Origin of the sequence: Natrialba hulunbeirensis JCM 10989 (genome assembly GCF_000337575.1) — an archaeon.
Classification (GTDB): domain Archaea; phylum Halobacteriota; class Halobacteria; order Halobacteriales; family Natrialbaceae; genus Natrialba; species Natrialba hulunbeirensis.
Window position 1 is genome coordinate 56567 of record NZ_AOIM01000039.1, and the last position, 56922, is coordinate 113488.

General features: G+C 62.6%; 55 protein-coding genes and 3 pseudogenes (2 of these 58 only partly in view). 27 read left to right on the plus strand and 31 right to left on the minus strand.

Features of this window, described 5'->3' with window-relative positions; translation table 11 throughout:
* Positions 1-114, minus strand: partial view of a hypothetical protein gene (locus C483_RS15590; protein WP_006654324.1) — the 5' portion only. The gene continues 135 nt to the left of window position 1, outside the view; the window shows 114 of its 249 coding nt (coding positions 1-114); it begins with the start codon at positions 112-114; the stop codon falls past the left edge of the window.
* Positions 115-259: 145 nt separating this feature from the next.
* Here C483_RS15590 and C483_RS15595 point away from each other — a divergent pair, with 145 nt between their 5' ends.
* Together C483_RS15595 and C483_RS15600 are read left to right on the plus strand one after the other, a co-directional pair.
* The gene (locus tag C483_RS15595; protein WP_006654325.1) at positions 260-1255 is read left to right on the plus strand and encodes a ring-cleaving dioxygenase; all 996 of its coding nucleotides are present in this window, start codon (positions 260-262) and stop codon (positions 1253-1255) included.
* Complete coding sequence (locus tag C483_RS15600) at positions 1248-2534, plus strand: iron-containing alcohol dehydrogenase family protein (RefSeq protein WP_006654326.1); 1287 nt, start codon at positions 1248-1250, stop codon at positions 2532-2534. The genes C483_RS15595 and C483_RS15600 overlap by 8 nt, the downstream gene beginning before the upstream one ends.
* A gap of 163 nt (positions 2535-2697) precedes the next feature.
* Here C483_RS15600 and C483_RS15605 read toward each other — a convergent pair.
* The 7 genes and pseudogenes from C483_RS15605 to C483_RS15630 form a co-directional block, all read right to left on the minus strand.
* A pseudogene (locus C483_RS15605) lies at positions 2698-4199 on the minus strand (hypothetical protein).
* Between the two features lie 16 nt (positions 4200-4215).
* On the minus strand, positions 4216-4365 hold the full coding sequence (locus C483_RS20265) for a hypothetical protein (protein WP_160166263.1): 150 nt from the start codon (positions 4363-4365) through the stop codon (positions 4216-4218).
* A gap of 103 nt (positions 4366-4468) precedes the next feature.
* Positions 4469-4933, minus strand: coding sequence for a hypothetical protein (locus C483_RS15610; RefSeq protein ID WP_006654329.1), 465 nt, complete (start codon positions 4931-4933; stop codon positions 4469-4471).
* A 123-nt stretch (positions 4934-5056) separates the two neighbouring features.
* Complete coding sequence (queC, locus tag C483_RS15615) at positions 5057-5818, minus strand: 7-cyano-7-deazaguanine synthase QueC (protein WP_049912811.1); 762 nt, start codon at positions 5816-5818, stop codon at positions 5057-5059.
* A 23-nt stretch (positions 5819-5841) separates the two neighbouring features.
* Positions 5842-6684, minus strand: a complete 843-nt coding sequence (locus C483_RS15620; protein ID WP_006654331.1) for a 7-carboxy-7-deazaguanine synthase QueE — start codon at positions 6682-6684, stop codon at positions 5842-5844.
* Positions 6685-6690: 6 nt separating this feature from the next.
* Entirely contained in the window at positions 6691-7170 is a 480-nt protein-coding gene (locus C483_RS15625) for a 6-pyruvoyl trahydropterin synthase family protein (protein ID WP_006654332.1), read from the minus strand.
* A 144-nt stretch (positions 7171-7314) separates the two neighbouring features.
* Positions 7315-7668, minus strand: a complete 354-nt coding sequence (locus C483_RS15630; RefSeq protein ID WP_006654333.1) for a winged helix-turn-helix domain-containing protein — start codon at positions 7666-7668, stop codon at positions 7315-7317.
* Positions 7669-7808: 140 nt separating this feature from the next.
* On the opposite strand from C483_RS15630, the gene C483_RS15635 reads away from it, so the two are divergent.
* The 6 genes from C483_RS15635 (at position 7809) to C483_RS15660 (ending at position 12547) form a co-directional block, all read left to right on the plus strand.
* Positions 7809-8495 (plus strand): competence/damage-inducible protein A, encoded by a 687-nt coding sequence (locus tag C483_RS15635; protein WP_006654334.1) that lies wholly within the window; start codon positions 7809-7811, stop codon positions 8493-8495.
* Between the two features lie 363 nt (positions 8496-8858).
* The gene (locus tag C483_RS15640; RefSeq protein ID WP_006654335.1) at positions 8859-10076 is read left to right on the plus strand and encodes an ATP-NAD kinase family protein; all 1218 of its coding nucleotides are present in this window, start codon (positions 8859-8861) and stop codon (positions 10074-10076) included.
* 105 nt (positions 10077-10181) lie between these two features.
* A complete protein-coding gene (locus C483_RS15645) occupies positions 10182-11213 on the plus strand; it encodes a phosphate uptake regulator PhoU (protein ID WP_006654336.1) in 1032 nt (343 codons plus the stop codon).
* Positions 11214-11402: 189 nt separating this feature from the next.
* On the plus strand, positions 11403-11582 hold the full coding sequence (locus C483_RS15650) for a DUF7525 family protein (protein WP_006654337.1): 180 nt from the start codon (positions 11403-11405) through the stop codon (positions 11580-11582).
* Positions 11583-11717: 135 nt separating this feature from the next.
* Complete coding sequence (locus C483_RS15655; protein WP_004215543.1) at positions 11718-11954, plus strand: DUF7123 family protein; 237 nt, start codon at positions 11718-11720, stop codon at positions 11952-11954.
* A 158-nt stretch (positions 11955-12112) separates the two neighbouring features.
* The gene (locus C483_RS15660; protein WP_006654338.1) at positions 12113-12547 is read left to right on the plus strand and encodes an SRPBCC family protein; all 435 of its coding nucleotides are present in this window, start codon (positions 12113-12115) and stop codon (positions 12545-12547) included.
* A gap of 614 nt (positions 12548-13161) precedes the next feature.
* On the opposite strand, the gene C483_RS15665 is transcribed toward C483_RS15660, so the two are convergent.
* From C483_RS15665 to C483_RS15675, 3 genes are all read right to left on the minus strand, one after another.
* Positions 13162-14781, minus strand: coding sequence for an aldehyde dehydrogenase family protein (locus tag C483_RS15665; protein ID WP_006654339.1), 1620 nt, complete (start codon positions 14779-14781; stop codon positions 13162-13164).
* Positions 14782-15039: 258 nt separating this feature from the next.
* Positions 15040-15447 (minus strand): hypothetical protein, encoded by a 408-nt coding sequence (locus tag C483_RS15670; RefSeq protein WP_006654340.1) that lies wholly within the window; start codon positions 15445-15447, stop codon positions 15040-15042.
* 78 nt (positions 15448-15525) lie between these two features.
* Positions 15526-16335 (minus strand): RIO1 family regulatory kinase/ATPase domain-containing protein, encoded by an 810-nt coding sequence (locus C483_RS15675; RefSeq protein WP_006654341.1) that lies wholly within the window; start codon positions 16333-16335, stop codon positions 15526-15528.
* Positions 16336-16536: 201 nt separating this feature from the next.
* On the opposite strand from C483_RS15675, the gene C483_RS15680 reads away from it, so the two are divergent.
* Positions 16537-17895 carry a DUF7544 domain-containing protein gene (locus C483_RS15680; RefSeq protein ID WP_006654342.1) on the plus strand — a complete coding sequence of 453 codons (1359 nt, stop codon included), beginning with the start codon at positions 16537-16539 and terminating at the stop codon, positions 17893-17895.
* A 78-nt stretch (positions 17896-17973) separates the two neighbouring features.
* Positions 17974-18366 carry a hypothetical protein gene (locus C483_RS21190; RefSeq protein WP_006654343.1) on the plus strand — a complete coding sequence of 131 codons (393 nt, stop codon included), beginning with the start codon at positions 17974-17976 and terminating at the stop codon, positions 18364-18366.
* A gap of 9 nt (positions 18367-18375) precedes the next feature.
* On the opposite strand, the gene C483_RS15690 is transcribed toward C483_RS21190, so the two are convergent.
* From C483_RS15690 to C483_RS21105, 5 genes are all read right to left on the minus strand, one after another.
* Positions 18376-19248 (minus strand): DUF6517 family protein, encoded by an 873-nt coding sequence (locus C483_RS15690; RefSeq protein ID WP_006654344.1) that lies wholly within the window; start codon positions 19246-19248, stop codon positions 18376-18378.
* Positions 19249-19363: 115 nt separating this feature from the next.
* The gene (locus tag C483_RS15695; protein WP_006654345.1) at positions 19364-19867 is read right to left on the minus strand and encodes a DUF2062 domain-containing protein; all 504 of its coding nucleotides are present in this window, start codon (positions 19865-19867) and stop codon (positions 19364-19366) included.
* Between the two features lie 160 nt (positions 19868-20027).
* Positions 20028-21284 carry a Glu/Leu/Phe/Val family dehydrogenase gene (locus C483_RS15700; protein ID WP_006654346.1) on the minus strand — a complete coding sequence of 419 codons (1257 nt, stop codon included), beginning with the start codon at positions 21282-21284 and terminating at the stop codon, positions 20028-20030.
* A gap of 206 nt (positions 21285-21490) precedes the next feature.
* Positions 21491-22438: an HpcH/HpaI aldolase/citrate lyase family protein gene (locus tag C483_RS15705; protein WP_006654347.1), complete on the minus strand. Its 948-nt coding sequence runs from the start codon at positions 22436-22438 to the stop codon at positions 21491-21493.
* Positions 22439-23401: 963 nt separating this feature from the next.
* Positions 23402-23530 carry a hypothetical protein gene (locus C483_RS21105; RefSeq protein WP_275039997.1) on the minus strand — a complete coding sequence of 43 codons (129 nt, stop codon included), beginning with the start codon at positions 23528-23530 and terminating at the stop codon, positions 23402-23404.
* A 191-nt stretch (positions 23531-23721) separates the two neighbouring features.
* On the opposite strand from C483_RS21105, the gene C483_RS15710 reads away from it, so the two are divergent.
* Complete coding sequence (locus C483_RS15710) at positions 23722-25014, plus strand: Cdc6/Cdc18 family protein (RefSeq protein ID WP_006654348.1); 1293 nt, start codon at positions 23722-23724, stop codon at positions 25012-25014.
* Between the two features lie 316 nt (positions 25015-25330).
* Here C483_RS15710 and gdhB read toward each other — a convergent pair whose 3' ends face one another.
* A complete protein-coding gene (gene gdhB / locus C483_RS15715; protein ID WP_006654349.1) occupies positions 25331-26608 on the minus strand; it encodes a glutamate dehydrogenase GdhB in 1278 nt (425 codons plus the stop codon).
* Positions 26609-26899: 291 nt separating this feature from the next.
* On the opposite strand from gdhB, the gene C483_RS15720 reads away from it, so the two are divergent.
* The gene (locus C483_RS15720) at positions 26900-28300 is read left to right on the plus strand and encodes an NAD-dependent succinate-semialdehyde dehydrogenase (RefSeq protein WP_049912827.1); all 1401 of its coding nucleotides are present in this window, start codon (positions 26900-26902) and stop codon (positions 28298-28300) included.
* A gap of 144 nt (positions 28301-28444) precedes the next feature.
* Complete coding sequence (locus tag C483_RS15725; protein WP_006654351.1) at positions 28445-28906, plus strand: MaoC family dehydratase; 462 nt, start codon at positions 28445-28447, stop codon at positions 28904-28906.
* Between the two features lie 79 nt (positions 28907-28985).
* Here C483_RS15725 and C483_RS15730 read toward each other — a convergent pair whose 3' ends face one another.
* The gene (locus C483_RS15730; RefSeq protein ID WP_006654352.1) at positions 28986-29336 is read right to left on the minus strand and encodes a DUF5658 family protein; all 351 of its coding nucleotides are present in this window, start codon (positions 29334-29336) and stop codon (positions 28986-28988) included.
* Positions 29337-30058: 722 nt separating this feature from the next.
* Between C483_RS15730 and C483_RS15735 the strand changes: the two genes are divergently transcribed.
* Positions 30059-31294, plus strand: a complete 1236-nt coding sequence (locus tag C483_RS15735) for a hypothetical protein (protein WP_006654353.1) — start codon at positions 30059-30061, stop codon at positions 31292-31294.
* Between the two features lie 90 nt (positions 31295-31384).
* Positions 31385-31615, plus strand: a complete 231-nt coding sequence (locus C483_RS19645; protein ID WP_006654354.1) for a hypothetical protein — start codon at positions 31385-31387, stop codon at positions 31613-31615.
* 97 nt (positions 31616-31712) lie between these two features.
* On the opposite strand, the gene C483_RS15745 is transcribed toward C483_RS19645, so the two are convergent.
* From C483_RS15745 to C483_RS15755, 3 genes are all read right to left on the minus strand, one after another.
* A complete protein-coding gene (locus C483_RS15745; RefSeq protein WP_006654355.1) occupies positions 31713-32582 on the minus strand; it encodes a class 1 fructose-bisphosphatase in 870 nt (289 codons plus the stop codon).
* A 1-nt stretch (position 32583) separates the two neighbouring features.
* Positions 32584-33378: a class I fructose-bisphosphate aldolase gene (locus tag C483_RS15750; protein ID WP_006654356.1), complete on the minus strand. Its 795-nt coding sequence runs from the start codon at positions 33376-33378 to the stop codon at positions 32584-32586.
* A gap of 126 nt (positions 33379-33504) precedes the next feature.
* Positions 33505-34470: a hypothetical protein gene (locus C483_RS15755; protein WP_006654357.1), complete on the minus strand. Its 966-nt coding sequence runs from the start codon at positions 34468-34470 to the stop codon at positions 33505-33507.
* Between the two features lie 111 nt (positions 34471-34581).
* Between C483_RS15755 and C483_RS15760 the strand changes: the two genes are divergently transcribed.
* Entirely contained in the window at positions 34582-35847 is a 1266-nt protein-coding gene (locus C483_RS15760; RefSeq protein WP_006654358.1) for a hypothetical protein, read from the plus strand.
* 46 nt (positions 35848-35893) lie between these two features.
* Here C483_RS15760 and C483_RS15765 read toward each other — a convergent pair whose 3' ends face one another.
* Positions 35894-36946: a phytoene/squalene synthase family protein gene (locus C483_RS15765; protein ID WP_006654359.1), complete on the minus strand. Its 1053-nt coding sequence runs from the start codon at positions 36944-36946 to the stop codon at positions 35894-35896.
* A gap of 163 nt (positions 36947-37109) precedes the next feature.
* Between C483_RS15765 and C483_RS15770 the strand changes: the two genes are divergently transcribed.
* The 3 genes from C483_RS15770 (at position 37110) to C483_RS15780 (ending at position 40052) form a co-directional block, all read left to right on the plus strand.
* A complete protein-coding gene (locus tag C483_RS15770; protein WP_006654360.1) occupies positions 37110-37799 on the plus strand; it encodes an SDR family oxidoreductase in 690 nt (229 codons plus the stop codon).
* A gap of 132 nt (positions 37800-37931) precedes the next feature.
* A complete protein-coding gene (locus C483_RS15775) occupies positions 37932-39077 on the plus strand; it encodes an acyl-CoA dehydrogenase (RefSeq protein WP_006654361.1) in 1146 nt (381 codons plus the stop codon).
* A gap of 135 nt (positions 39078-39212) precedes the next feature.
* Positions 39213-40052: a hypothetical protein gene (locus C483_RS15780; protein ID WP_006654362.1), complete on the plus strand. Its 840-nt coding sequence runs from the start codon at positions 39213-39215 to the stop codon at positions 40050-40052.
* An 18-nt stretch (positions 40053-40070) separates the two neighbouring features.
* On the opposite strand, the gene C483_RS15785 is transcribed toward C483_RS15780, so the two are convergent.
* Positions 40071-40421 carry a PadR family transcriptional regulator gene (locus C483_RS15785; protein ID WP_006654363.1) on the minus strand — a complete coding sequence of 117 codons (351 nt, stop codon included), beginning with the start codon at positions 40419-40421 and terminating at the stop codon, positions 40071-40073.
* A 116-nt stretch (positions 40422-40537) separates the two neighbouring features.
* Positions 40538-41479, minus strand: a complete 942-nt coding sequence (locus C483_RS15790) for a DUF3267 domain-containing protein (RefSeq protein ID WP_006654364.1) — start codon at positions 41477-41479, stop codon at positions 40538-40540.
* A 106-nt stretch (positions 41480-41585) separates the two neighbouring features.
* On the opposite strand from C483_RS15790, the gene C483_RS15795 reads away from it, so the two are divergent.
* Both C483_RS15795 and C483_RS15800 read left to right on the plus strand, forming a co-directional pair.
* Complete coding sequence (locus C483_RS15795) at positions 41586-41957, plus strand: DUF7111 family protein (RefSeq protein ID WP_006654365.1); 372 nt, start codon at positions 41586-41588, stop codon at positions 41955-41957.
* Between the two features lie 126 nt (positions 41958-42083).
* A complete protein-coding gene (locus C483_RS15800) occupies positions 42084-43589 on the plus strand; it encodes a heme o synthase (RefSeq protein ID WP_006654366.1) in 1506 nt (501 codons plus the stop codon).
* 25 nt (positions 43590-43614) lie between these two features.
* On the opposite strand, the gene C483_RS15805 is transcribed toward C483_RS15800, so the two are convergent.
* On the minus strand, positions 43615-44613 hold the full coding sequence (locus tag C483_RS15805; RefSeq protein ID WP_006654367.1) for an aldo/keto reductase: 999 nt from the start codon (positions 44611-44613) through the stop codon (positions 43615-43617).
* 197 nt (positions 44614-44810) lie between these two features.
* Here C483_RS15805 and C483_RS15810 point away from each other — a divergent pair, with 197 nt between their 5' ends.
* A complete protein-coding gene (locus C483_RS15810) occupies positions 44811-45704 on the plus strand; it encodes a bifunctional methylenetetrahydrofolate dehydrogenase/methenyltetrahydrofolate cyclohydrolase (protein ID WP_006654368.1) in 894 nt (297 codons plus the stop codon).
* Positions 45705-45720: 16 nt separating this feature from the next.
* Here C483_RS15810 and C483_RS15815 read toward each other — a convergent pair whose 3' ends face one another.
* On the minus strand, positions 45721-46473 hold the full coding sequence (locus C483_RS15815; protein WP_006654369.1) for a DUF7117 family protein: 753 nt from the start codon (positions 46471-46473) through the stop codon (positions 45721-45723).
* Positions 46474-46567: 94 nt separating this feature from the next.
* Positions 46568-47602 (minus strand): lysylphosphatidylglycerol synthase transmembrane domain-containing protein, encoded by a 1035-nt coding sequence (locus C483_RS15820; RefSeq protein WP_006654370.1) that lies wholly within the window; start codon positions 47600-47602, stop codon positions 46568-46570.
* Positions 47603-47966: 364 nt separating this feature from the next.
* Between C483_RS15820 and C483_RS20540 the strand changes: the two genes are divergently transcribed.
* The 4 genes from C483_RS20540 to C483_RS15835 all read left to right on the plus strand — a co-directional run bounded on the left by C483_RS20540 (position 47967) and on the right by C483_RS15835 (position 50856).
* On the plus strand, positions 47967-48113 hold the full coding sequence (locus C483_RS20540) for a hypothetical protein (protein ID WP_006654371.1): 147 nt from the start codon (positions 47967-47969) through the stop codon (positions 48111-48113).
* 483 nt (positions 48114-48596) lie between these two features.
* Complete coding sequence (locus C483_RS15825; protein WP_006168874.1) at positions 48597-48872, plus strand: PadR family transcriptional regulator; 276 nt, start codon at positions 48597-48599, stop codon at positions 48870-48872.
* Positions 48873-49103: 231 nt separating this feature from the next.
* A complete protein-coding gene (locus C483_RS15830) occupies positions 49104-50438 on the plus strand; it encodes an MgtC/SapB family protein (RefSeq protein WP_006654372.1) in 1335 nt (444 codons plus the stop codon).
* A gap of 85 nt (positions 50439-50523) precedes the next feature.
* Positions 50524-50856, plus strand: coding sequence for a hypothetical protein (locus tag C483_RS15835; protein WP_006654373.1), 333 nt, complete (start codon positions 50524-50526; stop codon positions 50854-50856).
* Positions 50857-50923: 67 nt separating this feature from the next.
* Here C483_RS15835 and purD read toward each other — a convergent pair whose 3' ends face one another.
* Positions 50924-52216 carry a phosphoribosylamine--glycine ligase gene (gene purD / locus C483_RS15840; protein WP_006654374.1) on the minus strand — a complete coding sequence of 431 codons (1293 nt, stop codon included), beginning with the start codon at positions 52214-52216 and terminating at the stop codon, positions 50924-50926.
* A 480-nt stretch (positions 52217-52696) separates the two neighbouring features.
* The gene (locus tag C483_RS15850) at positions 52697-53371 is read right to left on the minus strand and encodes an HD domain-containing protein (protein WP_006654376.1); all 675 of its coding nucleotides are present in this window, start codon (positions 53369-53371) and stop codon (positions 52697-52699) included.
* Between the two features lie 171 nt (positions 53372-53542).
* Between C483_RS15850 and C483_RS21285 the strand changes: the two are divergent.
* Positions 53543-53611, plus strand: a pseudogene (locus C483_RS21285) (hypothetical protein); the annotation flags it as partial.
* Positions 53612-53776: 165 nt separating this feature from the next.
* Here the strand turns inward: C483_RS21285 and C483_RS15855 are convergent.
* Both C483_RS15855 and C483_RS15860 read right to left on the minus strand, forming a co-directional pair.
* On the minus strand, positions 53777-56617 hold the full coding sequence (locus C483_RS15855) for a DEAD/DEAH box helicase (RefSeq protein WP_006654377.1): 2841 nt from the start codon (positions 56615-56617) through the stop codon (positions 53777-53779).
* Positions 56618-56922: pseudogene (locus C483_RS15860) on the minus strand (ribonuclease H-like domain-containing protein) (it continues 1388 nt past the right edge of the window). It abuts the gene before it with no gap.

Consider the following 56922-nt stretch of genomic DNA (forward strand, 5'->3'; position numbering starts at 1 on the left):
GATGTCGGCGCGCATCGGCTGGACGAACTGCTCTGCGGCCCCGCAGTAGGCGCGTGGCTCGTCGAACTGGCGGTTGTTCGCTTCACTCCGATACTCCAGAAACGGACAGGTCATGCCACGCTGTTTCGGACACGCGATGTTAACTATTCGCACTACTTTCAGCGCAGTGACGAGACGGACGAAAGCGCCGGTGACACCGGCGTAACCAGGTGACACAACCGTGGACAAACGTCTCAAGGGTCGGGGTCCTACGGACAGTATGTCACCGACCACACCTGGCCTCCACCACGTGACCGCAATCGCCGGCGATCCGCAGGAAAACGCCGACTTCTACGTCGGCACGCTCGGCCTTCGATTCGTCAAACGAACCGTCAACCACGACGATACGGGCACGTACCACTTCTACTTCGGCGACGAGGGCGGTACGCCCGGGACGAACATCACCTTCTTCCCTTGGAGCGACCGCGGGCGACAGGGCAAGTTCGGTGCCGGGCAGACGCAGGCGACGGCGTACCTCATCCCGACCGACTCGGTCGACTACTGGCAGGACCAACTCGAGAGCGCAGGCCTCGACGTCGACCGAACCAACCGGTTCGGCGATCCGGTGCTCGGGTTTTCGGACCCCGACGGTATCCGACTCGAGCTCATCGCAGCCGGCGACGACGCGGTCGCCGAGAGTGACGCGACGCCGTGGACGGACGGCCCTGTTCCCACCGAACACCAGCTTCGCGGCTTTCACAGCGTGACACTCGCGGTGAGTGGGTTCGGGCCGACGGAGACGATTCTGACCGACGTGCTCGGCTACGAACTGGAGGCTGAGACTGACGCTGACGCCACCTCCAACGCGAACGAACGACGACGCTACCGCAGCGCAGCGGGCGGCCCCGCCTCGGTCGTCGACCTGGTCGAGACCGACGCCGGCCGCGGCCGGATGGGCGTCGGCACGGTCCACCACGTTGCGTTCGAGGCAGCCGACCTCGACGAACAGGAGCAGTGGCGCGAAGCCTACGCCGAGCAGGGGCTCACCCCAAGCGAGGTCATCGACCGGAAGTACTTCCAGTCGGTCTACACCCGCGAACCCGGCGGCGTCCTCTTCGAGATGGCGACCACCGGTCCGGGATTCACGGCCGACGAGGACCGCGAAGAGCTCGGAACGTCGCTCGTATTGCCCGACCGACTCGAGGACGAACGCGACCGAATCGAATCGCAACTGCCGCCGTTCGACGAGCCAGGGGTGACGTCGGCCGATGAGTGAGCGCTCGCCGTCCGGCGACGACTCGGAGGCTGGCGGTTCAAATACGTACACAGCAGAAACATCACCAGCACCCGACCCGTTCCGCTTCGAGTACTCCCCGCCGACCATCCGCTTCGGGCAGGGAAGTGTGGGCGAACTGGCGAGCGAACTCGAGTCCCTCGGCTGCGAGCGGGGGCTGGTCGTCTGCGGTTCGACGGTCGGGAGCACGCCCGACGCGATCGACCCCGTCCGGAACGGCCTCGGAGAGCGACTCGCCGGTGTCTTCGACGAGACGACGCCGGAGAAGCGACTCTCGACCGCGTTCGACGGACTCGAGCGCCTGCGTGAGACGGAGGCTGACGCACTCGTCGCGCTGGGCGGCGGCAGCAGTCTCGACGTCGCGACAGTAATCGGGGCGCTCGCGGCGGACGACCGCTCGCACGAGGAGATCGCAGGGGAGTTCGCCGAGACGGGCACGATCACCGTCCCCGAGTCGGGGCTGGTCCCGGTCGTCACGATTCCGACGACGCTCGCCGGGGCGGAGCTCTCGCAGGTCGCCGGCGTGACGGCGGCCCCGGAGTCGGACGGCACCGGAGAAATCGACGAAGAGATCGGCGGCGGCATCTCCGCACCCGAACTGATGCCCGCAACGGCGGTCTACGACCCCGATATCGTCGCAACCACGCCCGAGTCCGTACTCGCCGGCTCCGCCATGAACGGCTTCGACAAGGGACTGGAGACGGTCTACGCCGCCAACGCGACGCCGATCACCGACGCGACGGCCGCCCGCGGCCTCGGTGCACTCGAGTCCGGCCTGCGCGCGTACGGTCAGGGCGAGCGCGACACCGAGACGTTCGAGGGGATTCTCGAGGGGATCCTGCTGGTGCAGTACGGTATCTCGCGGCCCGAGGGAACGACGCTCTCGATCGTTCACGCCTTCGGCCACGGGCTGACGCGCACCTATCCCGTCCAGCAGGGGGCGGCCCACGCCGTCGTCGTCCCGCACGTACTCGAGTACCTGTTCGAACAGGACGGCGTCGACGCGCGGGCGCGGCAGTTGGCGGACGCGTTTGGGGTTGGTGACGCCGCCGCTCCGGGTGCGGCGGTGGTCGAGCAGGTGCGCGAGGTTCGAGATGCGCTCTCGCTGCCGACCCGCTTGCGGGACGTGGACGGCCCCGAATCCGACGAGTTCGAGGCCGTCGCGGAGGCGGTTCTCGCGGATCGTTTCATGGCGAACGCGCCGCCGGGACTCGAACCCTCCGTTGATGAGATCGTGGAGGTACTCGAGTCGGCGTGGTGAGCGCACCCGTCAGCTATCCGCCTACTCGTCCTTACCTACACTTTCATCAGGAACAAATCGTACTGAAGCGACAGCGCGTTCTCGGTGCAGTCACCGAGTTTTTGCTTGAGGTAGAGTAACAGAGAACGGACAACCGAGTAGTCGAACGGGACCGAATACGGTGCTACGACGACGAACCCCACACTCGCAGGTCGCCGTCGACGACGACCTCGCTACCAACGTTGGCGAACGTGACGCCGCCGTAGGCGACCTGGCTATCTGATCCGACGTAGACACCTGCGCTTCCACACTCTGCGGCGCGGGCGGTCGTCAGCGTCGCGTCGACGTTCTCGCGGAAACGGAACGCCTGGCTGGTTGCGCCCGTTGCAGTAACGTTGATCAGTTTCAGGTCGTCCATATCGTCGAACAGGACTGTGTTCGTGAACGCGCCATCGACAGTCAGATTCGAAATCGTAACACCGTCGAAGCCGCTCGCGTAGAGCGCTGAGCCCGCTGCGAGGCCGTCGTCCTCCGTTCTGATCGTGACGTTACTGATCGTCAACTCGCGCCGGCCGGACTCGAGTTGCCCCAGCGAAATCCCGCGCGCATTTTCGAGGCAATTCACTCGGTCTACGGTCAAGGACTCGAGTTTGGCACCCGTGTCTGCGCGGATGGCCGAGTGCTGGCAGCCGGTGATCGTGCCGTCAGTGATGGAGAGGGACTCGGTTCCGTCGCGGTGGATGTGAACGCCGTAGTCGGGATCGTTCGCGGCGTCGATCTCGAAGTTCGAGAGCGAGCAGCGGCTGGTCGGCGTTCCATCGTCTCTCGCAGCCGTGCGTTTCTCGCCGTCCCACACGTAGTTCGAGGCCGTTCCCGCGGTCTGGTTGTCGAACTGGATCGGTGCGTTCGAGTCGCCCTTGCCGCCGCGTGTCGCCCAGTAGCCGTCGATGGAAACGTTTCGCGACGAGACGACGTCGACGTGATGGTGGTAGGTCGCGTCGCCGTAGATGTTCTCGAGGCGGACGCCGTCTGCGTGTGCGGGCATGATTCCGTTCGAGTGCGGCGAGTCGATTCGAACGTTACAGACGCCCCAGTTCGATGCACCGCCGTAGTCCGGCGTATCGTACCCCTGGTTGGAGAGGAGCGCCTGTCCCTCCTCGCCGTCGGCACGCACACCCTCGAAGACGGTCGCGCGACCCGCGCCGACGACGAGCGTGTCGTCGCCGACCAGCGGCGTCCGTTCGAAGCGGTAGCGACCGGCGGGAAGTAGACGACACCGCCGCCGGCCTGGGCGACGGACGCGAGTAGCTCGTGGACGGACTGGCCGACCGGGGTTTCGCCGTCGCCCTCGATTCCGTGGCCCTCGACGTTCCAGACGGGAGTTCGCTTCGAGCGAACGTCTCCGATTTGTGCTGCCTCCAGGTGGCTCGTCCCGGGGACCGGTTTGGTAGCGCTTCCGCGGCCGCCGAAGACGGCCCAGTCCCGACTCGCGTCGTCCCAGCGCCAGGTGATCCCCTGATCGGTCGCATGGTAGAGTTCGTCGTCGTACTCGCCCTCGCCCGGCCGGTCTTCGATCGGGCCGTGTACGATCGAGCGTCTATCGACCGCCTCGACGGTGTCTGTGTGGTCCCACTCGTCTCCCTCCTCGAAGATCCCGAGGTCGAGTCGCGGTGTGTGATCAGCCATCGGTACTCGGGCCTCGTTACGAGCCCCCGCCGTACTCGCGCCCGTAGGCCGCTCCGTATCTGGACCGAGAGGCACCGATTTCGGTACAGCCCGCGAGAACGAGGCTGCATCCCGATACTGCCGTTGCAGTGAGCACGGCTCGTCGCTCCATCCCAGAACTGTTCATAGCTACTGACTGTTCTGATTTCGTATAAGAATGGCTATGTGGGAGTGGCGGAGCGAACAGCAGTGAGGGCGCAGACGGGACGTACTCGAGTCCCAACCGCACATCACTCCAGTGCGGGCGGTGGATCGACGCCACGGCGCGCCGGCTGGAGTCCCTCGTGAAGCGGCGAGACGAGTCTCAGTGAGTAAATCGCGAGAATCGTTCCGCCGGCTACGAGGACGAACACGACCGTCGGTGTCGCGATGTGAAACACCTCGAGCAGTGAGAGGCCAGCGCCACCGCCGAATAGCGATAACGCGGTCCAGCCGCTGAGGCCATCGGGAATTGCGCTGATCACCACATCACGGACGTGAACGGCGTAGAGAAAGCCACAGCAGACGCCGACCAGTACGGGGAGCCAGTGTGCCGTCGGTGCGATTGAGCCAGTGTCACTCGAGACGAACCAGGCAAACACCGGGAGACCGAGTGCGAGACCGACGAACTCGCGGTGGCGACCCTCGGGAAGCGTCCAGCCACCGTCGCCGTCGTCGTCGCGAAACCACGCAACGAACGGGAGGGTCGCAGTCATACAGTGAAACAGCTCTACAACGGGTCAGGGAAAGAACGTTTTCCTTCCGACAGAGCCCGCATCACGGCTGGTTCTCCGGCCGCACCGGCCGTTGTGACTCGTCACTCTTCACCCACTCTCCACTTACTCCCCACTACCTTCGGCATAGGATGGCCGCTCGGCGTACTCGATCGGATCGCGAACGCCGATTCGCTGGAACGCCTGCAGGCGGTACGCACAGGCGTCGCAGGTTCCACACGCCGGCTGGTCATCTCGGTAACAGCTCCAGGTGTGTCCGTAGGGGACCTCGAGTTCGGTGCCGTGGGCTGCGATATCCGTCTTCGACCACTCGACGAACGGCGCTTCGATCGAGATCTCGGTCTCCGGTTTCGTTCCCACGTCGGCGACCCGCTCGAACGCCTCGAAGAACTCGGGCCGGCAGTCGGGATACCCCGAGAAATCCTCGCTGTGCGCGCCGATGAAGACCGCCTCACAGTCGTTCGCCTCCGCGTAGGAGACCGCCATCGCGAGCAGGTTCGCGTTCCGGAAGGGAACGTACGAGGACGGAATCTCGTCGCTGTCCATATCCGCATCCGCGACGGCCATTTCGTCGTCGGTCAGGCTCGAGGCCCCGATCGCCGAGAGGTGACCCGTCTCGATCTGGAGGAAGTCGCTCGCCTCGAACTCGTCGGCCAACTGGCGGGCGCACTCGAGTTCCCGGTTCTCAGTTCGCTGGCCGTAGGATGTGTGCAGGGCGTAGATGTCGTAGCCCTGGTCGCGAGCCTCGGCGGCGGCGGTAGCGCTGTCCATGCCGCCGGAGAGGAGGACGACGGCGCGTTTGTTCGCGTCTGTTGCGTCGGTCTCGTCTTCGTTGCGTGCGTCAGTCTGTGGTGTCTCAGTGGTCATATGTACACTCTCGTTCATTTCAGTCACGTCTCGGGGGCGTCGTTCCAGAGGTCGACGTGCAGTCGCGGCGTGTACCGGAAGCCGTACTCCATCGCGAGGTCAGCGACGCGCGTGCGGGTTTCAGCGAGGCGGTCGCGGGTCGCTCCCTCCGGCATCAGGAGCACGTCGTCGTCGCGAATCGGCACGTCGGCCGCCTCCCGGAGGTCGGCAAGCAGGTCGAGAATTTCGGGCATATCGTCCGCGTCGGTGACGACGAACTTCAACTGGAATTCGAACGCTTCGACGAGTGCGGCGAGTGCAGCCATGTCGATGCGGTTTGCCTCGTGGCGGTCCTCCCACTCGCCATCATCTTGGTTCGCGGCTCCTCGCGATTGCCGCTCACCGTTCTGAGAGTCCGCCGGCATCTCGTTTCGCGGATCGCGCTCCGGCGTCGGCGTACTGCTCGCGAGTTTCGGGCTGATCGAGGCGAGATCGATCGGTGCGTCGCGGTGGATCGTCCCGTTCGTTTCGACGGTCGTGTGGTAGCCGCGTTCGTCGAGTGCCTCGAGGAGCGAAACGCTGGCGTCGTGCAACAGGGGTTCCCCGCCGGTGAGGACGACGTGGTCCGCGTCGTGGGACTCGATTTCGTCGAGAATCGCGTCGAGTTCCATCCAGGCGTGCGTGGGTTCCCAGGAGGTGTGATAGGAGTCACAGAACCAGCAGCGGAGGTTACAGCCGCTGGTGCGGACGAAGACCGACGGGACGCCCGCGAGGATGCCCTCGCCCTGTAGCGAGTAGAACAGTTCATTGATGGGGAGGCCCTCGCCCGCCGACTCGCCGTCCGTGTCAGCGGGCGTCTCTCGATCGACTGCGTTAGAGACCGGCATGATCACTCAGAGATGGCTCCCGCCACAGAGTTCGTGCGTTTCGTTCACCCGAACGGCGACGTCAGTAACATTCTCGCCGAGTTCGGTGCGCAGCTTCTCCTCGAGAAGGACGCTCATTACCTCGGCGGTCGGCGGGTGGTCGAGGACGACGAGTCCGTCTTCGTCGCCGGCGGTTTCGAAGGCCTCGACGAGGGGGTCGCCCGCCTGGAGCAGAAACTTGTGATCCCACTCGTCTATTACTGCAGTAATATCTCCCTTGTCCGCGACCCAGCCTTCCTCGGTGAGGGTCCCCTCGACGGTCACTGACACCTCGTAGTTGTGGCCGTGGGGTCGGGCGCATTTGCCATCGTGATGCAGAATACGATGGCCAGTACTGATTCTGATTGGACGGTCACGACCGACGTGGAGGGTTCGCGTGCGGCCGACGATGTCGTGTGTCCCGGTAGCCGCCCCGTCGCGGTCGCGGTTCGATGCGCGTTCAGTCACACACGAGTATTCCCGAGAGAATACTTAAGTCTGGTCGAACGGATGGCTGGTTGGGACGGTCGTGACTGGTGCACGCAGACACCACGCGAAAGCCAGGGGCGCAACTCGCGACGACGATGAGAGCAGTTGAGAACCGCAGACCCGTCAGTTCTCGAGTTTGTCCTGTAACCTGTTTTTCGCCTCGGTCCGTCGCTTCTGGGAGAACGACGGCTGCTCGTCGGAGAAGTCGACCTCCAGTTCGTCGACCGTCCGCCGATAGATGTTCGTTCGCCGCCCCTCCTCCGAGAGCTGTCGGCCCTCGCAGGTGAGTAGGCCCGCATCGACGAGTTCCTCGATACGCCGATAGCAGGTTGCAATCGGAATCTCGATATCGTCGCTCAACGCTTGTGCCGACTTCGGGGTCCCCGCCGCGCAGAGAATTTCGGCACTGTACTTGCTCCCGAGTGCCGACAGAACCGCAGTCGAATTGCCTTCCGTTCGTTCCGTCCGACGAGACATTGTCCCACCATTGCTAATTATCAGAATTGAATCTTGTGGTTATCCGGAGTGACCGAGAAACTGACTGGTCGGTACGTCGATATGGCGATTTCGAGACAGGTCGCAGGATACATTTGAGTCAGCGGCTCTAACTCCCCGGCATGAACGTCGCGGTCGTCACAGTCGGTGACGAATTGCTCGCCGGACGAACGGTCAACTCGAACGCGACCTGGCTCTGTGAACAGTTCGCCGAGCGCGGCGTCAGCGTCGAGCGCGTTACAACGCTCCCCGATCGCATTGCAGACATCGCCCGCGTCGTCAACGAGTATCGAGCGACCTACGACGCCGTCATCGTCACCGGTGGCCTCGGCCCGACGCACGACGACGTAACGATGACCGGGGTCGCAGCGGCGCTCGGGCGCGACCTCGCGGACCACGAACAGGCGCGCGCCTGGCTCGCGGACGCGGGCTACTCTCGGGAAGACCTCACCGATGGGACCACCGACCTCCCCGCTGGCGCGCGGGCCCTACACAACGAGGTTGGCGTCGCACCGGGCGCGGTACTCGAGTCCGTCTACGTCCTTCCGGGTGTCCCTGCGGAAATGAAGGCGATGTTCGAGACGGTGGCCGACGAGTTTACGGGCACGCCGACGTATCGCGAGGTTGTCGTAGCGGACGAACCGGAGAGTGCGCTACTCGATCGAATTGAGGAACTTCGGGCGACATTCGACGTGTCGGTGGGGAGTTATCCGGGCGAGTCGGTACGGGTTGCGATCGAGAGTACTGACGAGACAGTTTCTCAGAAGGCAGCCGCGTGGCTCCGCGAGCGGGTCGAAAGCCAAGAGTAGGCTGCGTCACTCCCGGATACCCGAGTGACAGTACTACGGATACGGATGAGCGCAGTCGGGCCTGCGTTGGCCGAGGCCAGCTATCTGTAGAAGTAGACCACCCAGCCGACGGTGATCAGGAGGCTCAGAATCAGGGCCACCCAGCCGCTCATCGGCATCGCTGGTTCGGCGTCGAGGACGTAGGTCAATTCGTTCATAGACGGCGTTCTATCCCGATCCCTCTTAATTTTTGAGAAACGACGCAGCGACGCCGGTTTTGCCGGTTACTACAATGGCTGTCGAAGCGGCCGGAATGGGCGGACCAGCGGCTGCTCGCGGGGAACCGATCGGACGGCTTTTTGAGCAACCCGCCGTAGCCGGCGTATGGACGCACTCGGCGTCGTCGTCAACCCCATCGCGGGAATGGGCGGACGGGTCGGACTCAAGGGAACCGACGGCAAACTCACCGAGGCACGCGAGCGCGGTGCCGAGCCACGCGCTCCCGAGCGGGCGCGAGAGGCACTCACCTCCTTCTCCCGGCACGCGTCGGACGTTCCGGTCTACACCGCCGCCGGCATCATGGGCGAGTTCGCCGCGCGCGATGCTGGTCTCGAGCCACGGGTCGTCTACGACCCCCGCGACGAGTCCGAACGCGCTGGGGAGTCGGCCGACACGCCACCCGACCCGACCGTCGACCCCGCCGACGCCGAGACCACCGCGGCCGATACGCGACGCGCCGTCCGCGCGCTCCTCGAGTCCGGCGTGGATCTCGTCCTGCTCGTCGGCGGGGATGGGACGGCCGTCGATGTGGCGGGGGTACTCGAGAACGAACCGGATGGACAGACGCCGATGCTCGGCGTTCCCGCCGGCGTCAAGATCTACTCCTCCGTCTTCGCGGTCACGCCGCGGGACGCCGGCCGAATCGCGGCCGAGTTCGAGCGCGTCGAGTCCCGCGAGGTCAACGACATTGACGAGGAGGCCTACCGCGAGGGAGAAGTGCGCTCGGAGCTGAAGGCCGTCGTCCCAGTTCCTGTCGCGCCGGACGTCCAATCGAGCAAGCAGCTCTCGAGTGGCTCCGTCGACGCGCTGGCAGCAGGATTCGCGCGCGAGGTCGAACCGGGGCGGACGTACGTCTTCGGGCCGGGTGGCACGGTCGGAGCGATCGAGTCCGAACTCGGAATCGAACCGTCGCCGCTGGGGGTGGATGTCTGGCGGGCTGGGAGTGCGGACAGCGAGGGCGGCGGTGACAGAAACACTGCTACTGACGGTGAAATCGACGGCGACGGGAACCTGGACGACGGCCAACTCCTCGCAACCGACGCCGCCGAAGCCGACATCCTCGACGTACTCGAGTCACCCGTTACCGTCGTCGTCTCGCCGATCGGCGGCCAGGGGGTCATCTTCGGTCGGGGCAACCACCAGATTTCGCCGGCCGTACTCGAGCAGGTCGACGAGATCGTCGTCGTCGCCGACGAGGAGAAACTGGCCGAAATCCCTGCCCTACGCGTTGATACGGACGATGAGGCGATCAACGAGGAGCTTCGAGGCTGGCAGCGCGTGCGGACGGGGCGGTTCACCACCCGGCTCGTGAAGGTTGTTTAAGGAACCAGGCGAGGTGGTCGGTCGCGGTGAAGCATATAACGACGACTGTTGCACATAATGGGTGTATAGTCAATATTAAGGTCGGCTCGGTCCTACGGACTGCGCATGGAAACGCGGAAAGTACAACGGCTCGGGCCGTCCACGCTGGCGATGACGCTCCCCGCCGAGTGGGCGTCCGAACACGGCGTCGAAAAGGGCGACGAGGTGTCGCTGCGAACCAGCGGAAAGGGGACACTGACAGTGATGCCCGAGTCCGCAAGCTCCGAAGAGACCGAAGCGATCATCCACGCCGACAACCTCGATGCCGGGGCCGTCGAGCGCGCCATCGTCGCGCAGTACGTCCTCGGCCGGCGCGTGATTCGCATCGAGCGCGAGGAGGGTGCACTCGAGTCGGCTCACATCAACGCGGTCTACCAGGCCGAAACCCAGTTGATGGGACTTGGTGTGATCGAGGAGACCCCGGAGAGTATCTCGATTCGGTGTTCGGTCGATCCGGACGACTTCACGCTGGACAACCTCCTCGAGCGACTCGAGCGGACCGGACAGACGATGCGCGGTGAGGGAATCAAGGCGCTGGCCCACGGGAATCCGGATCTCGCCCAGCGGGCGCTCAACCGGGAGCGACAGGCGAACAAGATCTTCGTCCTTCTCTTGCGGCTGATCTTTACGGCGTACCAGAACCCGAACCTCGCGCGTGCGGTCGACCTCAACAGCGGCTTCCCGCTGATCGGCTACCGCTCGATCGCGAAGAACCTCGAACTGACGGCGGACAACGGCGAGGACATCGCGGAAATCGTCATCGAGACGAACGGCCACACGCTCGACGTCGACGGCTCGGTCATGCGGGATATCCGCGAACTGAACGAACTGGTCGACGAGATCACCTCGCTGGCCGTCGAGTCGGCGGTCGAACGCGATTACGACAAGTCGAACGAGGTTCGGGCACTGTTCCACGAGATTGCAGACCGCGAACAGGAGATCCTCGACGAGTTGCCCGAGATGCCAAACGAGGAACTGCTGCGCGTTCGCGAGGTGCTCGTCAGCCTCCAGCAGACGGCCCAGTACGCGATGCGAAACGCCGAGATTGCGGCGAATCTCGCGCTGAACGAAGAGTCCGAGCACACGACGATCAACTGATACGGACGACTGTACCGATTTACCGGCGCAACCGCGGCCGAGTCGCGATTGTGCCGGAAATGACTTACAGGAAACCGGATGAGCGCACCGAACGGGATCACCACGGCGGACAGCCTCCCAGGTCGTGTCACTCGTTCTCGCTGGCCGGAATAAGTGCAATTAAGAGACCCCATCGACAACCTGTCGAGCATGGCTACGCACACGGAGTCGACGACGGACAAGGGCGTTGGACTGGCGCTCGCACTCAGCGCGGTTGCGGTGCTTGGCGCACTGTTGATGGTCACTGACATCGAAGCAGCCTGGGGCTTTGCTGGTGCCGTCCTCTTTAGCTCGCTCGCGGTCGTCGCGATCCACCTCTACTGGGAGTGATCGACAGCCGCCGGGACGCAACGACACGTCAATCTATCCTCATCGATGGTGCTATTCTTGGACAGTAGCGGACTTACTCGCCGGTTCGGCCGTCAAGAGTTAAGAGCGACGACCGCCTAGAGGAAGGCACGGACGATGACCGATTACTCCGACGAAGAACAGCGGATCATCTCGTATCTACGCGAGAGCGCTGCCCGTGGCGAACGGTACTTCCGGGCGAAAAACATCGCTGATGCGATCGGACTTTCGTCGAAACAGGTCGGCGCACGCCTGCCCCACCTCGCGGAGAAATCCGACGATGTCGATATCGAGAAGTGGGGGCGGGCCCGGTCGACCACGTGGAAAGTAACGGTTCGCTCCTCGACAGCCTGATTTGGGTCGCCACACCGCAGTTGCCCCCGATCTGTTCACTGGTTCGAGCAGCACAACAGATTGCACCACGGTACCCACCCTGTCTGGTGGTCGCTTCGAACACGAACCGACAGCGCCCGCCCACGGTCTTTTTACCCACAACGCACGCAGCTAGTGGCATGACTGTACGGGTCGATCGGTCGTTCGAACTCTCGGCACCCCCCGAGCGCGTCTGGGACTTTATCGCCGACCCGGCGAATCGCGCTCAGTCGATCAGCGTCGTCGACGAGTACACCGTAACCGACAGCGCCGGGCGACACGTCACCTGGCACGTCGAACTCCCGATTCCACTTGTCCGTCGCACCGTTCGCGTCGAAACCGAAGACGTCACCCGAAAGCCCCCCGAATACGTGAAGTTCGTCGGTGACTCTTCTGTTCTGCACGTCACCGGCGAGCACGAAATCGTCGAAACCGAGACCGGAACGCGTCTGGATAACCACTTCATCGTCGACGGCAAACTGCCCGGCGTCGAACAGTTCTTCAAACGCAATCTCGACGACGAACTCGAGAACCTCCGGTACGAACTCGAGCGAGACCTGCAGACGACCCAGTGAGCGGGAGACAGTGAACAGCGAACCGAACTGTTACAGTACCACCTGCAACTATTCACACACTGATCGCACGTCCGCGGTTCGGAGCGAGTGAAATGAGCGAGAACCGCACTGCTATCGCACGATCAGGTGTGCAGTGACTTGCAGTGGCTACTACAGAAGCCAGGTCGAGACGAGTCGGGTACTCGAGTCCCCTCGCGTGAACACCGTAGCGCCGTGGCTCGATTCCATGCCCATGGTAGAGAGAGTCAGACATCATTCCGCGCGGCTGACCGCTGACTTTTTGTGGTAGCGAGCCAAATAGCGGATGCCGGTACTGGCGCTTTTCACGTCATCGCCGGCAAGCGCGTCTCCGGCCCGACACTGCTCGTTCCCGGGACGAGCACTCCACTCCCGTCTCCTCGTCTCTTCCCCCTCGTCCGCATCCTTCCTTTCGCCCCTTCGCCTTGCCTTTCACGCTCTCCGTACGTCCGTGTCCGTTCTCCGAGCACGTCAGCCTATCACCACTCGATAGCGGTCGTCCACCCGCCGCTCACGACGGTGGTACATGGTACTCGAGTCGGGTCCGTTCCGGACCGAAACTATGAGTCGACTGTGTCGACCCAGCGCAGACCTACTCAGTCGTCCCGGGTGACGATGTCAGCCGAGAGGCCCTGTGCCATCTCGATTTCTTTGGAGTTGTTCATCGTCCAGGCGGTCCGCTCGGTAACGGCCTCGATAGCCTCACGAGCCGATGGGTAGCCGTTGCCCGACTTCTTCACGCCGCCGAAGGGAAGCTGGACCTCCGCGCCGATACACGGCAGGTTCGCGTACGCCAGGCCGATCTCCGCGCGGTCGCGGAAGTAGTTTATCTGGCGGTAGTCTTCGGAGATGATCGCCCCGGCGAGGCCGTACGGCGTGTCGTTGTGGATTTCGACGGCGTCCTCAATGTCGCCGTCGTACTCCAGCAGCGCGACGTGCGGACCGAAACACTCCTCTTTCAGACAGCGCAGGTCGGTGTCGTACTCGATTTCGTAGACNTCGTACTCCAGCAGCGCGACGTGCGGACCGAAACACTCCTCTTTCAGACAGCGCAGGTCGGTGTCGTACTCGATTTCGTAGACGAACGGACCAACCCAGTTGCCGTCCTCGTGGCCGGCTGGGATTTCGTCGTCCTCGAGTTCGAAGCGATCGACGAGGACGTCTGCGCCTTCCTGTTCTGCCAACTCGTTGTGCTTCTTGATCTTCTCGACGTGCTCGGGCTCGATCGCCGGCCCCATGAAGGTGTTTTCCTGGAGCGGGTCGCCGACAGCAACGTCTTCGGCGATGTCGACGTAGCGCTCTTTGAACTCGTCGTAGACATCCGTGTGGACGATCAGGCGCTCACTCGAAACGCAGCGCTGGCCGGTCGTCTTGAAGCTCGACATGATCGCCGAGTGGACGGCGATATCGAGGTCGGCTTCCTCGGTGACGATGATCCCGTTCTTACCGCCCATCTCACAGGCTGCGAGCTTGCCCGGCTCGCCGCCGACCTTGCTGGCGATTTCCTGGCCGACTTCCGCCGATCCCGTGAACAGCACGGTGTTGACACGCTCATCGTCCGTGATGGCCGCGCCGGCATCACCGAAGCCCTGGACCATGTTGAAGACGCCCTCCGGAATACCGGCGTCCTCGAACATCTCGGCGATGATCTGACCGCACCACGGTGTCTGTTCGGCTGGCTTCCAAACGACCGTGTTCCCCTCGACCAGCGCGATGGCCATGTGCCAGAACGGAATTGCGACCGGGAAGTTCCACGGCGTAATACAGCCGATGACACCGCGTGGCTTGCGACGCATGTACGCATCTTTCGAGCCGACTTCGCTCGGTACCACGTCCCCGTGTGGGTGGCGTGCGTTGCCCGCCGCCCACTCGACCATGTGCCAGGCCTCGGCGACGTCTGCTTTCCCTTCGGAAATCTCCTTGCCACACTCCTTGGAGATGATCTCTCCCAACTCGTCGTGGCGCTCGCGCAGTTCGTGGTAGATATCCCAGAGGTACTCCGCACGGTCGATGTGGGACAGCTCTCGCCACTCTTCGAACGCGTCGTTCGCTGCAGCGAGAGCGGCGTCGACATCGTCTTCGGTGCCGCGCTGGAACGTCGCCAGCGCCTCCCCCGTCGCCGGATTACCGCTCTCGAACGTTTCCGAGCCGCTGCCATCGGTCCACTCGCCGCCGATGTAGTGTTGGTTCACCTGCTCTGTTGCTTGCTGGCTCATACTCGAGTGGACAACGAGCGACGTAAAAACGCTGCTGGTGGTGGTGTCTCAGAGCTATAGTAGCCACTGCAAGTCAATGCACACCTGATCGCACGACGGCAGCGCGGTTCTCACTCGTTCCACTCGCTCCGAACCGCGGAAGTGCGATCAGTGTGTAAATAGTTGCAGTTGTTACTATAGTCGGTGGCATTGTTCTGCGTCGATTTCGAGGATGTCTGGTTTCAAGTTTCCGAGTCCGGCTTCCGTGTGTATTCCCGCTCAGTTCCGTTCGAGTTCCCGCGCCGAGTTATCTGCCTCGACTGACTCGGAGTCGACGGTATCTGTCTCGGCCGACTCGGAGTCGAATACGTGCTCGAGTTCGCGGTCCAGTTCACGCTCGGTAAGATCGCCGCGGGCATACTGTTCGCGCAGGGACTCGAGTTCGGGTTCGGTCGATGTCGCTGCCGCACTGGCAGTACTATCGAGAGTCGCGGCGTTAGCCGCCGTAGTTGCCGGCTGTGTGTTGTCGTCGGCAAACTGTCCGGCGACGACGAACGCGAGGGCGAGGGTACCAAGAAGACCGAACACGGCGAGTGAGCCAGGAACACCTGCAGTGAGAGCAGCAACGACGACCAGCGGAAATCCGAGAACGAGTGCGAAGAGGGCGGCTGCCGTCCCGTTGTCCATTGGTCAAGTTTCGAGTGGTGAACGTGAAAAACTTTCGACGAGATACTGGCTGTGGATCGTAACGCGGTCGCGGCGTCCCTACTGTTCGCTCAGATCCGCCGCCTTCTCGAGTTCACTCCGGAGCAAGGTCGAGTCAAACTCGTGATCCGGACGGAGCCGAACGAAGTCCAGGAAGCGACGCGCCGAGAGCAGTTCCGACGGTTGATAGACCGAGGAGGCGGCGAGGACGGCCTCGCGAGCGCCGATTCGGGGCTCCAAGATCGCGAGCGCACAGGCGAGGTCGTAGGCCGTCGTCTCCGCAACACGGTCTTCGTGGACGCTGGTCGCATCGATGAAGTACAGGTCGCCGTCACACAGCAGGATGTTCTCGTCGCGGAGGTCGCCGTGAGCGAGTCCGTGTTCGTGTAGCGTCGCGAGCATCTCGAACAGTTCCGGCGCGCGGGCGGCGACCTCCCGGTCCGAAACCGTTCGCAGCGATTCGAACTCCGGGAGGTACTCGAGTACCAGCACACCGAGACCGTTGACTTCGAAGGCCTCGATTGGGCGGGGAGCGTTGATGCCGATAGCGCGCATGCGCTGGGTGGCTTCGTACTCGTGTTCGACCATCTCGCGGGGGGTGTCGAAGCGGTCGAAGAAGCCTTCGGTGCCGGAGGAGACGGCACCGACGTTGCGGCCGGTCGTCAGGAGCGCGTGGACGAGCGCGTTCTGGCGGGTGACGATTTTGACGAACCACTTCTCATCGATGACGCAGGGGGTCGAGAGCCAGTTGTCGGCTTCGAGGAACTCGACGCGGACGGCGTCGCGGTCGTGTCGTTCCGCCAGCGTGCGGATGACGCGCTCGATGCGTCCCCACTCGACCGTGCCGCGTGCGAGCTGGCGGAGATCCATTACTAGAGATGGTGTGGGCTCGGAGTTAAATGCGTCTCGAAGTGTCTCTACCGAGACGTGTCACTCACACCACTCGTTCGAACGTTCGATCGTCACGGAAACAGAGGTGTGAACGACTATATCGGAGCATACAGCACCGTGCGGGCGCATCTAAGCAGTACTGTTTTCATCGTTGCTCTGAGAGTACGACCTAGACCTAGCATGGACGCTGTGGATGACCTCGGTGATGCGATCGACGTGACGCGAGAGTTGTTGGTGCCGGTTCGGGTCGGCCGCTGGCTCAAACTGGCGTTCGTCGTCCTCTTCGTCGGCGGCGGCCTTGGTGCAAGCGGCGGCGTGCCGGTCGGAGACGTTGAACCCCTGCTTGATCAGCCGATGCCGACAGTCGAAACGGATGTCGACCCCGTTCCAGACGAGGTGATCGCCGTCCTCGGGCTGTTGATCGTAGCTGGCGTTCTCCTCTGGATCGCATACGCGGTGGTCGGTGCGATTATGGAATTCGTCTTCATCGAATCGCTTCGGTCGAATGCGGTCCACGTCAGGCGCTATACCCGAGCAAACATCGGGCGCGGGTTGCGGCTGTTCGCCTTCAGAGCTGTTGCAGTGCTCCTGTTGAGTAGTGTTTTCGGGGTCGCAGTACTGGCCACATTTGGCGGCGTTCCAGACACGAGTTCACTCGCACTTGCCGGCGTCCTCGCGATTCCGCTGTACCTCGTCTACGCGGTTGTAATGCGCTTTACGTCCGAGTTTGTCGCGCCTGTCATGCTCCTCGAGCAGCGAGGGGTAGTGAGCGGGTGGCGACGATTCTGGCCGACCATCTCCTCGAACTGGGGGAACTACGCCGTCTATTTGGCGCTGGTGTGGGTCCTGCAGTTCGTTCTCAACATCGTCGTCGGCTTCGTCGTCGTGATCAGCGCGCTTATCGTGGCGATCCCGTTCGTTGTGCTCGCCGTACTTGCGTATGTTCTGGGCGGTGCCGGCGTCTACCTCGCCGTCGCGATCGGTCTCCTCGGACTCGTGGGTGTGATCGCAGTATTCGCGCTCATCCAGTTACCCATCCGGACCTACTTCCAGTACTACGCGCTGCTCGTCCTGGGTGACACCAACCCCGAACTCGATCTGATCCCGGACCAGCGCCGCGTTGCACGAACGGGCAAAAACGGCGTTACTGGTGCCGGCGAGACCGTCTCCCCAACCGACGGATGGGAACTGACTGGCTCGTCAACCGACAGCGAGCGAACGAGCAACGAAACGGGCACAAACACCGGAACGAGTACGGATACAACGACCGGGACGGAAACAGAAACAGAAACAGAAACGCGCGGCGTGCAGGATCCGAACACCAGTTCCGACACTGACGACCGACGGTCCGCCGACGATGCCGGCTTCTGGGGCGACAGCGAGCCAACCAGCAACTGGGACGCCACAGACGAGAGTGAATCCGATCAAACGGATACGGAGAGCAGTGCAGACAGTGCCGAGGGAGACGACAACAGGACGGACGGCGAAACCGGCGACACCGATACGGACACAGACAGTGACGACGGTCGCGGCTGGTGACCACTACAGACCACTCTCATCTATTGCAACCCCGCCATCCCGTTTATTTCATCAGTCGGTGACGTATCCCGAGAACCGATGGGACCACCGACACTCGAGGTCACGTTGATCGGACTGGACTCGAGTACCAACTGGACCACGCCCAGCCTCGAACCCGTCCGCCAAATCGGATCGGGTGGCGGGATTGGTGGGAGGAGTGGGGGTAGTGTATTCGCCAGGAGTGGTCTGGCTGATGGCGGTGACGGATTCCGATGGAGTGTGTTTGTCGTCGGATGTTGTCTGATCCTGCTCGGTGTCGTCGGCGTTCGATACGCGCCGGCGATTGTCCGTGCGCAAGCGAGAGAAGGAATGACGCCAGTCGAGGACGAACACCTCGAGGAGACGGATCGGATTCGTGTGACGAAAGGGACGAGCGTGGTTTTTTTGGTCGTCGGAGTGGTGCTCGTCGGTTATGCGAGTGGCGTCGTTTGAGGAGCGCTGTTAGCTGATCGTGGAGAGAATGCCGTCGTCGTCATCATCATCGTCATCCTCATCGTCCCCGCTATCGTCTTCATCGTCGCCTGTCTCGTCGTCGCTGTCGCCAGCTGTATCGTCCTGGCTGTCACCGTCGTCTGCATCGCCGTCGCCGTCACTGTCGTCGTCACCATCATCAGTCGCCTCATCGCCCTCATCACCGTTCCCACCATCACCTTCGCCCGCCTCCTCGTCGATGGCAGGAACGACGCCGTCCATAAGCGAGAAGATGTTCTCCTCTTCTTGCCAGTCGAGGTCCCGTGGATAGACGCCGATCGTCACGAGCAGGTCCTCACCCGCCTCGACTGCCTCGGTGATATGGAGCGCAACATCGACGTCGGTCCCGTCGAACGACGCGTTTGCTGAGAAGCGAGACTGCGTAGTGGACTGGTCGGCGACAGTCGCCGCGGACTCTTCCTCGAGTTCGACGTTACTGAGATCGTCGTAGTTGCTCACAACCAGTTCGACGAGGTCGCCCGTGGACATGTCAGAGACCGGGTTGACTTGCTGACCCAGGACGGAAACCTGTGGTGTCGAGAGCACGATGAAGACGGCACCGCGCTGACGGCCGAGCGGCCCCATATCGACTGCCTTCTCGTGTTCGGTCATGTAGTTCGTCACCACGACCTCTTCGGTCGCGATGCTGGCACCAACCTCCTCGCGGACGACGAGGTCGTCGATCCGCGTCTGTTCGTATCCCGTCTCTGCCCGGACGGATTCGTCGACACCTGCTGGTGATGCCTCGTGGGTCGCGAGTCCGACGAGAGTGAGACACCCAGCGAGTCCGGCGAGGCTGGCGGTGCCGATACCACCCAGCATGGTTCGACGATTCAGATCCATGGGGGAAATCTCACGTTGGTTCATAAGTGTTTATTGGATTCGAGACTGTCACGCAACGGACCAATACGCATATCGGCAAACGGTCTCCGCTGGGTCTGACAGGTCACGAACCGGGCTACTTCCGTTTGAACGCGCGAAGAACCAATGAGCCCACCGACAGATTGGTCAGTCGACCTTGCCGTGCGTGCTGGGCACGCGTCAACCAACGGACGACGACGTAACTCACCCCAGTGAGGGCCACTGCGATGAGCAGATTTCCGACGAGTAGCTGACGGATGGCTACCCCGGCCGACTCAGCCGCCGTCTCATACGAGACAACCGGATCAGTTCCAAGGATGAACCCACCAAGCGTGATACTCGAGACGTACACTGCCGGTTTGACGAACGGGTTGAGCACTGCTGCGGAGGCGAACAGCGCCGGTGTCGAGATCCACGACCAAAGACGACCAAAGACGACGAAGAGTCCGAGTCCGAGGCCGCCAGTCGGCATCGCCGTGACGAAGATGCCGAGTGCGAAACTGGCTGCGACCTGATGTGGCGTATGCTCTTCTTCGAACGCCTGTCGAAGCTTTGCGCGAGCAGTGGCACGATAGTGGCCCAAGCGATCCCGGAGATTCACGTATATCTATCCGTCTCCCTCGTTCGACCCAACGTGCAAAAAGCTACCGAGAGTCAAGATAAACACCCACGACCCGTCAAATTCGAACCATGTTTCGGACACTGGCTACGCCTCACGAGCGACGACGGATGTGAACGATAGCAGTGGTGTCGGACGGTCGTTATGGGAACGAGCCCGCTTCGTCGTACGCGTCGGCGACGCGCTGCAGCGCAACGACGTACGCAGCGGTCCGTGGGTTATCCAGATCGTGTTCCTCGTAGGTTTCGACGAGCGCATCGAACGCCTCGACGATGATCGTCTCGAGTTCGTCGTTCACGCGCTCTTCCGACCAGGAAAATCGCTGGCGATTCTGAACCCACTCGAAGTACGAGACAGTGACACCGCCCGCGTTCGCGAGAATATCCGGAATGACAAAGACGTCCTTCTCCTCCATCACTGCGTCGGCTTCGGGCGTCAGCGGTCCGTTCGCGGCCTCCGAAATGACGTCGGCAGAGACCTCCTCGGCGAGTTTGCCGTCGATTGCGTTCTCCAGTGCGGCCGGAATGAGCAGGTCGACATCCAGCGTGAGGGCCTCCTTGTTGGTGATCTCTTCCTCGCTCTCCTCGTAGCCGACAATACTTCCGGCCTCGTTCTTGTGCTTTTTCGCAGCGACCGGGTCGAACCCATCCGGGTTGTAGATGCCGCCACTCGAGTCGCTCGCGGCGACGACGGTGGCACCCATCTCGTCGATCAGTTTGGCGGCAATCCAGCCGGCATTGCCGTATCCCTGCACGGCGACGGTTGCGCCGTCGAGATCCTTGTTGAGGTAGTCGAACGCCTCGCGGGCTGCGAGCACGGTCGAACGGCCGGTTGCCTCGACGCGGCCTTTGCTGCCGCCGCTGGCGATGTTTTTGCCCGTGATGACGCCGGGTTCGGTGGTGTTCTCGAGTGTCTCGTAGGTGTCTTTGATCCAGTTCATCTCCCGCTGGCCGGTGTTCACGTCGGGTGCGGGAATGTCGCGGTCGACGCCGATCAGGGGACGCAGTTCGGTCGCGAACGCGCGAGTGAGGCGCTCGAGTTCGCTCTCCGAGTATTCTGCGGGATCGACGATGATCCCACCCTTGCCACCGCCGTAGGGGATTCCGACGGTCGCACACTTGTAGACCATCCAGCCTGAGAGCGCCTTGACTTCGTCGCGGGAAACACCCGGGTGGTAGCGGATGCCGCCCTTGTACGGCCCGCGGTCGCCGTTGAACTGCGAGCGGAAGGCTTTGAACCGTTCGAGGTCGCCGTTGTCGAGTTCGACCGTGAGATTCGTCTCGAGCACGCGCTCAGGGTGCTTGAGCCGCTCGATTACGTCATCACCGATGTCGAGATGTGCTGCCGCGTCGTCGATCTGCGACTGCAGGCTCTCGAACGGGTTTGTCTCTGCTGCCATAGGTCAGTATTTCGCAGAACCGAAAATAAGCGTGGCGAACATCACCCATAGTAAGTAAAACACAATATAAGGATTATAGTCGTGTTAATATCTGATACAGGTGTTGCCGCCGAGCCTGCAATGGGGTCTTGTCTTTGACTCCGAGACGGAGATCGTCTCCGACTTAGGGACGAAATATCCACAACACACCTCCCGGTACCGCCGACTTACGAATCGGCCGCGTCCGCCCGCTCACGAATCCGTTCCGCCTGTGCAATCAACGGCGCATCGATCATCTCCCCATCGACCTCGAAGACACCCCGTCCCTCACCGTCCGCCTCTCGCTTCGCCTCGAGTACAGCCGTCGCCCACTCGAGTTCCTCGGCTGTCGGCGTGAACGCCTCGTTGATCGGGGCGACTTGAGCGGGATGGATCGCCAACTTGCCGTCGTAGCCGAGTTGAATTGCGAACTCAGTTTCCTCGATAAGTCCGTCTTCGTCGCCGAAATCGGTGAAGACCGTATCGATCGCCTGGCAGTCGTGTGCGGCGGCCGCCACGACGACGCGCTCGCGTGCGTAGAGGACTTCCGTTCCCTCGTCGGTCCGCGTCGCGCCCAGATCCGCCGAGAGGTCTTCGGCACCGAACAGGAGGGCGTCGGTTTCGGGAACGGCCGCGATTTCCGGTGCTGCGAGCACGCCCCGTGCGTTTTCTATCAGTGCCAGGATGGGGATCTCGAGTGCGTGGGACTCGAGTTCCGCCGCAAGCGTGTGGACGTCATCCGCGGAGCCGGTTTTAGGGAGCATGACGCTATCGAGGCGGAAGTCGGTTGGCGAGCTGGCGGTATCGGTGTCGGTGTCAGTGGCAGTGTTGGAGCCGGTGTCGGTATCAGTGTCAGTGTTGGTGCCGGTGTCGATATCGGTACCACCGCCCGCGATAACCGCAAGGTCGGCCGCCAGCTCGTTGACGGGGGCGTTCACCCGAACACAGACCTCACAGTCGGGATCGAACCTCGGGTCAGTCAGAACTTCACGAACGGTTTCTCGTGCCGATTCTTTCTCGGTCGGTGCAACTGCATCTTCGAGGTCGAAGACGATGGTGTCAGCACCTGCGCTGGGTGCCTTGCGGAGCATATCCGGCTGGTCACCGGGTGTAAAGAGGATACTGCGTCGTACCATAACCGACTGTGTGCGTACCACTACTGTCAATGTATGGGACATGGGTGAGGAAAGCGGATCGGGGTTGGGAGTGTTGAGGACGGAGATATTGATAAAGACACATTGGGGAAGGGATGGGGTAGGTGAGGACGTTGGATGGGGGAGCAAGAAGTGTAGAAAGCGGGCCCCTCTCTGAGGAGACACCCCTCATTCAAAGTGAAATTGGATGGGAGAGAACTGAATGGGTTGTGTGGCGGTTTTCACTCTGAATTGGGGGTGGACGATTGACGGACAGTGTCACTCTCGAGTCATGGAGGAGGCTAAATACGAGACTCGAAAAGATCCGACAGAGAGTAGGATAAGAGTGGGAAGAGGGAGAGTAGGACAAGATTGGAGAGAAGGAGGAAGTATAGGGTGGGAGTAAAAGCGGGGTAGAAGTAAGAGCAACAGGCGTGAGCGAGGAGAAAACAGAGATGGAAAGCGAGTAAGAGAGTGAGTAAGAAAGAGTGGAAGCGTCGAAATCCGACAGGCGAAACAGGATTTACCCCCAGGGACCCCTCATTCAGAGTGTATCCTTTCTGTGGGAGGGTGGGGGTGGAGAGAGCGAGGGGGAGTTGCTGATCGCTTCGGGTCTCTGCCAACGTTTGGTATGAGTTTCTAGTATTCGGAATCTGTTGCTGGAACCACAACATTCAAACCATAACTAGAAACGGTTCTAGACTAGAATACATACTGAAGATTTGTTGTTGAATCGATAATCTACAGTGGAACCGCCGATGGTGTGTCAATGACGTGCCGATGACCTATCGGGGATAACAGTGAGGGATCGGTCGCTGGAGAGCCACCTCCCTCCAGCGGTACTAGTTGATACCGCTCTTTCTCACGTCTCTTACCTCCTTCACTCACCCTTATTTTCCCTCCAATCTCCTCCATTCACTCTTCTCTCACCCCTCACCATCATCACCCGCTCTCAGCTCACCCCTGTTATCTCCTCCATTCACTCTTCTCTCTCCCCTCTCCATATTCACCCGCTCTCAGCTCTTCTCTCACCACTCTCACTCGCTCTTCTCTCCCACTTACTTCTCTTCCCATCTCCCTCTCTTCTTCTCCCACCTCACCCCCTATTCATCGCTGCCTTTCACTCTGAATCAGGGGTGGGCCTGTTCACCACTGATTCGTTCGTTCACATCTTGTATTTCAGCCGTTTCCAGCGCTACTGCAGTCAAATAGAGCCCAGTCGTGATTCATTATCAGTCTGCATTCTTTCCCATGGTTTTATAATACCGGTCTTCCAGAATGGAAGCATGGCTGATACGGCCGGTGGGGACCCGCTCTTCCAATCCCACGATCCGATCTTCAATCGGAAGGAACTCCTCCACGTCGGGCACGTCCCCGATGAGGACCGGATCGTCGGTCGGGACAACGAAATCCAGTCCGTTGCCGCCGAAGTCGGCGCGATCACGCGCGGCGATCCACCGAACAACGTGATGATCTACGGCAAAACCGGAACCGGGAAGAGTCTCATCTCCCGCCACGTCGCCACGCGAGCCCAGGATGCTGCCAGCAGCAACGAAATCGACTGTGGCGTTCTCTACGTTGACTGCTCTGAAGCGAACACGGAAACGCGTGCGACCCGCCAACTCGCCCTGAGTCTCAAAGAACAGACCGCCTACCAGGACCACATCCCGCTTCGTGGCGTCGGGACCATGGAGTACTACCAGCACATCTGGCGTATTCTGGAGTCCTTCTTTGACGCCGTCATCGTCATTTTAGACGAAATCGACAAACTCGATAACAGTAATATCCTGATGCAACTCTCCCGCGCTCGCGAAGCGCGCAAGACGGACGCCTACATCGGCGTCATCGGCATCAGTAACAAGGTCCAGTACCGCGAAACCTTAGACGAGCGCATCGACAGCAGCTTCGGCCACCGCGAACTGTTCTTCCACCCCTACGATGCTTCCCAGCTTCGCGAAATCATGCGCAACCGCGAGGACGCCTTCCAGCCGGACGTACTCGAGGACGGAACGATCGAACTCTGTGCTGCACTCGCGGCGAAGAAACACGGAGACGCACGCAAGGCGATCGAGATTCTGAAGGAAGCGGGCGAGCTGGCGCGGCGAACCGGGTCGGAGTCCGTCTCGGAGGAACACATCCAGCAGGCCCAGGAGGTAGCCGAGATCAACCGCATCGAGGAGTTGACCAGTGGAGCGACGGTCCACGCCAAACTCGCACTGTACTCGCTCGCGAGTCGCATCATCACTGGCGACCGCGAGACGTACAAGACCCGAGAGATCTACCAGCGCTACGTCGGTATCTGCGAACTGGTCGCAAACGATCCGATCACGGAGAACGGACTCTATCGCCAACTCAAGGAACAGGCGTTCCTCGGCGTCATCGAGTCTGAAAAGACCGGCGGCGGCCGCTCACAGGGGAGTTACCTGCTTCATCGACTTGTGACGGACCCAAAGCACATCGTCAAGGCGGTCAAACGCGACTCCTCGCTCGAGGACCTACCGTCCTACGAGCAACTCGCAAATGGTGGCGACTCCTCGCGAGAGCACGAGGTGGAGACGGATCTGTCTTCGTTCTCGTGACGGACCTGTCCTCGTTCTCGTAGTTTTTCGGTCACGCTTGTCTCGCACTGTCGTTCGTACTCGAGTACAGTCTGAACGACGGGGGTGGGGGAGAAACGTGGGGGGGTTGCTACACAGACTGTGTGAGCCGGTTGCTCCGTCGTGCGGTGTGGGGACGGTACAAATCGGTGAGTGTCTGTGTGACGCTTTCAGTCTGAATTGGGGGTCTGGGTTTGTGTCTGAGCCTGGGCGTAGGTCTGTGCCTGAGCCTGAGCCTGGGCGTAGGTCTGTGCCTGAGCCTGGGCCTGGGTGTAGGTCTGTGCCTGGGTGTGGATAATTATGGCCAGAGCCCGCGTGCCTCGTGTGCTTCTGCGATGCGCTGTAGTGCGACGATGTACGCCGCATCGCGCCAGGTCACGTCGTTGCGTCCGTACTCGTCACAGACCGCGCCCCAGGCGCGGAGCATCTCCGTTTCGAGTTCCTCGTGGACGCGTTCTAAACTCCAGGCGCGGCGGTTGATGTCCTGGAGCCACTCGAAGTACGAGACGGTGACGCCGCCCGCGTTCGCGAGAATGTCCGGGATAACCGGAATGTCTCGGTTCTCGAAGATCTGGTCGGCCGTCGAGGTCGTTGGACCGTTCGCCCCCTCGACGATCATGTCGGCGTTGACGTTGCGCGCGTTATCGCCGGTGAGTACGTTTCCAATCGCGGCGGGGATGAGCACGTCGACGTCGAGTTCGAGCAGTTCCGCGTTGGTGAGCGACTGCGGAGCATTGTAGCCCGAGACCATGCCGGGTGTTTCGTCGTGATCTTCCACGTCGTTCGTATCGAGGCCGTCAGGGTCGTAAATCGCGCCGTCGATGTCGGAGACGGCAACGATGGAGGCACCGCGTTCGTCCAGATAGCGGGCGGCGTTTGCGCCAACGCTACCGAACCCTTGTACGGCAACAGTCGTTTCGTCGAGATTCCAGTCGTAGTAGTCGACCGCTTCCGCAGTGATGATACCAACACTCCGGCCAGGCGACTTTTCACGGCCCTGGGAGCCACCGATAACTGGCGGCTTCCCGGTCACGACGCCCGGCGTGGTTTCACCTTCCTGCATCGAGTAGGCGTCCATGAACCAGGCCATCGTCTCGGGGTCGGTCCCCATATCCGGTGCCGGGATGTCTTTCATCGGGCCGATAACGGGTCGAAGCTCCTCGGCGAACCGACGGGTGAGCCGCTCTTTCTCGTCCGTGCTGAGATCCTTCGGGTCAACGACGACGCCACCTTTCGCGCCGCCGAAGGGGAGATCCATCACGGCACACTTCCAGGTCATCCACATCGAGAGACCGACACACTCCTCCTCGTTGACGGCAGGGTGATAGCGCAGCCCTCCCTTGTAGGGGCCACGAACGCTGTCGTGGTGGGCGCGGTAGCCGGTGAACATCTCGCGCGTGCCGTCGTCGCGTTCGAGTGGAATCGTAACTCGGTAGACGCTGGTCGGGTGACGAAGCCGCTCGACGATGCCCTCGTCGACATCCAGGTGGGCGGCCGCGCGCTCGAGTTGGCGACGGGCTGTTTCGACTGCGCTTTCCTCTTCGTCGGGTTCCGTTGTCGGTTCGGCTGCGGTCATAGTGAGAGTGGTGAAGGCTGTGCCCGCACAAGACGACGATCAGACGACACCTCGACTGAACGTGGTCATACCACGTCGTGTCGGCGTACTGAAACCGCCGGCGGGTGTAGATGTGTGGGTTTCCGACCCATCGCCATAACCCTTGTTACTCCCTCGTGATTCATGCAATACTTGCTCAAACGAGTGGCCATTGCCGAGTTCTACCTGCTAGCACCGCCAGCAATACGGAACCAGTTCGGCATGAGAGAACTGCCCGTTCGTTTGAAGCAGTTCCTCGTGGTCGGCTTTCGTATGTCTATCGAGAGTACAAACCCAGCAACCGGTGACGTGATCGAAACGTACGACGAAACGGATGCGAGCGAACGCGAGAATCGACTCGACCGCGCACAGGCTGCGTTCGAGGAGTGGCGCGACGTACCGATCGAGACGCGCCAGCGGTTGCTCGTGGATGCGGGCGACATTCTTCGAGAGAACACCGAGGAGTACGCCGAACTGATGACACGAGAGATGGGGAAACCGATCGAGCAGGCCCGCGCCGAGGTCGAGAAGTGTGCCTGGGTCTGTGACTATTACGGCGAGCACGCAGCCGAGTTCCTGCAGGACGAAGTCGTTGCAGGTGATCCGAACGCCCGAACGGTGGTCGCACATCAGCCGCTTGGACCGATCCTCGCGATCATGCCGTGGAATTTCCCGTTCTGGCAGGTGTTCCGATTCGCCGCACCGAATCTCGTTGCGGGGAACGTCGGCCTGCTGAAACACGCCTCGAACGTCCCCGGTTGCGCACGCGCGATAGAAGATATTTTCCACGAAGCCGGCTTCCCGGCGGACGTTTTCACGACGCTGCTAATCGACTCCAGTGAAATCGAAGCGGTGATCCAGGACGACCGCGTTCAGGGCGTGACGCTTACTGGAAGCGACGGTGCAGGCCGTGCAGTCGCCGAAACCGCCGGCAGCGAACTCAAAAAGACCGTCCTCGAACTCGGCGGCAGCGATCCGTTCGTGGTACTCGAGGACGCCCCGTTGGACGAGACGGTCGAGACGGCAGTTCAGGCGCGACTCCTGAACTCGGGACAGTCCTGTATTGCGGCGAAGCGGTTCATCGTCGTCGAGGACGTCTACGACGAGTTCGTCGATCGCTTCGTCGCGGAGATGGACGCACAGGTCGTCGGTGACCCGCTTGACGAGGAGACGGATATCGGTCCGCAGGCGCGGCCGGATCTGCTCGATCAACTGCACGAGCAGGTACAGGAGACCGTCGAACAGGGTGGCGAGGTCCGGCTGGGCGGCGAGCCGATGGATCGTGAGGGTGCGTTTTACCCGCCAACCGTGCTGACCAACGTTCCCGAGGACGCACCCGCCGACCAGGAGGAACTGTTCGGTCCCGTCGCGACGGTGTTTCGGGTTCCCGACGAGGCGGCTGCGATCGAAAAGGCCAACGACACCCGATTCGGTCTCGGCGCGAGTGTCTGGACTGACGATCTGGAACGCGGTGAGCGCGTTGCCCGCGAGTTCGACTCCGGACTCGCGTTCGTGAACGAACTCGTCAAATCCGATCCGCGGTTGCCCTTCGGCGGCGTCAAGGACTCGGGCTACGGTCGCGAACTCGCCCGCGACGGGATCCATGAGTTTACCAACACGAAGACGATCTGGGTGCAACAGGACGCTGGCGAGGAGTCGGAACTGGTGGACTGAGGACGCTGCGGGTGACGGGCGACACACTGCAGTCCCACACGCGTTCTCGCCGGACCGGTGTGTCAGCTACGGTGACGGCACAACACCGTAGTTGAGCGCCGCCACTACACTATCTTTTTGAGGCGACCCCGCCACGTCGCACGTATGACCGGTTTGTACTACGAGGAGTTCACGGTCGGCGAAACGATCGAACACGAACGGAGGCGAACGGTTTCCGAGAGCGACAACCAGCGGTTCTGCGATATGACGATGAATCAGCAACCGCTGCACTTAGACGACGAGTTTGCAGCCGACACCGACTTCGGTGAACGGCTGGTCAACGGCCTCTACACGATGAGTCTCGCCGTCGGCATTTCGATCCCCGAGACGACCGACGGGACCATCGTCGCGAATCTCTCGTACGACAACGTCGAACACCCCCATCCCGTATTCCACGGCGATACTCTCCGCGTCCAGTCGACTATCACCGACAAGCGCGAGACCAGCGACGGCGAACGCGGTGTCGTCACGATGCACGTTGAAGTGTTCAATCAGGACGACGAACTGGTGTGTGAGTTCGACCGGACTGCACTTTCGCTGAAACGGGAGTTCGTCGACGACGAGTGATCGTCGAACCGGGGCGAACAGATATCCCCTATCAGTGATCGCATCGGGCGAAACGGTGACTTTCGGCGCGCTTCCGGCCTCAGAGGACCGTCGAAATCATGTAGACGTTGATCCCGCTCGCGATGAGCCACGGAAGGGCCAGTCCGGCTGGGACGATCGGCTGGTACACTCTGGGGAGGAGCGGCCGACAACAGAGGCCGACGCCGACAGCTGCGGCTTTCAGAACGAGCATTCCGACGAGTCCGTAGCCATCGATCGCGCTCCGGGCGATCGGATTCGACTCGGTCAACCCGAGGTGGAGGCCGAGAAACGTCGTCACGACATCGCCGACGAGCGAGACGGCGACAAGTACCCAGAGAAGCCGGTCGAGATCACTCGTTGTGACAGTAACAGTTAGCCGCGGTACCGAGTAGACGGCGTCGGATTGCATACACTCCCACCCGGAATCGAACCGGATAGCCAGTCTGTGGCCAAGAGCAGCGAGTGGGTCGGATGTCGGATGTCGGATCTCCCACCGGTATCCACAACACAGTACCGACCGTTCGCCGTCGCCCACCGGGAGCAACCGGAGTTCAGTCGGTACTATCCCAATTATGGGTATTGTTATGCGAGCCGTATCCTCGTCCTACGAGTGGTTACCAGTCAGTAACAAGTGCCAAACCCAAACTCGCTGACAGCGAGGTGCCGTGTCTCTCGACAGCGTCCGTGCTCAGCAGGCGGGTAACGGAGAGTGAGAGGAACACCGGTATCGAACACCCAGCGACGCGGCAGGGCGGTACACGCCACGAGCGGACGAGTTGGGGGGAATGTGCGACGTGGGTGTCACGACCCGGTTGGAGGTGTGTCGGTTCGGCGGTTGTCTCCGCGGTCACCAGCACGGAGACATTGCAACGTATTGCCGATGGCGTGAGGAACGTTTGCGTTCAGTCGTCCAGTCATTATATCGCGAGTGAGTATTCAGGCCGAGTGTATTCGTGTCCAGACATGTGTCAGCGGGCCGTTGAAATAGGGTGTTTACTGGTGACAACTGCAGGCACAACGCCTATCCATAATTCTGCCTATCCTGCAGATACAGCTGCAATAACCCGTGTACGTGAATATTAGCTTTGACGTGACGAGGTGAAACCGAAGACGGTATCGACTCTCAAATACATGTCAGATGAGACGATAGAACGTTCTACCCGACGACTCGCGACGATTCGGGATCGACTCGATTCGGGGATGGACCGTCGTGAGTTCGTCCGGACGCTCGTGACCGGTGGCTACGCCGTTGGCATGGCACAGTTCCTCGGCGTCGAGGACTTCTTGCGTGCCGACGACGGCGACGTACCGATCGTTACCGCACTCGTCAGGGACGATCCGAACGACCCCTGGTCGTTGACAGAGCGAACGCGATACGTCCCTGCGGACTGGTACGCTGCAGTCGAGTCTGCGATCGAACTGAACGAACGGCTGGCACGGCTCGCGTTCACCGGCTATCTCGGGAGTGCGGTCGTTCCCGGCTCCTACCAGAGCGAGACGGCAACAGTCTCGGTCGGGATCTCGCGCGACTGGGACTCCGTTCGGGACCTCCTCGACCAGCTCGTCGCCGGCATTCCAGTCGATATTGAGGCACTTTTCGACAACGACGGGATCAACGACCTGGAAGACGTCGGCGACATCGAAGACGCGGAGGATCTCGAGAGCGTCGAGAACATCGAGGCCGGTCGTGACTCGTTCGAGCCGCGTATCCTCGAACACGTTCACAACGGATACGCCCCGAGCGGTGTCGCCTGCGAGACACCGACGAGTCTGGCAACGCTCGGGCCGGCACTATACAACCCTGATACGGAACAATCGTTCTTTGTCACAGCAGAACACGCCTTCAACAGTGGACCCGATCCGGTTGGCGAACCTGTCTCACTTCCCATCCAGGACTCAGACCACGTCTCACTCGGCACCGTTGCAAGTGCCCACCCGGCCGAGGACTTCGCCACGATCGAACCGACGGGCGACATCGAACCGGCCAGTTTGATCGATACGCAGCCGTCGCTGCGAGTGCGCGGCCAGTACACCAAGTTTGGCCTCGCAGACCTCATGGCTCGCGACGAACGACTCGAGAAGGTCGGCGCAATGACTGGCCATACAACGGGTGCGATCCAGGGGATTGATGCAGTGACCTGCTTTACGGACGACTTCTGCCGATACGGTCAGATCCGGTGGGGAGGAGAGATGGATTTAACTGACGGTGACAGCGGATCGGTGAGCTTTCACGCTGATCCGGAGGGCGACGATGACGACGTCCTCATCGCTGGCTTCAACAATGCTCGCACCTGGTGGCCCGGCCAGAGCTACGTCTGGGGCGTCGGTGCGTACAGGATAACCGAACGTTATGGCTATCACTTTTGAACGCGGCCAACGACAACGGCGACGACAACGACGACAACGACGACGACCGATCCCAGTGACCAACGCGTCACTGTCCACGAGGTGGCAACAGTGAGCGACGGCTCACCGCACTCGAGTACCGGGTCGGCTTCGACTTCCACCACCAGTGCCGGCACGATCCTTGGCGGGATCGGCCGGGTTGTCGCCGACGCGATCATCGTTGCCGCGTTCGTCCTGTTGGTGACACTGCTGTTCTTGCAGACCGGCTGGCCGCGCTGGGCGTTTTATGTGGTGCTGTTTCTCGGTGTTGCAGGCTACGTGTCGATTACGCGGCCGTGGTGACAGAGTCGACTGTGACACGTCGTCAGTCAATAACGAGGGTGAAAATCGCGGTCCGGTTCTGGTTTGAGTTCAGTTCCGATTTCAGCTCGCCCGCTGCTCAGGACAACTGCGTCTCGAGTCGGTCAATCAGCGGCTCGTTGCCGACGAACACCGGTGTCCGCTCGTGAATGCCCTCGCTTGGCTCGACGGTCAGCAGCGATTGCTCGCCGTTCGAGGAGCGGCCACCTGCTCGTTCGATGATGTACCCAATCGGGTTCCCCTCGAACTGAAGGCGGAGCTTTCCTTCAGGACGGGACTCGAGTCCCGGGTAGCCGAAGATACCGCCGTAGGTGACGACCTGATTGACGTCACCGATCATCGCGCCGCCGTAGCGCAGTTTGAGTTCGGTTTCGATCTCGCGGGCGTACTGCGTGAACGCGTCGGTCCAGTCGGGGACGCGACCGCCAAAGCCGTAGACGACCGGGTCGTCGGGAAGCGTGACGTCCTCGCGGATGCGGCGTCGCTCGCCGCCAGTTAACTCGTACTCCGAGACGGTGTCCTCGGTTGCGAGGAGCATCGTCGTGATCGGGCCGTAGAGCACGTACGCGGCCGCGACGAGGTCCTCGCCGCGGGCTGGCAGCGGTGCGTCGTAGACGCCGACGATGGTCCCCATCGCGTTGTTGGAGGTGAGATTCGAGGAGCCGTCGAGTGGGTCGACGGCGACGGTGTAGCCGGCCGCCGAAGCTGTGTCTCCACAGTCGACGATCGCTTCGCGCTCCTCGCTGGCATACTGGCTAATCCCGTCGATTGCCAAGAGCCGCTCGGCGAGCAACTCGTCCGCCCAGATGTCGGCTTCGACCTGCGTCTCGCCGCTTGGATTCTCCTCGTCGACGGCGCCGCGGCGACCGACCAGCCCCTGTCGAATCTCCGTCGCCGACCGACTCAGTGTCGCCACGACGGCCTCGACGACCGGATCGGAAACCGTCATCCTATTCGGTTGCCTCGAGTGCAGCGTCTGCCGTCTCCTCCTCGTAGATGACTTTCTCGAGTGCGTCGAGAATGCGGGTTGGGTTCTCGCGCTGCCAGACGTTGCGGCCGACGGCGAGGCCGGTACAGCCGGCGTTGATGGCGGCTTCGACAGTCGAGAGGAAGTCGTAGTCGGAGGTCTTCGAGCCACCGCTCATGACGACGCTCATGTCGCCGGCGGCCTTGCAGGCGTGTGCCATCGCGTCGGGGTTGCCGGGGTACTTGACCTTCGCGATGTCGGCACCGAGCTCGAGTCCGAGGCGGGTCGCATAGGAGATGGTGCTCGGCTTGGTGTCGTTCTTGAGTCCCTGGCCGCGCGGGTACGACCACATGACGACAGGGAGGTCGTGTTCGCGGGCGTCTTCTTGGACGTCGCGGAACTCTTCTGCCATCTCGACCTCGTGGTTCGAGCCGCCATAGAGGGTGAAGCCGATGGCGTCAGCGCCGAGTTCGGCGGCGTAGTCGACCGAGCAGTTGACCGCCGAGTCGTACTCGCCCATCCAGAGGTTCGAGGTCCCGTTGACCTTCAACAGGAGGTTGACGTCATCCTCGTAGCTTGGGTAGTAGCCCTCGGCGATCCCCTTCTGGACGGCCATCGCGCTGACGGCGTCGTGGGTCGCCGTCTCGAAGACCGTCGACGGATCGAGTTTTTCGGGCACGTCTTCGAAGTCGACCGGGCCGTGTTCGAGGCCGTGGTCCATCGCGAGGATCAGTGTCTTACCGTCACGAACGATTGGGGAATCGTCGATCGGAATCATCTGTTAGATGGTCCAACAGGCCGCTATAAATCTCTGATGGTCCGTATTATCGATATTACTCATTTGAGTAGTAACCATTGCTCAGAAACAGTGTGATAGACGTCGACCACCAGCAAGGGACAGGTGTCAGGGCGAAAGCAACTCACGCGCGTTGTGGCGCCACGACCGAACGTGAAGCACGTCCAGTTCCAGCAGGCGGGCGATCGTTACCGCTCGAATCGTCGCTAACCGCTCTGCCGAGACGATTCCCGCCTCGGCGAGCACCGCCGCATCGTCCGGACCGACGCCCGTGACGGCGGTCAGCGGTGTTGGCCGTGGGTACGGCCGCTCGTCGCCGCTCTTATCGTCGCCGTCGGTATCAAGTCCGTCAGTATCGTTTGCGTCTGGCCGACAGTCCGAGTCGGGAACCGTACTCGAGTCCCCTGCGTGCGCAGTCGGTGGCTGTGCCTCGAAGCGCTGCCATTCTTCGCTGTCGCTGGCTGCGATCCACGCACGTTCGGCCGCACCGAGGCCGCGGACTTCGTCGGAGCGGCGGTCGAGGCCCAGTTCGCTGTCGGTCTGGAACGACCACGGGAGCGAGAGTCGGCGGCGGAGTTCGGCCGCGAACGCCTCGTCGAGGTCGGTTTCGAGGAGCTGCTGGTAGGAGTACTCCTTGTTGGCGACTGCCTCGGGGTCTAGATCCACTGCTGTTAGCTGCTCGCGCTGGTTGTCGTCGAGCCGAGAGTTAGAGTCGTGATCGGTAGGCGACTGATCGGTGGGGTCGACTACGAAGACCTCGTCGGGTTCATCGATGACGGGGAGTTCGATGCCGAGTCCGATGCCGAGGCTGATCGTTTCCGATTCGTCGTTTTCAACGGTTTCGTTAGTCTCGGTAATCTCGTCAGTCTCGCCAGTCTCGTCGTCGGAATCGATCCCGTCGCTTTCATCGCCCTCGTCCTCGCCCTCGCTCTCACCAGCCCGCTCTTCGATCGCCGTCCGCACCGCTGGCGGGCGCTCCTCGTAATCGCGGTCTGTTTGCCCACTCGGCTCCCCGTCCCACTCGTTCGCCGAACCTGCCTCGTTCGGTTCGGTTACGAACTGTTCCTTACTCACGCGAGTCACCGCCCGTCCGTAGCTCTCACTGTCGAGTCTTGAAACTTGTCCTCACATTGATGCACATCCTGTCGACCGAACTACTATTGTTGCTGCCGCTGACTGTCTCGTATGCGTTCACCTCCCCGCGTCGCCACGGCCGCCGTCGCCCTCTCGGTCCTCTGTCTCGCAGTCGTCGCACTCGCTGCTGGTGCGCCACCACCGTCACCCATCTGTGGGGTCTGTGGCACCGACACGCTCGACGGCGCAACCGAGGCGGGGACACTTGACATCTACGTCGACGAGAGCGGTGACTCCCAGTGGGTCGAACAGGTCCCCGTCACCGAAACGGCTGCGAACACCTATCAAAACGATACCCGCGCGCTCGAAACAGCCGTCGACGACAGTCAACATCGATACCGCGCCGTCGGCACCGATGCCCAACCCGTTACCGCCACGATCGAGGACCAGGCCGTCCACGTCGAGTACACCGTTCCCAACGTCGCGAGTCAGGTTGGGGTTGGCAATGGATGGGTACTCGAGTACTTCTACGCTGGCGACAGCCCGGTGCGGTACGAACTCGTCGCCGACCGGGTGTCGATTCACCTGCCGGACGACTACGCGGTAACCAACAGCCCGGAAGCGGGGAGTATCGAGGATGGAACACTGACGTGGACGAGCGGTGGGTCCGGGGAAGACGAGGATGGAGCGGGTGGCGACTTCCACAGCCGAACCTACGTCACCTACGCCCAGTCGGGGCTCACGAACACCGCCGCCTCCTGGACTGCGGCGGCAGTCGCGTTCGGACCGGTGGTACTCGAGCACACCGTGCTGGCTGGCGTCGTCCCGGTGGTAGTGGTAGGGTTCGCGGCAGTCGCGACCAGTACTGTCGGTGCTGGCCGATCACGAGAGCTGGCTGGCCGCAGCCGATGGGTTGGAACCGTCGGACGAACTGGCTGTGTCGCGCTCTGTCGCCGCCTCGGTGTGTATCACTCCCGGCGAACGCTGACGCTGCTCGGGCTGGCTACAGTGGGGCTGCTCGCCGGGGCGAGTTGGCTGCTTGGATTCCTGTTCGAGGCGCTTCTGATCGGTGCGTTCGGCCTGTCGGTCGTCCTGTTTTTCCCGTTCGGACATGCACTCACACGGGGAGAGCGGCGTGCGTGGCTGTATGGCGTGGCCTGTCTGCTGGCACCGCTTGGTGCCGTCGCTGTGCTAGCACCGTTTCCGACGTCTGGCACGATCTTCGTCCTCAGTCTGTTCGTCTTCCTCCCGATTGCGGGAGCGGCGGCCGTGCTCGGGTACGTGTTGTCGCTGGTCGGCCGAGAGATTGCACTGGCAGGAGACACAAAGCAGCGAGAAACACAACGTAGACAGACCAGCGCCGACGGGCGACCCTGAGCCGAGCCAGCGATTCACCGTACCGCCTGTCTCGTACCGGACGACGCTACTGGTGAAGCGGCTGTTCTGCCATCGTGGCCCGTAGCTCGTCGAGTCGAGAGCGGGACATACCCTCCTCGAACTGCTGCAGCAACGCATACACTTCCGCGCGCGGAACCTTCACGTCGCCCTCTTCGACGACATCTTCGGGTCGCTCGCGGAGTTCGCGCATCGTGCCGACGGCGAGGAGATACGGAATCGCCCACGCCGAGAGTCGGTTGCCGTGTTGTTCCGGCACGACCTCGAGGTAGCGCTGGGCGTCGTCGAGGTAGGTTTCCGCACGCCCGGTGACACGTTCGACCACGTTCGTCACGCCGTTGTGGTTCTCCTCGTCGGTGACGGCGTCGAGGTCGACGTCCTCCTCTGCGAGCCACTCTGCAGGCAGGTAGACGTTGTTCTCCTCGTGGTAGTCCGACTCGACGTCCTTGGCGATGTTGACGAGTTGCAAGAGCAACGCGAACGAGCGGGCGTTATCACGCATCTCTGCGGCGCGCTCTTGCGATGCGCCGCGGGCGACGAGCCCGGTGATCAGCGTTCCGACCGTGCCGGCGGCATACCAGCAGTACTCCTCGAGTTCCTCGAGTGTCTGCAGTCGGAGGCCGCCTTCGTCGGCGTACCGATCGGTGAACATGGCCATCCCGTCGACGAGTTCGCGGACGGGTTCGCGCATGATCTCGCGGGGCTCCTCATCGAGCGATTCGAACGTCTGCAGCACGCGCGGCGTTTCGGCCACGACATCCCAGTCGTTCGATCGGTCCGCTGGCTCGGGAATCCAGGGCTCAACGTCGGCCATGAACGCCTCGACGGACTGGTCCGTATCGGGGTCGAGGAGACGATCGTACTCGGTGAGCAACTCGGTCTGTTCGGCAGGCGGAATGTGGCCCGCGTCCTCGATCGTGTCTGCAATTCGACAAAGGAGGTATCCCAGACAGATGTGTTTCGACATCGGCTCCTCGAGCCGGTCGATCGTGATCGAGAACGTCCGCGAAACGCCATGTACCGCGTCGTAACACCACTCCAGGTCGGCGTCGGTTGTGAGTTCGTGCTGGGCCGTGGTCATCTACTGGCTTCTCTTTCGTCCCCATCCCGGAAAAGCGCCGCGGTCGTAACATTCTATTCTGTTGGGGGCTATAGAACGGAATTCGGCGATACTGAGGGGCCAGACCGGCATCCCGGCACGTCACGGGACCATCACTTTCTGCCTTCGTCTCGACTGAGCACGTATGTCCGATACCGACGATCCGACCGCGACCGAAACCGTCCTCGTCGCCGGCTCACACGGCCAGGTCGGCCAACACGTAACGGAAACACTCGCCGCACACGAGGGGTATCACGTCCGCGCGATGGTCCGTGACGACAGCCAGGTCGAGGAAATGGAATCGATGGGGGCAGACATTGACGCCGTCGTCGCCGACCTGACCGACTCCGTCGAGCACGCTGTCGACGGCTGTGATGCAATCATCTTCGCCGCGGGCTCCGGCGGCGAGGACGTCTACGGCGTCGACCGCGACGGCGCGATCCGGCTCGTCGACGCCGCAGCAGACCAGGGGATCGACCGCTTCGTCATGCTCAGTTCGATGGGGGCGGACGATCCCGAATCCGGTCCAGAGCCACTCCAGGACTACCTGATTGCGAAAGCCGAAGCCGACGAGTACCTCCGCGAAAGCGGGCTCTCACACACCATCGCCCGTCCCGGCGAACTGACGACCGAGTCCGGCACCGGCGAGATCCGGGTCGGCACCGACTTCGACCTCGGCGACGGCGACATTCCGCGCGAAGACGTGGCTACTGTGCTCGTGGGTGTACTCGAGTACGACGGTCTCATTGGCGAGACGTTCGAGTTGCTCTCGGGTGACGATCCGATCGATGCAGCACTCGAATCGCTGGCCGGGGCAGGGACGGACGCTGCCTGACTGATTCCCAACGGTTCACCACGAATCTGGCGGGCATTCGTGTACGACTCTGAATAAACGCGAAACAATCAGCCATCCGTGAACCGGAATCCGAGAGGTAACAGTAAAGAATCGACCCGCCATAGCGAAAGTATGGACTTTGCGCTCTCGGCCGAGCAGCAACAGATTCGGGACATGGTTTCGGAGTTCGTCGACGAGGAGATCGTTCCCGTCGCGGACGAAATCGACCACGAGGACGAGTTCCCGCAGGACCTCGTCGACGAGATGGCCGACCTCGGACTGATGGGGATGCCGTTCCCCGAGGAGTACGGTGGGGCCGGTCTCGACTACCACTCCTACGCGATCGGACTCGAGGAGATTTCGCGTGGCTCCGGCGGCCTCGGGACCGTCGTCGCCGCCCACACCTCGCTCGCGGGGAACATGCTCTACGAGTTCGGTGACGACGCCCAGCTGGAGGAGTACCTGACACCGCTTGCAGCAGGGGAGGACGTTGGCGCGTTCGCGCTCTCCGAGGCGGGCGCAGGCAGTGACGTGCCGGCGATGGAAACGATGGCTGAAAAGGATGGCGACGAGTACGTGATCAACGGCGGCAAGCTCTGGATCTCCAACGGCTCCGTCGCGGACACCGTCACGGTCTTCGCGAAGACGGACCCCGAAGCCGGCAACAAGGGCATCTCCTCGTTCGTCGTCCGCCCCGAGGAGGACGACGGCTTCATCGTCGAGAACACGGAGGAGAAACTCGGCGACAAGGGCTGTCCGACGGCCGAACTCCGATTCGACGACCTCCGGATTCCCGAGGACCGCCTCCTCGGTGCCGAGGGCGACGGCTTCGTGCAGGCGCTGAAGACCCTGAACGGCGGCCGGATCACCATCGCCGCCCGGAGCATCGGTATCGCTCGCGCTGCGTTCGACGAGGCCCGGGACTACGCCGGCGAGCGCGAACAGTTCGGCCAGCCGATCGGCGAGTTCCAGTCGATCAAACACAAGCTCGCGGATATGGACACGAAGATCCAGGCGGCCCGGATGCTGATGCACAAGGCCGCAGACAAGAAGATCCGCGGCGAGAACTTCATCAAGGACTCCGCGCAGGCGAAGCTCTACGCCAGCGAAATCTCCCGCGAGGTCGCAAACGAGGGGATCCAGATCCACGGCGGCTACGGCTACACGAAGGACTTCCCCGCAGAGCGGTTCTACCGCGACGCCAAGCTGAACGAGATCTACGAGGGCACGAGCGAAGTGCTGCGGAACACGATCGGCGATCAGTTGCTCGATAACTGAGCGACTCCGAGTCGTTGCGGTTGTCGTCCCTCTTTCCCACTCGGCTAGTCCGTTCCGTACTCGAGTCCACAATCGTCGCTGACGCGGCCTGTTCGATGCATATATCTTACACGAACGCCCTGCAGAAAACGAGCGATGTCAACGCGTACTCGAGTCGCCCTCCTGCTCCTCCTTGGAATCGGGCTGTTATGCAACCCGTTCTACCTCTGGCCGCACCACGCTGGCGACGCACACGAACTGCGTGCGAGTGAGACGACGATCACGGCGGATGCTGCGACGGCCGTTCCGGTGGATGACCTGCCACCGGAGACGAAAACTGCCGTGGAGTCCGCAGTCGAGACACTCGAGTCGGCCGCGGACCTACCCGTCGGCTGGTACCACAGCGATCAGGGTGGTGGCCACGACTGGCCGCGATACGAGAGCGAGGCGGCGGTCCCGATGACTGGGCTGGCCGAGACCGGTCCACCGACTGTCACGGTCGAGGAAACGGAGTATCTGCTGACGACCGTTGCGGTCGAGCGCTCACCACCCGTCCTGCCCGAGCAGTTTCGCGTTCCGATTGGCTTCACCGGCGCGCTGGCGCTCGCGTTCGGTGGGTTGCTTGCCGCTCGCGGGACGGTACAACTGACCACTCGCGCCGCGTGGGTCGTCGTCGGCGTCTGGACCGGCGTTCTCCTTGTGACGGCCGCCTACGACGGAAGTTTCGCGGGTGTTGCTCTTACGACTGTCCACGAAATTCCGCTCGTCGGGATCGACCTCTCTACAGTTGCCGGTAATTTCCTCGGAACAGTCGTCTGGGTCCTGCCGGCGGTTGGGTTCGTCCTCGGCGTCGGCTTCCGGCGCGAGCGGTGGCGGTCTGGCGTCGGCGGGACGGGTGAACTCCTCTCGGTCCTCGCGTTGGTGGCGGTCACGTGGCCGTTCACGCTGCCGGGAGGGGCGCTCGGATTCCTGATCGGGCAGGATCGGCGCTCGTAGCCAGCGGTTTAGCACCGTTCAGCGATCAACGTCAAGACACGCACTCATCCACTCGTAGTGGTCGTACAGCCGCCGCTCGCCCGCCTCGGTGAGCGCGTACACGTCGTGCAGTCCCTCTGTTCGCTTCTCGACAAACCCCGTGTCAACGAGTGCCGACAGCGTGCCGTAGAACGACTTCGGCTCGATTCGGTCGTCGTAGTGGGACTCGAGTTGGGACTTGAGCTGCTGGCCGCGGAGTTCGCCGCGGTGGGCGGCCTGGCTCGCTGTGTCGTCCGTCGCATCCACAGTATCCTCGGTATCCGAACCGCTGGCCGCCGCCAGCAGCACACAGATGTCCCGTCGCCGCCCGCTCTGGAGCCACTTGGTCATACGCAGTTTCGGTTCGTCCGGCGCACGAGCGTTACGGTTCTGGTTCTGTTCTGGTTCTGGTTCTGGTTGGGTCCTGGTTAGGTTCTGGTCGGGTGCTAGTCGTCCTCGAAACCAACTCATGGATCCCGTACCACCCACTCCGAAAGCCAGCCAAGCACCGCCCAGCACAGTCCGCCCGCCAAACTCACGGCACCCACCGCAACCTCACCCACCTCGAATCGCGCGACGCCACTCGAGTCCACCGCGTGTCTGAACAGCAGCAGCCGGTCGGTGGCGAGTTCGACAGTGCCGGAGCCGGCGGCGAGTGAGGCGAGAACGAGAGCGATGACGGTAGTTCCGAAAAGAGCGAGCGTTGCGACGGTACCGGTGGCGATCCGCGAGAGCGTCTGCATTCCGGCGAGTCGTAGTGTTTCGTCGCCGGAGCGGCAATCTGATTCGGGATCGTAAATCGCGAACCCCTGAATGTCGTCGTCCGGCAGCGCATCGACCCGGACACGGCTCGGATACTGGAGCAAGACGGCGGCCATCCAGAGGTCCCCGACGGAGCCGGCACCGTTCACCGCGAGTGCGAACACGAGAAGCACGGCGAACAGGTGTTCCGGCATGGCTGCCATGAGCAGGAGTCCGCTCGCGGTGAGCAGGACGAACGGGGAGACGAGAATGACGAGCAACTGGTTGCGAGTAAATCGGTCGCCGCCGACGGCTGCGTAGGCGTACGGAAAGAGCGCGTAGGAGAGCCCGACTCCGAAGGATGGAGCACTGCCATAGTAGGCCATAAAGAGACCGTGACAGGCCTCGTGGAGCACGACAACCACACCGAGGACAACCGCTGCGAGTCCGAGCCAGAACAGCAGCGTCCCTGACGGAAGCACGGGGATCGCGACCTGAGCGAGCTGTTCTCCGCGGAAGCGCGCGTGCAGGTGAACACCGTAGTAGACGAGCGCGAAGAAGCCGACGACCGAGACGGTGAGCCACTGGAGGGCGACGAGCCGCGTCAGCCGGAACTCGGTGACGGGCTGGGAGGGCGAGGAGGCCGGCCGTGATTCGGCTCGCGTCACGCGCAAACCGTCCGCCGGGGACGAAAAAGGAATATCGGTTCCAGTCGCGCCACCCCGTCGCAAGCGAACCGATACTTTCCCGGTGGCTGCCCTCCGAGTAGGGAGTATGACCGAGGACGCTGACACGGACGCCGCGCCCGAGAGCACGAGTGCGACCACCACCGCTACCACTACCGCCACCGCCAACGGCATCCGCGCCACCTACGACGAAACCGAGACCGAGCGCCGACTCGAGTTCGTCGCTGGCGTCGAGGACGAAGATTCGGGCGCGACTGCAACACCACGCGGGACCGGCACCGCGGCCATCGCTCAGAACATCGAGGGCTACGCCATGCTCAAGGTGCGACCGACCGCGGACGGCGACGAACTCGAGCGCTACTACGGCTTCGATATGGCGCTCGATCACGCGGCGGAACTGCTCGGCGTCTCACAACACGACCTGCCGATTCCCGAGGCGGCCGACGACATGGGGATGTAACTGACACTCGAGACCGACACCTCCTTTCGAACACGTTCGCCCGAGACCCCGTGAGAACCGACGAAGCGGCCGCGGAAAACGGGAGCCATAAATACGCGGAGTGGAAGGCTCTAGACGAGAGTAGCCGTGGCAACCGAATCCGAGTCATTTCCCCGCCCGATCGGGACGCGCCGGCGCTTTTCAGGACTGCTCGCAGCGACCGCGCTCGGCGTCTACCTCCTGTTGATCGTCGGCGCGACGACCTCGCTGACGGACGCTGCCGCGGCCTGTTCGACCTGGCCGACCTGTCACGCGCCGGCCGATCCGCTGAACCAGACCCAGCTCGTTGTCGCCTGGGGTCACCGGCTGGCGGCCGTGCTCGTCGGCCTGCTCGTCGCCGTGACGGCCCTTGCGGCCCTGTTCGGCGACGTTTCCCGCCGCGTGCAGGCGGCCATCCTCGTCGGAACGGTGCTGTACGCCGTCCAGATCGGCGTCGGTGCTGCAACGGCAGTGCTCGGCCCCGCTGCGGTCGTCCCGGGACTGCACCTCGGACTCGGTCTCGTGATCTTTACGGCAATCGTCCTCGCACTCGCCTGGGATCTCGAACTCGCAACTGGCTCCGCAGACGACGATGGACTCGAGTTCGGAACGCCAGCGGACGGGCCATCGGTTTCGGCTTCGGCTTCGGCTTCGACTGCGAGTTCGGAGCCGGAGCCAGCACCGGCCGCTGATGACGCGACGGCTGGACTGTCCCTGCCCGAGAGCCGCCTCGCTCGCGCTCGACTCACCGCCTTTGCGTACTTCAAAATGATGAAGCCACGGCTGATGTGGCTGCTGTGTCTCGTCGCAGCGGCGGGGATGGCGCTCGCGGCTGGCCCTGCGCTGACGCCCGACGTCATCCTCGCCACGCTCGGCGGCGGGGTGCTCGCAATCGGCGCATCGGGGACGTTCAACCACGTCCTCGAGCGTGACGTGGACAAGCGTATGTCCCGGACCGCGGACCGGCCGCTCGCGACCGAACTGATTCCGGTTCGCAACGCAATGCTGTTCGGCCTGTTCCTGACGGCAGCGTCGCTGTCGGTTTTCCTGACGATCAATATGCTCGCGGCCGCGCTCGGACTCGCCGCGATCCTGTTCTACAGCGTCGTCTACACGCTGTTGCTCAAGCCGAACACGGTCCAGAACACGGTCATCGGCGGCGCGGCGGGCGCACTGCCGGCGCTGATCGGCTGGGCCGCCGTGACGAACGAGATTGGACTTCCAGGGCTCGCGCTCGCTGGTGTGATCTTCCTCTGGACGCCGGCGCACTTCTACAACCTCGCGCTCGCGTACAAGGACGACTACGCCCGCGGCGGCTTCCCGATGATGCCCGTTGTCCGCGGCGAGACGGAGACGCGAAAGCACATCATCTACTACCTCGCGGCGACGCTCGTTAGCACAGTCGCACTCGCCTGGATCACCGACCTCGGCGCGCTCTACGCCGGGACGGTCGTCCTCTTCGGCGGCATCTTCCTCTGGGCCGCCATCGTCCTCCACTTCGAGCAGACCGAGGCTGCGGCCTTTCGCGCGTTCCACGCTTCGAACGCCTTCCTCGGCGCTGTGCTCGTCGCGATTCTCGTCGACGCGCTCGTGGTGACGACGCCGCTGTTCTAGGTTTCCGTTTCAGCCCTCGAGCCGGCTACTGCACCCCACCACGAGCCTCGTCGATCCGCTCGAACTGCTCGTCCGTGAGATCTATCTCGACCGCGCCGGCGTTCTCCTCGAGTTGGTCGGGCGAGCGCGCGCCGACGATTGGGACGCACGTGAACCGATCCTGTTCGATGAGCCAGCGCAGCGAGACCTGTGCTGGCGTGGCGTCGACCTCGCTTGCGACGGATTCGACGGCATCGAGCACGTCCCACGCGCGGTCGGTCGCGTAGCGGTCTTCGAACAGGTCGTCGAGACTGCCTCTGGAGCCGTCGGGAGCCTCGACGCTGCCGTCCGCGGTCCGTTCGTACTTGCCGGTGAGGAAGCCGCCGGCGAGCGGCGAGTACGGACAGACCGCCAGCTCCTGGTCGGCACAGACGTCGAGGTAGTCGCCGACGGCGTCGTAGTGTGCGGCGTTGACCATCGGCTGGGTAACGTCGAAGCGTTCGAGCCCCTCCACGTCGCTGGTCCAGAGCGCCTTGGTCAGTTGCCAGGCGGCCATCGTCGAGGCACCGAGGTAGTGAACCTTCCCCTCGCGGACGAGTTCGGTGAGGACGGACATGGTCTCTCGAATCGGGGTGTTCTCGTCCCAGCGGTGGATGTAGTAGAGGTCGAGATAGTCGGTGCCGAGTCGGTCGAGGGTGCCCTCGATCTGGGCGCGGATGTGCTTTCGCCCGAGTCCGGAGTCGTTGGGGCCGGGTTCGCCCCAGCCGTCGAATGAGAAGTAGACCTTGGAAGCGATGACGAAGTCCTCGCGGTCGTGGTCTGTGAGCCACTCGCCGATCCACTCCTCGCTGGTACCGTCGGGGTCGCCGTAGACGTTCGCCGTGTCGATGAAGTTGATGCCGTTCTCCCAGGCCGCATCGAGTAGCTCGTGGGCCTCCTCGCGGTCAGTTTCGACGGTGTCTCCGTGCTTCTTGCCGAAGCGCCAGGTGCCATAACAGAGCTTCGAGACGGTCGTGCCGGTGTTGCCGAGTGTCGTGTACTCCATACTCGTCTGCACGTATTTTCCCGGGTGCCAAAACAGATGGGGCGACGTGAGCCGGTTGCCGGCTCCGCGTACTTGTGTCTGTACCGGGGCTCCCGACGCAGTTGTATCACACGAACTTGCATATATTGGATCGGAACAGGTGCCATATTGGGCACAAACCCGAGCATTAATGAGCATCCCAGCCGGCAACTCGAGTAATGACCGAGATCATCGACGGCAACGCCGTCGCGAGCGAGATTCGCGAGGACTTGACCGACGCCATCGAGACGCTTGCCGACGCGGGCGCGCGTCCCGGGCTGGCGACGGTGTTGATGGGTGACGACCCCGCCAGCGAAACCTACGTGAACATGAAACAGCGCGACTGCGAGGAGGTCGGCATCGAGAGCTACCACGTCGACGTCGACGGCGACGCCTCCCCGGAGACGCTGTACGACGAAATCGCCGCGCTCAACGAGAACGACGACGTTCACGGCTACATCGTCCAGGCTCCCGTCCCCGACCACGTCGACTACCGCGAGGTCATCCGTCGCGTCGACCCCGCCAAGGACGTCGACGGCTTCCACCCCGAGAACGTCGGTCGCCTCGTCGCCGGCGACGCCCGCTTCCGTCCCTGCACACCCCACGGCGTCCAGAAGCTACTCGAGTCCGCTGGCGTCGAGATCGAGGGCACAGACGTGACGATCGTCGGCCGCTCGGATATCGTCGGCAAACCGCTCGCGAATCTGTTGATCCAGAAGGCCGACGACGGCAACGCGACGGTGACGGTCTGTCACTCCCGGACGGATGATCTAGCCGAAAAGACCCGCAGTGCAGACATTGTCGTCGCAGCGGTCGGCGTGCCGGAACTGATCGACGGGTCGATGATCGGCGACGACGCGGTCGTCATCGACGTCGGCGTCAATCGCGTGGATGCCGATACCGAGAAGGGGTACGAACTCGTCGGCGACGTCGAGTTCGAGACCGCGAAGGAACAGGCGAGTGCGATCACGCCGGTGCCGGGCGGCGTCGGTCCGATGACGCGTGCGATGTTGCTGTACAACACCGTCACGGCTGCGAGTCTGCAGGAAGATATCGACGTTTCGCTGCCCTGAGACAGGGTAATCAGTTTCAGATCTCTGTTTCGAGTCGCTCCAACCGATCCTGCGCCCGCCCCAGCGCCACCTCGTCGCCGCGAAGCCCGTCCCCCAGGTCGCGGGTCGCTTCGACCAGCCGATCCGCGGTTTCCGCGTCGATATCACCATCTAAGAGTCGAATCCGTTTGACGTGCTCACCGAGGGACTCGAGTACCTGCCGGTCCGGTTTCGTCAGTTCCGCCTGTGTTCGTCCCGTTTTTCCCTCCTCGAGCCACGTGCGAACGTCGCGGCGATACTCTCGAATGGCGTTCGCGACGGCGAGTCCCCGCGCTGCCTGTAGTCCGGGTGGGACCTCGTCGGCCGGTGGACGCTCGCCACCGTCTGCATCGCGGAGCAAGGAGAGGAAGTACAGTTCATCGCGGTCGTCGAGCGAGGCGTTATACTCGAGTTCCCGAGCGACGACGTCGGCGACGTGTCTGAGTTCGATGGCGGCGAGGTAGGTGTCGTCGAGGTCACGAAGATCGCCGGCGTTGATGAAGCCGCGCTGGCGGACGTATTCGCGACAACGGTCGCGGGCGCGGTCGGCGAGGTCGCCGGTCGACGTGTCGTCGATGTCGGAGCGGATGGGCGTGAGGTCGAACGGGACCTGCAGGTCGGTGTGTTCGGTTCGGTCGTCGGTGCCGACGCTGCGGAGGCTGCCACAGCCGGGACAGTCGATGCTGCCGGTTTCGTAGTACGACCACCGGGTGCCACACTCCGTACACTCGCGCTCGCCCCGAATCTTCATGCAGGCGTCTACGATGGGGGCACAAAAAGTCCTCACGGAGTCGGGGGCAGAACCGAAGTTGCGGAGCGTGTTGCCGTCCCGGCTGTGGGACGACCTACGAATCGGGGTTCGCTTCCGGCTGTGGGCCGCGGAGGAACATTGCGGCAGCAGAGAGTCCACCGATGCCGACGGTGAGCCAGTAGGTGCTGAGCCGGTAGATGAGTGCGACTGTGAGTGCGGTAGCGAGTTCGAGGCCGCCGAGCGTCGCGAGGACGCCGGTTACCATCGTTTCGACGCCGCCGGTCCCGCCGGGGGCGGGGACGACCGCGCCGAGTTTTCCGAACGCGACGGCGAGTGCGACGATGGGGAGTGCGAGCCGGTAGCCGAGTGCGAGCGCGCCGAGGTAAACCGGTAGCATGAGAAAGAGCATGCCGAGGTGGGCGAAGACGATGGCGGCGACGAGTGCCATTCGGTCCGCCGAAATCGTGTCGATAGTCCCGTAGAACCCGTCGAGTCGCGATCGGACGGTCTGTTTCGCAAATCGATCTTCAAACCGGGTCGAGAACCGACAGAGGACGCACCGGAGTCCCGCGGTTACCCATAGAACCAGCCCGTAGACGACGGATGGACGCCGAATCGTGACGAAGACGACGCCAACGACGACGGAGAACAGGCCGGTAAATGCGAGCAACTGCAGGGAGAGGTCCGTTCCGAGCGCGCCGGTAACGACGATCACGCCGAGCGCGACGAACCCGTAGGTGTAGTAGGGCACGTAGTTCAGCAGATCCGCGGAGAGCACGCCAGCGAGTCCGTCTTCGAAGGCCATCTCGCCGTGCTGTGAGACCAGATAGGCCACGAACGGCTCGGTCGCGAGCTGGCCGTAGGGTGTGATGTACTTGAGGAACATCGCACTCAGAAAGAGCGCGACGATCCGTATACGGGGCAGTGTGTCGTCGACAAGCGAGAGGAACTGCTCCCAGACGAGTGCTCGAAAGGTCAATGCGAGGAGTCCCGATCCGACGGCGAGTCCAAGAAACCGATAGTCGGCACTCGAGAACTCCCCGGCGACGGCCTGGCCGCCGACGACGCGAATCAGGACGCCCAGGAGGAGGAGGGCGAGGACGAAACCAAGGGCGATCCGGCGGTTCACAGACGAACATTGCATTGAAACTACAATTAAGTTGCGAATAGTCTCACCACATCGATAGCTCCCCGCACTGATCAGCAAACAGCCGTCCTGTGCCGACCCCCGTCGAGTCATCCATCACCGTTTCTGACTGTTGTGGAACCAAACGGACGACTACTGCGTGAAACGACAGCGACGCCCGAGCGGAATGTGCTACGGCGATGCCAACAACGTGTTACCGGGTACCCGTCGTGGACACCGAGAACGAGACCAGGGTATTTCTCTCTCAGCCGCTGTGTCCGATCGAGTCACTGACGGAGCACGCACTCGCTCACTGGCCAGTTGCTATCCCGGCGACCTTTTTTGTCTGTCGGTGGTACACCTTCATATGCGTGATGAAGATGAGATCCGAGAGCAGTACGAGTTTCTGACGGAGCACCTCGAGAGCGACGAGATGAACCACGACGGCGTCGAACAGATGTTTACCTATTATAAGCGTGCCCTCGGTTGGGTACTCGAGGAAGAGCACATGTGAACCCTCACGGCCCGCTAGGGCCGAGACAAACACATCACAAATCGGGAGTGTGTCGTCACATTTAAGTGGTCCCAGCAGAATCTTTCTGGTGACGCTTCGCTTGGAGGGCCGAAGCGTCAGCGGGGACCAATTCAGGGCGGCAAGCGATCGCGTGACGTTTTTCCCGTCACGCGATCTGCTTTCCTGTTTACTACATTCCTGAGCGACTGTGCCGGCTGTCGCGAGCGATCTATAGACCGTCTTGAGGTCGGCCTGTATTCACCGCTGGGCAGTGTCGAACCACAAGCAAATATTCGCTTCTGGAAACGACGAACTGTAAACATGAATGGCTCATTATGTGTGTTGCCACACCGAATCAGTCATGGGTGTTATCATTCGAAATTCAATGAAACGACTATATTCAGTGGTAATACCCCAGTTTCGTTCGAAACAACCCGACACCCTTATTAAAATTCGACAGTAAGTGCAGGTGGTACTTTCCCAATGTACGACCTGACAGGATTCCAGCGGGATTTGCTGTACGTCATCGCTGGTGAGGAGGAACCCCACGGACTGGCAATCAAGGAGGAACTCGAGCAGTACTACGAGAAAGAGATTCACCACGGCCGTCTCTATCCGAATCTGGACACACTCGTCGACAAGGGCCTCGTCGAGAAGGGACACCGCGACCGGCGGACGAACTTCTACACGCTCACTCGACGTGGCCGGCGGGAACTCGAGGCGCGCCGGGACTGGGAAGGACAGTACGTCGAACTATAGCGTTCGCTGCCACCGTCTGTACTGCCTCCCACTGTCTGTAATTGATCGGATTGCCGGACTGTTCCAAGCACCAGACTGTTACCGTCACTCGACGATTCCTCCTCACACTACTGCTCCGCTGCGTTCTCTGTCTTGTGCAGTCGTCCATCCCAGGCCGACTACGCTCGGCACCGGTCTCCTCTCGCCACAGGCGCCACGGCGCTTATATGCAGTCGTGGAGAACAGCCAGCAGTGAACGAGGCCGTATTGCAGATCGCTGATGCGCCACTCGACGAGACGGTCGTCCGGATCGCACTCGCCGGTGCGCTCGGCATGTTCCTCGGGCTCGAGCGCGAGTGGTCACAGAAGTCCGCGGGCATTCGGACGTTCTCGCTGATTAGCCTGCTCGCTGCGGTATTCACGATTCTCGTCCTTCAGACAGACATTGGGGAGAGTCTGCTCATCCTCGGCGGACTGCTCGTCATCGTTCAGGGTGTCTTGCTCGCGGTGCAGGGACTGCTCGGTGACGAGGACGCCGGCCTCTCGCTGACGACGTCGGTGTCGATGCTCGTCGCTTACGGTGTCGGCTCGCTCGTCGCAGCCGGCTTCATCATCGAGGGCGTCACCGTCGCCGTCCTCTCGTCGCTCCTGCTCGTCCTCAAACGCGAACTCCACGAGTTCGCGTGGGGACTCACCCGCGAGGAGATGCGTTCGACGACCGAGTTCGCCATCCTCGCGTTCGTCATCTACCCGCTCTTGCCCGCCGAAGCCGCCCTCGACCTCGGCGCGGTGACGATTCCACTCGAGCCACAGATAATCTGGCTCATGGTCGTCGCCGTCGCCGGTATCGGCATCGTCAACTACGCGATCGTCTCCACCTACGGCGGACGCGGTATCGCCGTCACGGGCTTTTTTGGCGGTCTCGCGTCCTCGACGGCCGTCGTCGGGACGATGCTCGACCACGTCCGCCAGCGACCCGAAGCCGCCTCGTACGCCGTCGCCGCTATCTTACTCGCGAACGCGGCCATGGCTACCCGCAATCTGGCGATTGCGGTTGGTTTCACGATGGGTGCCGGTGCCGGTACCGGAACCGGCACCGATGCCGATGCAGGCGCAAACACCGGCATCCTCGTCGAGGCCATCCTTCCTCTCGGCGCTGTCATCGTGATCGCGTTCGCAATTGCCGGCCTCACCGCCGACTGGCGCGAGTCCGGCTCGATGGAACTCGAGAGCCCCTTCTCGATGAAGAACGCACTCGCGTTCGGCGCCGTCTTCCTCGTCGTGCTCGTTTTCGGGTCGCTCGCCGAAACCTGGTTCGGCACCCTCGGCTTCTACGCGACCGCCGTCGCGAGCGGCTTCGTCTCGAGTGCGGGCGCGACTACGTCCGCCGTGGTGCTCTATCGGGGCGGCCAGCTCGGCGCCCCGGAGGCGACGATCGCGATCTTGCTCGCGACCGTCTCGAGTATCGTCGTGAAGGCGATGCTGGCGGCGACGTCGACGAACAAGAACTTCCGGAATCAGGTTGCTGCGTACAGCGCGCTGCTGTTGCTTGGTGGTGCGGCGGCGGTGCTCGTCGTCGTTGTGTAAGTGGGTCCGTCACAGCAGCGCGTTGCTGGCGGCCTCCACACGAAGGGCCCAAGCTCTTGCCCGTACTCGTCCTACGACGAGCACTATGATCGGCTTGCTTACCGTCGGGAAGAAGGCGATGACTGTCGGCTACCGGCGCTACGGCGTACGGGGCGCGTTGGCGATGGGCGTTCTCACAGTCGTTGGCTACGTCCTCCTGCGTCGGGCGCTCGACAGAGCCGCAGATTCGGAGCGCGTCGCCACCGCGGTCGATGTCGAGACAATCCAGTCGGCCGTCGACGACCAGGGCGTCGGCGCGGTCGCCGACCCTGGTACGCTCGGCGAGGCGGTCAACCCCGGGAATGTGGGCGACGCGATCCGAGGCGGCGACGCACAGTCGATCGAGTTCGACGATGACGAGTCGGACTCGACGCAGTAACACTGCTACTCATCGCGGTACACCACTGAAAACGCCGCTACCGCCACAGCAGCAGTCGCGACTGCAACTACTCGCCGCGCAGCTCTTCGACGTGATCGATTCGCTGCTGTACCAGTTCCGGCTTCCCGATGTCGTGGCGCATGTGCAGTCCTTCTTCGCCGGCGACTTCGAGTGCGGCCTCGGCAATCTGTTCGGCTTCAGTAATCGAATCTGCACGACCAACCACGGCGAACGAGCGCGAGGTTGTGGTGTAGATACCGTCGTCACGCTCGTCCACGCTCGCGTAGTAGAGGAGTGCATCGCCGGCACTCTCCTCGTCCACCTGCACTTTCGCACCCGCGTCCGGCTCCGTTGGGTACCCCTCCGGAACCGCGTACTTACAGACCGTCGCCTGCGAGGCGAACTCGAGTACCGGCAGCGCGTCGCCGTCCCGTGCAGCCGTCAGGATGTCGAAAAAGTCTGTCTCGAGGACCGGGAGCGTGTTCATCGCTTCGGGGTCGCCAAAGCGGGCGTTGAACTCGATGACCTTCGGCCCCTCGCTCGTGAGCATGAACTGGCCGTACAGAATCCCGCGGTAGTCCTCGAGTGCGTCCACAGTCGCCTCGATGATCGAGACGGCGTCGTCGTAGTCTGCGTCGGTCATGAACGGCAGCGCGGTGGTCGCGTCGGAGTAGCTGCCCATCCCGCCCGTGTTCGGGCCTTCGTCGCCCTCGTAGGCGCGCTTGTGGTCCTGGACGGCGGGTGCCGTGCGCACGTCGCCGTTGGCGACGAACGCCTGGACCGTGAACTCCTCGCCGATCAGGCGCTCCTCGAGGACGATCCGGTCGTAGTCTGAGTCACGGATGTACTCTTTGCCCTCTTCGGCGGTGACCTGGTCGCCGATGACCTTGACGCCCTTGCCGCCGGTGAGTCCCGCGGGCTTGATCGCCAGGTCGCCGTCGTACTCGTCGACGAAGTCACACGCGGCGTCCATGTCGTCGAACGTCTCGAAGTCTGGACAGCCCGGAATGTCGTGTTCGGCCATGAACCGTCGCTGGAAGGCCTTGTCCGTCTCGATGCGGGCTTCGGCCTCCTTCGGTCCGAAGGCGTAGATGCCGGCGGACTCGAGTTCGTCCGCGACGCCGGCCTGGAGGGGTGCTTCGGGGCCGACGACGGCGATCGTCGCGTCGACCTCCTCGGCGAACTCGACGACGGCCTTCGGGTTGGTCGTCTCGAGTGTCTCGAAGCCGTCTGTGATGCGGGCGATGCCGGGGTTTCGGTTGCCGGCGCAGGCGTAGAGGTCGGCCTCACTGGTTTCGAGCGCGCGGGCGATGGCGTGTTCGCGACCGCCGCCGCCGATCAGGAGCACGGTCTCTGACATGGTCGATACCGAAACGCACGAACCTGTAAGTGTTGCTCTTTCCACGAGCAAGAAGTACGCACATCCGTGTATATGGTCCGCTACTCCAGCCAGTGTGCTGATACTGAATGCAGGGCTAGTACCGCTGCCGGACGTGTTCGACGAACCGCGTCACACCCCACCACGAACCGCTGAGTACAGCCGCGAGACAGACGGTCAGTCCAAGCCCGGTAAGCAAGCCGTCCGCCAGTTGCATTGAGGCGTANCCCCACCACGAACCGCTGAGTACAGCCGCGAGACAGACGGTCAGTCCAAGCCCGGTAAGCAAGCCGTCCGCCAGTTGCATTGAGGCGTACACCGCCACGCCAGCCGCAACGACAGCGACAATGCGATCCGTGTCCCACTCGAGAAGTGCGGTTCGGAGGGCGGACATCTAGTCACCGTCACGTGAACTTCGCAGTGGATCTTCGCCGTTTCGCGCAGGGCAGTCGTTTCGGAGCACTACGCCTCACCGACCCACTCGCGTTCGAATCGCTCGCGAAATTCGAGGAGAAACGCGTGGCGCTCGGCGGCCAGCCGGCGGCCGGTGTCGGTGTTCATGTTCTCCTGGAGGTGGACGAGTTTCTCCTCAAGGTGCTCGAGTGTCGAGCCGTCAGTTTCGTCCGCCGACCACGCGACCCAGTCGGGCGACGGATCGGCGGTCCACATCGGGTTGTCGCGTGCACCACCGTAAGCGAACGCACGGGCGATTCCAACGGCACCGATCGCGTCGAGGTTGTCCGCGTCTTGAACGACGGCGGCCTCGATGGTGTCGGCACCTCGTTCGTCGCCGTGGCCGTAGTCAAAGTCGTACTCTTCGTGAACGGCGACGCAGTGGCAGACGGCCTCGATTCGTTCGGTCGGGAAGCCGACACTCTCGAGAATGTCGCGGACCGTCGGCAGTGTGTCTCGCGGATGGACGAACTCGTCGCCACCGACGACGCGATGGAGATCGTGAGTGAGCGCCGCCGCTCCGACGACGAGGCCGTCGGCTCCCTCTTTGTCGGCGAGTCGTCGTCCGAGCGAGAACACGCGCCAGGCGTGGTGAATGTCGTGCCCGCTGGCGTCGAGCGCCAGTTCACTGGCCATCCAATCGGCGATGGCACCGAACAGTTCTGCATCCGTCGAATCGGTCATACTCCTCTGTCACAGGTAGAACCATTGACTCTTTTGGATGCAAATGTGTGGAACTGAGCAACGACAGCACTGTCCCGGACTGTCTGTGGCTGAATTCATGTATTCGAGCATCTAGCGTTTGTACCCCCTCAGCATGGTTGCTGGTCCCCCACACTCAAAGTGCGAGAACACATGACCGCCGCTACAGAGTACCTGATCGGCGAGAACTACACGTCGAGCGAGCGCCTGTCGATTTCGGGCGGCTCGAACGGTGGGTTGACCGTCGGTGCCGTGCTGACACAGCGACCGGACACCTGGTCGCGGCGGTTTGCTGTCACGTTCCGCTGCTCGATATGCTTAGATTCTACACCTTCCTGCTCGGTGTCTCAGTTGCTGCTGCGTCATCTCACCCTCAGACGTAGACCATCAGGCGTAGAACAACGGCGGTCGTCTGTCGTCGCCGTCGCGAGCGTCATGTTTGCCGCCATCTCCACTTCCGTCTCCGTTCCCACCGTTGTTTGCCAGCAGATCGGACTCGAGTACATTCCTTTCATCACCCGAACTCGCCAGAAGGTGATCCAGCACGTCAACGGCCGCATCACGGTGTAGCGGTTGGTTGTCGTTCCCGCACTGGTCGTCCATCACGCACGCGGGACAGCCATCGATGCGGCCGCAGTCACAGTTTTCGATCAGGTCACGCGCCCGCCGGGCGACGGCCTCGAAGTTCTCGTAGATCGCCCGCGAGAAACCGAGGCCGCCGTCGATCCCGTCGTAGATGAACCACCCGCTCGCGGGTTTGCGCTCGAGTCCCATCGCGAGTTCTCTGACGGTCGCCTCGGCGGCGGCGATGTTCTGCGGGGCGGGATCTTTGCCAGTGTTCGTCTCGTCGTCACCGTTCTCGTCTGCTGCGGCGCTGGCCAGATGCGAGTCGATCGACAGCGTCGCCAGCCCACCCAGGTCGCGCTTGTCGACCATCAACTCGAGTGGGGCGACACCGATCGTGGCGTGTTCGGCAGCGTGGAGGCCACCCGCGTAACCAAGGTGAGCGGTGTCTGCGAGGTCGCTGTCCAGTTCCGGCACCGAAAAGTCGCGGTATCGCTCGACCAGCGCGGACTCGACGCGCTCGGGGACCTCGAGCCAGCACAGTTGCGTCTCCATCGAGAGCGGCGGGTTTCCGGTGGGGAGTTGCTGTGCTTGCTTTTTCCCGCCGTGGATCGCGACTTCGTCGTAGGCGTCGTGGTAGACGAGCACTCGCCCGCGGCCGAAGTGGAGCGTAAAGGATCCAATCTCGCGCGACTCCTCCGAGACGGCGTCGAGAACCGTCACGTCCGTGCGCGTCCGCGTGTAGTACGCTACGTCCGTCGGCCGAAGCGTCACCGACGGCCGCGGCGTCGTGTGGTCGACCGCACAGACCTCGTACTGCTGGCCCTCGTGGAGCCTGACCGCGCCCTCGTGAAAGTCCCGCAGCACGCGCTCTTCGGCGAGCGGTTCCATCTCGGGGTCGTGGCGCTCGTCGACGCCATCGGCGAGTTCGACCGTGTACTCCTCGCCGGTCGTGGCGTACAGCGAAATCGATCGCTGCGGTCTGGGTGGGCCGGTGTAGGAGACGCCGGTTTCGAGGTGGCCCGTGAGCTTCCCTGCGCGTCGCCACATCTCGATCGCCCGCTCGAGTCGCTCGCGATCGGCGAGTCCGTCCGCGCCGGCGTCGCTCTCGTCGAGTGCGAGTTCGGCCGCCGCACAGAGCAGGTGCTGTGCGAAGACCGCGTCGTTCTCGGTGTCGACAACGGCGTCCTCGACGTCGTTCTCGAGGAGGTACTCCGAGTTGTTCACGACGTACTGGTCCAGCGTGCGGTGGCCAGCGACGAGCACCGAGAGCGCGCGTTTGGCCCCGCGTCCCGCGCGACCGATCTGCTGCCAGAACGACTGGCGCTGGCCAGGGTAGCCCAGCTGGACGGTGGCGTCCATCTCGCCGACGTTGATCCCCAACTCGAGTGCGTTCGTCGAGGCGACGCCGTCGAGCACACCGGTCTTGAGCTGGTGTTCCGTGCCGTGGCGGTTCCGTCGGGAGTGGCCCGCGTGGTAGGGCTCGATGGCGCTTCCTCGGTCGGGATTCGTGTAGTATTGCGACCGATCGCGGCGGTGTTTCGCCGCGCGCTTGACCGAGAGTTCGGCGAGCTTTCGGGATGGGGTAAACAGCAGCGTCTGGGCGTCGTGGTAGGTCAGATGCGAGAGTAACCGCGGTGCTTCGACGGTGGCAGGGACGCGGTCGGTGACGGCGTCTTTGCCACCGGCCCCGTTACCGTCTTCCTCGCTCGGCAGCGGCGGCGGGTTCCACAGTACCAACTCCCGTGGTCCCGTCGGGGAGCCGTCCTCGTCGATCACCGTTACCTGGTCGTCGATCAGGGTACTCGAGTGCGCGCCCGGATTTCCGATGGTCGCACTGGTGAGGACGAACTGCGGGTCGGCGTCGTAGTACGCGAGCACGCGCTTCAGTCGGCGGATAATCCAGGCGACGTGCATGCCGTGGACGCCGGTGTAGGTGTGGGATTCGTCGATGACCACGAGGTCGCAGGCGGAGAAGAAGCGCGCCCAGCGGTCGTGGTCATGCAGGTACGTGTTCACGCCGGCGAAATTGGTGATGATGACGTCGGCTTCCTCGCGGATCTGGCGGCGCGTCTCCCCGCGTTCGGTGTCGCCGTCGTAGACCCGGACGGTGATGTCGAGACCGAGGTCGTCGTAGAAGTCGTTCAGTTCGCGCTCCTGGTCGCGCGAGAGGGCTTTCGTGGGGTAGCAGACGTAGGCGGTCGGTGTTGGGGCCGCCGCTGCACCTGCACCTGCCCCCGTCTTCTCGCCTCCGTTCGGTTTCCCCTTTTTCCCGCCGGTCTCTGCGGCCCGCCCGCGTGCGTCCAGATAGTGTCTCGCAATCTGGAGCGCATAGATTCGCGTCTTCCCCGAAGCAGTGCTCGTCGCGACGCAGACGTTCTCTCCACACTCGAGTGCCTCGAGCGCTTCGGCCTGGTGTGTGTAGAGGTCGTGTTCCAACTGCTCGGCGAGTTCCGGGCGGAGGACGTCCGAGTTCGGAACCGTCGCTGCGTCCCGCCCGGGCAGTTCGAGGACGGAGATGTCACCAGACTCGCGAGCGCCTGCGCGCGGGAACGTCTCTCGTAACTCCTCGCCAGTGATCGGGATCGCTTGCTGGTCGCCCTGGTCATCCTGATCGCCCTGTTCTCCCTCATCTCCCCCATCTCCGTCCTCGTTCGTTGCCATTCAGAAATCACCAAGTCCGGTCTGCTCGCTGGTCGAACCGCCAGTGCTGTCGGCGTGTGAGCTGCCTTCGTCTGGGGACGACCCCGTCGATCCCGTTGCTCTCGCTGAGCCAACCGACCCCACCACACCCGACGCTCGCGGCGCATCCCGAAGCCGCTCGTACACGTGCCACAGTGCCCGACAGTCGTCCTCGCAGTAGGCCTTGTGACGGTCCCACTCGAGTACACCCGACTCACCCGTTCGCATAAACCGCTGGTACGCTGCCGCCGTTCGCGCGCCGTCGAGTCCAGTTTCCTGACCCCCGT

Bases quoted from the DNA above. Each gene is read 5' to 3' on its own strand.
- C483_RS15595 (WP_006654325.1), top strand. From the start codon at position 260: ATGTCACCGACCACACCTGGCCTCCACCACGTGACCGCAATCGCCGGC.
- C483_RS15600 (WP_006654326.1), top strand. From the start codon at position 1,248: ATGAGTGAGCGCTCGCCGTCCGGCGACGACTCGGAGGCTGGCGGTTCA.
- C483_RS20265 (WP_160166263.1), bottom strand. From the start codon at position 4,365: ATGAACAGTTCTGGGATGGAGCGACGAGCCGTGCTCACTGCAACGGCA.
- C483_RS15610 (WP_006654329.1), bottom strand. From the start codon at position 4,933: ATGACTGCGACCCTCCCGTTCGTTGCGTGGTTTCGCGACGACGACGGC.
- queC (WP_049912811.1), bottom strand. From the start codon at position 5,818: ATGACCACTGAGACACCACAGACTGACGCACGCAACGAAGACGAGACC.
- C483_RS15620 (WP_006654331.1), bottom strand. From the start codon at position 6,684: ATGCCGGTCTCTAACGCAGTCGATCGAGAGACGCCCGCTGACACGGAC.
- C483_RS15630 (WP_006654333.1), bottom strand. From the start codon at position 7,668: ATGTCTCGTCGGACGGAACGAACGGAAGGCAATTCGACTGCGGTTCTG.
- C483_RS15635 (WP_006654334.1), top strand. From the start codon at position 7,809: ATGAACGTCGCGGTCGTCACAGTCGGTGACGAATTGCTCGCCGGACGA.
- C483_RS15640 (WP_006654335.1), top strand. From the start codon at position 8,859: ATGGACGCACTCGGCGTCGTCGTCAACCCCATCGCGGGAATGGGCGGA.
- C483_RS15645 (WP_006654336.1), top strand. From the start codon at position 10,182: ATGGAAACGCGGAAAGTACAACGGCTCGGGCCGTCCACGCTGGCGATG.
- C483_RS15650 (WP_006654337.1), top strand. From the start codon at position 11,403: ATGGCTACGCACACGGAGTCGACGACGGACAAGGGCGTTGGACTGGCG.
- C483_RS15655 (WP_004215543.1), top strand. From the start codon at position 11,718: ATGACCGATTACTCCGACGAAGAACAGCGGATCATCTCGTATCTACGC.
- C483_RS15660 (WP_006654338.1), top strand. From the start codon at position 12,113: ATGACTGTACGGGTCGATCGGTCGTTCGAACTCTCGGCACCCCCCGAG.
- C483_RS15670 (WP_006654340.1), bottom strand. From the start codon at position 15,447: ATGGACAACGGGACGGCAGCCGCCCTCTTCGCACTCGTTCTCGGATTT.
- C483_RS15675 (WP_006654341.1), bottom strand. From the start codon at position 16,335: ATGGATCTCCGCCAGCTCGCACGCGGCACGGTCGAGTGGGGACGCATC.
- C483_RS15680 (WP_006654342.1), top strand. From the start codon at position 16,537: ATGGACGCTGTGGATGACCTCGGTGATGCGATCGACGTGACGCGAGAG.
- C483_RS21190 (WP_006654343.1), top strand. From the start codon at position 17,974: ATGGGACCACCGACACTCGAGGTCACGTTGATCGGACTGGACTCGAGT.
- C483_RS15690 (WP_006654344.1), bottom strand. From the start codon at position 19,248: ATGGATCTGAATCGTCGAACCATGCTGGGTGGTATCGGCACCGCCAGC.
- C483_RS15700 (WP_006654346.1), bottom strand. From the start codon at position 21,284: ATGGCAGCAGAGACAAACCCGTTCGAGAGCCTGCAGTCGCAGATCGAC.
- C483_RS15705 (WP_006654347.1), bottom strand. From the start codon at position 22,438: ATGGTACGACGCAGTATCCTCTTTACACCCGGTGACCAGCCGGATATG.
- C483_RS15710 (WP_006654348.1), top strand. From the start codon at position 23,722: ATGGCTGATACGGCCGGTGGGGACCCGCTCTTCCAATCCCACGATCCG.
- gdhB (WP_006654349.1), bottom strand. From the start codon at position 26,608: ATGACCGCAGCCGAACCGACAACGGAACCCGACGAAGAGGAAAGCGCA.
- C483_RS15720 (WP_049912827.1), top strand. From the start codon at position 26,900: ATGTCTATCGAGAGTACAAACCCAGCAACCGGTGACGTGATCGAAACG.
- C483_RS15725 (WP_006654351.1), top strand. From the start codon at position 28,445: ATGACCGGTTTGTACTACGAGGAGTTCACGGTCGGCGAAACGATCGAA.
- C483_RS15730 (WP_006654352.1), bottom strand. From the start codon at position 29,336: ATGCAATCCGACGCCGTCTACTCGGTACCGCGGCTAACTGTTACTGTC.
- C483_RS15735 (WP_006654353.1), top strand. From the start codon at position 30,059: ATGTCAGATGAGACGATAGAACGTTCTACCCGACGACTCGCGACGATT.
- C483_RS15745 (WP_006654355.1), bottom strand. From the start codon at position 32,582: ATGACGGTTTCCGATCCGGTCGTCGAGGCCGTCGTGGCGACACTGAGT.
- C483_RS15750 (WP_006654356.1), bottom strand. From the start codon at position 33,378: ATGATTCCGATCGACGATTCCCCAATCGTTCGTGACGGTAAGACACTG.
- C483_RS15760 (WP_006654358.1), top strand. From the start codon at position 34,582: ATGCGTTCACCTCCCCGCGTCGCCACGGCCGCCGTCGCCCTCTCGGTC.
- C483_RS15765 (WP_006654359.1), bottom strand. From the start codon at position 36,946: ATGACCACGGCCCAGCACGAACTCACAACCGACGCCGACCTGGAGTGG.
- C483_RS15770 (WP_006654360.1), top strand. From the start codon at position 37,110: ATGTCCGATACCGACGATCCGACCGCGACCGAAACCGTCCTCGTCGCC.
- C483_RS15775 (WP_006654361.1), top strand. From the start codon at position 37,932: ATGGACTTTGCGCTCTCGGCCGAGCAGCAACAGATTCGGGACATGGTT.
- C483_RS15780 (WP_006654362.1), top strand. From the start codon at position 39,213: ATGTCAACGCGTACTCGAGTCGCCCTCCTGCTCCTCCTTGGAATCGGG.
- C483_RS15785 (WP_006654363.1), bottom strand. From the start codon at position 40,421: ATGACCAAGTGGCTCCAGAGCGGGCGGCGACGGGACATCTGTGTGCTG.
- C483_RS15795 (WP_006654365.1), top strand. From the start codon at position 41,586: ATGACCGAGGACGCTGACACGGACGCCGCGCCCGAGAGCACGAGTGCG.
- C483_RS15805 (WP_006654367.1), bottom strand. From the start codon at position 44,613: ATGGAGTACACGACACTCGGCAACACCGGCACGACCGTCTCGAAGCTC.
- C483_RS15810 (WP_006654368.1), top strand. From the start codon at position 44,811: ATGACCGAGATCATCGACGGCAACGCCGTCGCGAGCGAGATTCGCGAG.
- C483_RS15815 (WP_006654369.1), bottom strand. From the start codon at position 46,473: ATGAAGATTCGGGGCGAGCGCGAGTGTACGGAGTGTGGCACCCGGTGG.
- C483_RS20540 (WP_006654371.1), top strand. From the start codon at position 47,967: ATGCGTGATGAAGATGAGATCCGAGAGCAGTACGAGTTTCTGACGGAG.
- C483_RS15825 (WP_006168874.1), top strand. From the start codon at position 48,597: ATGTACGACCTGACAGGATTCCAGCGGGATTTGCTGTACGTCATCGCT.
- C483_RS15835 (WP_006654373.1), top strand. From the start codon at position 50,524: ATGATCGGCTTGCTTACCGTCGGGAAGAAGGCGATGACTGTCGGCTAC.
- purD (WP_006654374.1), bottom strand. From the start codon at position 52,216: ATGTCAGAGACCGTGCTCCTGATCGGCGGCGGCGGTCGCGAACACGCC.
- C483_RS15850 (WP_006654376.1), bottom strand. From the start codon at position 53,371: ATGACCGATTCGACGGATGCAGAACTGTTCGGTGCCATCGCCGATTGG.
- C483_RS15855 (WP_006654377.1), bottom strand. From the start codon at position 56,617: ATGGCAACGAACGAGGACGGAGATGGGGGAGATGAGGGAGAACAGGGC.